We start from the raw sequence: 54,624 nt of genomic DNA, 5'->3' as shown, positions 1-54,624 counted from the left end.
GTGCAGGTCGCGGCCCTTGGGGGTGAGGGCGACCCACACGCCGCGCCGGTCCTCGACGCAGACGGAGCGCTCCAGCAGACCGTCCTTCTCCAGTCGGCCGATGAGCCGGGAGAGCGCGCTCTGGCTGAGATGGACCCGGCCGACCAGGTTCTGCACCCGGCACTGGTCCCCGTCGCGGGGCGACTCGGAGGCGAGGATGTCCAGCACCTCGAAGTCGCTCGCGCCCAGGCCGTGCGGGTGCAGTACCCGGTCGATCTCGCACATCGTGCGAGCGTGCGTGGACAGGATGTCCCGCCACCTGTCCTCGAGCCGGGCGTCGGCCGTCTGTGCTGCCATACCCGCACGGTAACACCGAATCGACCATTCGTTGAGTGTGCAATTAGTGCGGGTGCATGGAGTGGTGAAGGTCAGGAGGTCGGGTCCTGGAGCAGGCCGACGTGGTTGCCGTCCGCGTCCTTCACGAAGGCGATCAGCCGGCCGTTGCCGACGTCCTGGACGTCCTGGAGCACCTCGGCGCCGGCCTCGCGCAGGGCGGCGAGCCGGTCCCGGATGTCGGAGACGTGCCAGTAGGGCACCGGTCCGGTCATGCCCTTGGCGTGTCCGTTGGGGTCCAGGCCGACATCCTGTCCGGCGGCCTTGAAGCCGACGTAGTACGGCTCGTCCGCGTACGGCTCCACCTCCAGCAGCGCGCTGAACAGGGCCTTCGCCGCGGCGATGTCCTTGACGGGGTAGATGACGGTCTGCAGGCCGGCGGTCATGGTGTGCTCCTCCGCATGGGGTGGCCCGACGGTTTTCGTCGGTGGTCTCACGCTAGGACGGGGGAGCGGGGGACGGCTTCTCGGATCCTGACCGCTTCGGGCCGGCGGTCCCCCGGCGGCCGGATCAGCGGTCCGCCACCAGCAGCCGGTAGCCGACGTCGAATCTGTCGAGGGCCAGCAGATCGGCGTGCCGGTCGTGCCAGCGGCCCGTCGCCAGGTCGTCGCGGAGGGCCGCCAGACCGGGCGCGAGGGCGTCTTCCCCCGTCTGGGCGAACAGGGAGATCCCGCCACGCACGCGTGGGTCGAGATAGGCGTGCGGGCGGCGCCAGAACGCGGCGCCGAACCCGTCGGTGCAGTCGTGCGGGACGGGGACGGGCTCCACCCGCGCCCCGCCGAGCAGGGCGGCCAACCGCTCGATCGGTACGGCCCTGGTGTCGTCGAAGGCGGCCGCGCCCGGGAGGTAGTCCCGCACGAGCCAGAACCGCTCGCGGAAGATCCGCTGGTCCCAGGTCAGGACGACGACGCGGCGCCGGGCGATCCGGCGCAGCTCGGCGAGACCGGCGGCCAGGTCGGCCCAGTGGTGGACGGTCAGCAGCGCCATCACGGCGTCGGCGGCGCCGGTGCGCACCGGAAGCCGCTCGGCGACCGCGCGCACGGCGGGTGCGGAGCCGGGCGGGCGCTGGGCGATCATGACCTGGCTCGGCTCGACGGCGAGAACCGTACGCGGCGGCTCGTAGGAGCCGGTGCCCGCGCCCACGTTGACCACGTCCGAGGCGTCCCCGAGCGCGGCGTGGATCCGCGCGGCGATCCGCGGATCCGGTCGCCGGGTGAGGCCGTACGTCGTACCGAGCGTGTCGTATGTGGCCATGCCCCTCAGTATGCGAAGGGGCCGCCGCGTAGGGGAGGGACCAACGGGCCGGGGTCCGGGGGCGGTTGGCCTCCGGACCCCCATGCTCACGTCGAGTCCCGCTTCACCAGCTCGGTCGGCAGGATCACCGCCGCCGGGTCCTCGCCGCCGATCTGTGCCAGCAGTACCCGTACCATCTCGGCGCTGATGCGGTCGTAGGGCTGGCGGATCGTGGTGAGGGGCGGGGTCGCCTCGACCGCCGCGATCGAGTCGTCGAAGCCGCCCACCGAGACGTCCTCCGGGACCCGGCGGCCCGCCCGGTGCAATGCCGTCAGGGCGCCCTGCGCCATCAGGTCGGAGGCCACGAACACGGCGTCCATGTCCGGGACCCGGGCCAGCAGCCGCTCGGCACCGGCCTCGCCGCTGGCCCGGCTGTAGTCGCCGGAGACGACGAGGCGTTCGTCGATCTCTATGCCCGCCTCGGTGAGGACCTCCTTGTAGCCGGCGAGACGGTCCACACCGCCGGGAGTGTCCAGCGGTCCGCTCACCATGCCGATACGGCGGCGGCCCAGCGACAGCAGATGGCGCACCATGTCCCGGGCACCGTCCCGGTCGTCCGCCGCCACGTAACTCACCTTCGAGCCCAGCCCCATGGGCTTGCCACACTGCACCAGGGGCACGCCCGCCTTGTGCAGCTCCTCGGCGACCGGGTCGCCGGAGTGGCTGGACACCAGGAGCACTCCGTCGACATGGCCGGCCGTGATGTACCGCGTGATGCGACGCCGTTCGTCCTTGGTGCCGGCCAGCATCAGCAGCAGCGGGATGTCGTGCGCGGCCAGCGCCTGGGTGCAGGCGCTGAGCAGCACGTTGAAGTTGGGGTCCTCGAAGAACCGCTCCTGGGGTTCCGTCAGCAGGAAGCCGACGGAGTCCGATCGGCCGGTGATCAGCGAGCGGGCGTGCCGGTTGACGACGTAACCCGTCTTGCGGATCGCCGCGTTGACGGCCTCGGCCGCGGCCGGGCTGACGTAGTGCCCGCCGTTGAGCACCCGTGAGACGGTGCCGCGCGAGACCCCTGCCTCGCGGGCCACGTCGTGGATGGTCGGCGGTCGGCGTCGGCCCCCCGTGTTGCTCATGGTCATGACTTTACGGCTCCGGACAGCAGATCGAGGCTCCAGAACCGCTGGATGACCAGGAAGAGCGCGATGAGCGGAAGCACCGCCAGGAACGCGCCCGTGATCACCAGGGTGTAGAGCGCGGGAGTGTTGGCACCCTGTTCGAGCAGCGTGTACAGACCGAGCGTGATCGGGAACTTCTCGTCGTCGCTGAGCATGATGTACGGCAGCAGGAAGTTGTTCCACACGGCCACGAACTGGAACAGGAACACCGTCACCAGACCCGGCACCATCATCGGCAGCGCGACCCGCGTGAAGATCCGCCACTCGCTCGCCCCGTCCATCCGCCCGGCCTCGACCACGTCGGACGGTACGGCGGCGGCCGAGTAGATCCGCGCCAGGTAGACGCCGTACGGCGAGAGGATCTGCGGGAGCAGCACGGACAGGTAGGAGTCCGAGAGGCCCGCCTTCGCCAGCAGCAGGTACTGCGGGATGGCGAGGATGATCGGCGGCATCAGCACACCCGCGAGCAGGACGTTGAAGATCGTCTCGCGGCCGCGGAAGCGGTAGATCGCCAGCGCGTAGCCGCTGAACGCCGACACGCACGTCGACAGCAGGGCGCCCAGACCGGCGTAGAAGGCGGAGTTGGCCATCCACTTCCAGTACACGCCGTCGCGATAGGCGCTGAGCTGCTTGATGTTGTCGGAGAAGCCGGTGCCGGGCAGGAAGGTGAACGTGGAGAACAGCTCGTGGCCCGACTTGGTGGACGCGATGACCACCCACGCCACCGGCAGCAGCGTGTAGATCGCGCCGAGCACCAGCGTGATCGTCGGGACCAGGGCGATACGGCGGCGCAGCGGCGGACGGCTCCGGGTGGCACCGGTCGTGCCGGCCGCCGACGGGGCCTTGTGGACGGCGAGGGAACTCATCGTGCTGCCTCCTGCTTCTGCCGGCGGTTCGCGGCCCGCAGGAAGCCGAAGGACAGGACGAGCGTCGCGATGGCGATGATCACGGCCTCGGCGGCCGCCTGGTAGATGTCGCCCTTGCGGAACGCGTCCTGGTAGACGGTCATCAGCGGACTCCAGGTCAGCGGCAAGGAGTTGGTGAGCGGCTTGAGGGTGGTCGGCTCGTTGAACACCTGGAGCGTCGCGATGATCGAGAAGAAGAAGGTCAGCACCAGCGAGGGCGCCACCATCGGGATCTTGATCTTCAGTGCGGTCTGCAGCGGGGTGGCGCCGTCCAGCTTCGCCGCCTCGTACACCTCGGCCGGGATCGACTGGAGCGAGGTGTAGATGACGATCATGTTGAAGCCGGTGCCGCCCCAGACCGCGATGTTGGACATCGCGAGGTACAGCGGGCCCCCGTCGAGCAGGTTCGGCTGCGGCAGGTGCAGCTTGTCGAGCACGTAGTAGAAGGGGCTGACGTCGGGCAGGTAGAGGAATCCCCACATCAGCGCCGCCACCACGCCGGGGATGGCGTACGGCAGGAAGATCGCGAGCCGGGTGAAGGGGGCGAGCCGCACCCGGTCCGAGTCGAGCATCAGCGCGAACAGGAGGGCGAGGCCGAGCATCACCGGGACGACGATGCAGCCGTAGCCCAGCACGCGCAGCGCCCCGTGCAGCAGCTCGCTGTCGGTGAGGGCGTCGGAGTAGTTCTCCAGGCCGGCCCAGACCTCCTTGCGGGCACCCGAACCCAGGCCGAGCCCGGAGACGTGCACCTTGCGGAAGCTCAGGTAGGCCGCGTAGCCGATGGGCAGCGCGAAGAACAGCGCGAAGAGGACCGTGGCGGGGAGGAGGAAGGCGTACGGGGCCCCCTTGACCCCGTACGACTTCCGGCGTGCGCTGGTCACTCGGAGACCTCGAAGCCCTGCTTCTTGAGGTCGGCGACCGTGGCGTCCTGCATCTTGTCCAGGGCGGCGGCGAAGTCCGACTTGTTCTTGGCGGCGGCACCGAAGGCGTCGTTGAAGGTCGTGTAGGCGACGTTCACGTTCGGGCCCCAGGCGGAGGGTGCCGTGGTCTTCGCGATCTCGGCGGCCTTGGTGTAGAAGTCCGACTGGTTCGAGAAGTAGGCCGGCGGGGTGGCGAAGGCGCCGCTGGTCTGGGCGTTGGTGGCGGCCGGGTAGATACCGCTCTCCTTGGCCAGCGCCTGGAGGGCCGTGCCGTCCGTGTTCAGCCAGGCGGCGAACTTCGCGGCGGCCGCCTTGTGCGCGGAGTCGGTGGTGACGGCGGTCGAGGAGCCGCCCCAGCTGCCGGTGACGTTCTTACCGGCGGACCACTGGGGGAGCGGGGCCATGGCCCACTTGCCCTTGGTGTCCGGCGCGGCCGTGGTCAGGGTGCCCGGCGCCCACACGGCGGAGACCCAGGCGATCTGCTTGCCGGTGTTCAGCGCCTTGTTCCAGGACGGCGTGTACATCGGCTGGTTGTCGATCGCGCCTTCCTTGACCAGGCCGCCCCAGAAGTCGGCGACCTTCTTGGTGGCCGTGTCGTTGATGCCGACCTTCCACTTGTCACCGGAGGTCGTCCACCACTTGGCGCCGGCCTGCTGGGCGAGGCCCGCGAAGAGGCCGGAGTCGTTGGCCGAGAAGGTCGTCAGGTCCTTGTCCGGGGCCTTCTTCTTGAGCGTACGGGCGGTCTGCGCGAACTCGTCCCAGGTCGTGGGGACGGTCAGGCCGTACTTCTTGAAGAGGTCGGCGCGGTAGTAGAACATCATCGGGCCGATGTCCTGCGGCACGGCGTACACCGCGTCCGTGCCCAGCGTGGTCTGCTGCCAGACACCGTCGGCGAACTTGCTCTTGGCGTCGCCGACCTCCTTCGATATGTCGGCGAGCGCGTCATTGCTGACCAGCGTCGGCAGCGCCTGGTACTCGGCCTGCACCAGGTCGGGCGCCGTCTTCGCCTTGTGCGCGGTGAGGATCTTGGTGACCAGCGTGTCGCCGGACGCCTGCTTCTTGACCGTGACCGTGATCTGGTCCTTCTTGCCCGGACCCTTGTTCCACAGGTCCACGACCTTGTCCATGCCGGGCGTCCAGGTCCAGTACGTCAGCGAGACCGGACCGGACTCGGCCTTGCTGTCCGAGTCGGACGAACCGCACGCGGCGAGTGCGGTGGCGCCGAGGGCGACGGCGACAGTGGTTGCCACGAGGCGGCTGCGCTTCGTGTTGGGCATGGATCTCTCCCCTGACCTGGGTCCCCGCCTGCTGCGGGAACCTGCCATGCGCATCACATGAGCCGGTCCCCGCCCGTCGCGAGGACCTGTCATGGTGCTCTGTGAGCGTTCACAGTAGAGAAACATCCCGGACACTTGTCAATGGTTGTTGCTGTGCGGTTATGTTGGGCTCGCACCGCCGCCGCTGTGTGTGCACGTTCCCAAATGATCGACCAAACGGGAGAGATCCATGCCGGAGACCAGCCCCAGGGGCCTCACCAGGCTCGCCTTCGGTGGGGACTACAACCCCGAGCAGTGGCCGGAAAGCGTCTGGCACGAGGACGTCCGGCTGATGCGCGAGGCCGGCGTCACCATGGTGAGTGTCGGAATCTTCTCCTGGGCGCTCCTCGAGCCCTCACCCGGGGAGTACGACTTCGGCTGGCTCGACCGGATCATCGACCTGCTGCACGAGAACGGCATACGCGTCGACCTGGGCACACCCACCGTCTGTCCGCCCGCCTGGTTCTACCGCGCCCACCCCGAGGCGCTGCCGGTGAGCCGCGAGGGCGTGCGCTACGAGTTCGGCTCCCGCGCCGCGATCTGTCACAGCAACGCCGACTACCGCGCGGCCGCCGCGGCGATCACCACCAGGCTCGCCGAGCGCTACGGCGCACACCCGGCCCTGGCGATGTGGCACGTGCACAACGAGTACGGCGTCCCCGTCTCGGCCTGCTACTGCGACTCCTGCGCCGCCCACTTCCGGCGCTGGCTGGAGTCGACGTACCAGACCGTCGAAGCCGTCAACGAGGCCTGGGGCACGGCCTTCTGGGGACAGCGCTACGGAGACTTCGGGCAGGTCAACCCGCCGCGTGCCACCCCCACGGCCGTCAACCCGGCGCAGGCGCTGGACTACAAGCGCTTCGCCGACGCCACCATGCGCGAGAACTTCGTCATGGAGCGGGACATCCTGCACCGCCTCGCACCCGGCATCCCGGTCACCACCAACTTCATGACCGCGCTCAGCCAGTGCGACTCCGTCGACTACTGGGCCTGGGGCCGCGAGGTGGACCTCGTCACCAACGACCACTACCTGATCACCGACGGCCGCCGCACCCATGTCAACCTCGCGATGGCCGCCGACCTCACCCGCTCCGTCGCCGACGGCGCACCCTGGCTGCTCCTGGAGCACTCCACCTCGGGCGTCAACTGGCAGCCCCGCAACCCCGCCAAGGCCCCCGGCCAGATGGCCCGCAACTCCCTCGCCCATGTGGCCCGCGGCTCCGACGGCGCGATGTTCTTCCAGTGGCGCCAGTCCCGGCGCGGCGCCGAGAAGTTCCACTCGGCGATGCTCCCGCACGGCGGCACCGACACGCGCGTGTGGCGTGAGGTGGTGGAACTCGGCGCGTCCCTCGACTCGTTGAGCACCGTCCGCTCCACCCGCACCGAGGCCGACGTGGCCGTCCTGTGGGACTGGCACTCCTGGTGGGCGCAGAACCTGGAGTGGCGCCCCAGCGAGGACCACGACCCGCGCGAGCGCGCCGATGCCTTCTACGAGGCCCTCTACGACCGCCACCTCACCGTCGACTTCGCCCACCCGGAAGCCGACTTGTCGAGGTATCCCCTTGTCGTCGTGCCCGCCCTCTACCTGATGACGGAGGCGGCCGGAAACAACCTCAGGGAGTACGTCGAGAACGGCGGCACCCTCGTCGTCTCGTACTTCTCCGGCATCGTCGACGAGCACGACGCCGTCCACGCGGGCGCCTACCCGGGTGCGCTCAGGGACGTGCTCGGCCTGACCGTCGAGGAGTTCTCGCCGCTGCTCCAGGGCCAGTTGGTGCGCGTCACCGGCCCGGACGGCTCCGAGCTGGCCGGCGACGTGTGGAGCGAGTTCGTCGTTCCGCGCGGTGCCGAGACCGTCTGGACCTATGCCGACGGCCTGACCGCCGGCCACCCGGCCGTCACCCGCCACCACCTCGGCGAGGGCACCGCCTGGTACGTCTCCACCCGCCTCGGCGCCGAGGGCCTGGACGCCCTGCTGGGCTGGGCACTCGAGGACGCCCGGATCGCCCCGCGCGCCGACCTGCCCCGCGACGTCGAGGTCGTGCGCCGCACCGGCGAGTCGGGCAGCTACCTGTTCGCCATCAACCACACCACGTCGGACGCCAAGGTGCCGCTGGACGCGCACGGCACCGAGCTGCTGACCGGTGAACGCGCCGCGGGCCGCCTCGCCCTGCCCGCGGGAGCCGTCCGGGTCGTACGACTGGACGGCTGAGCCGACTCCCCTCCGCCCGCGCGTGCCACGAGAGCCGCGGGCGGAGGGGCTCTCCCTCCGGGTGCCACCGGAAGGAACCCCCATCGGGGAAACCCCCACTGGAGGGGACGCCCCATCCCCATCACGTCGAAGGGACGACGGACGAAGATGTTCCATCCCAGACGCACACTAAGGGCCCTGCTGCTGCCGCTCGTGGCCGGGCTCGCCCTCGTCGCCCTGCCCGCCCCCAGCGCGCAGGCCGCCAGCACGCTCACCAACGGCGGATTCGAGTCCGACGGCACCGGCACGGCGACGCCGACCGGCTGGTCGACGTACTCGGCGGCCGGTCAGAACTCGGCCTCGTACACCGAGTCCGGTGGCCACAGCGGAAGCTACCGCCTGGCCAACTACTCCGCCTCCGCCTACAAGGTGGAGACGTACCAGTACCTGTCGGGCCTGACCAACGGCAACTACACGCTCACCGCCTGGGTCCGCTCCAGCGGTGGTCAGAACTCCGCGTACATATCCCTGAAGAACTGCGGCAGTTCGGAGCAGAAGACCGATCTGCCGGTCTCCACCAGCAGCTGGGTGCGGATCGTCACGTCGATCAACGTGACCAACAACCAGTGCACCATCAGCATCAACAGTGACGCGAACGCGGGCAACTGGATCAATGTTGACGACCTGACCTTCGCATCCGGCTCGACCGGACTGTCGATCAAGGGTTCCGACATCTCGTCCCTCGCCAAGAGCGAGGCCCTCGGCGGTGTCTACAAGACCAGCTCCGGCACCACCGGCGACGCGGTCACCATCCTGAAGAACGCCGGCATGAACTACGCGCGCCTGAAGGTGTGGGTCAACCCGGCCGACGGCTACAACAACAAGACGCATGTCCTGGCCGTCGCCAAGCGCATCAAGGCCGCCGGCATGAAGCTGCTGGTCGACTTCCACTACTCGGACACCTGGGCCGACCCGGGCAAGCAGACCAAGCCGGCCGCCTGGTCCTCGCACACCTACAGTCAACTCAAGACGGACGTGTACAACCACACGTACGACGTGTTGAACGCATTGAAGGCCCAGGGCACCACGGCCGACATGGTCCAGGTCGGCAACGAGATCAACGGCGGCATGCTGTGGTCCGAGGGCTCCACCGACAACTGGTCGCAGCTCGCCGGCCTGATCAACTCCGGCTACAGCGCGGTCAAGGCGGTCTCCTCCGGCACCCAGGTCGCGCTGCACCTGGCGAACGCCGGTGACGACGCGACGGTCCGCTGGTGGTTCGACAACGCCAAGGCCTACGGCATCAACTACGACGTGATCGGGCTGTCGTACTACGGCTACTGGCACGGCTCCCTCGCCGCCGCGCAGACCACCCTGGACGACGTGGTCTCCCGCTACGGCAAGCCGGTGTTCGTCGCCGAGACGGCCTACCCGTTCACGCTGTCCCAGAACGACTCGCTGGAGAACCAGATCGACACCAGCGCCGAACTGGTCACCGGCTACCCGGCCACCCAGGCGGGCCAGCTGGCGTGGATGAACGCCGTCGCGAACATCGTCGAGGCCGTCCCCGGCAACAAGGGACTCGGCGTCTTCTACTGGGAGGCGACCTGGACCGCGGTCACCGGCAACGGCTGGGACCCGACCGACTCCACCTCCGGCAACGGCTGGGAGAACCAGGCCCTGTTCGACTACTCCAACAAGGCCACTTCCGCCATGAGCTGGTTCAGCCATCGCTGAACCATGAGAAGAGGGCCCGGCCGCAGGGGAGCGGCCGGGCCCTCGCCCTTTTCGTACGGGGTCCGGGACCGACGCGCCCGGAGGAAGCGGACCGTTCGGTACCGGACAAGGAGCTCCGAGTCCCGGACACGACGGCGGGTCCTGCGGGACAGTGGGAGGACGCGGTTTGCGGTGGTCCGTCCGGAGAAGGGGACGCGATGTTGAGGACTTCCGTCGGCGAGACACGGCTGGACATCCTGGAGTGGCTGAAGGACCCCGCCGATCATTTCCCACCGCAGTCGCACGGGGGCGGCGTCGAAAGAGGCGTGACCGTGGAGGCCGTCGCCGCGAAACTCGGCGTGCCCAGCGCGGTCGCCGGCACCCATCTCGGTCTGCTCGCGGACATGGGCCTGCTGACCGCCCGCAGGATCGGCCCGCGCACCTACTACCGGCGCGACGAGGTCCGGATCGCCGAGGTGGCGCGGATGTTCGAGAAGGGCTGGTAGGCGCGGTGTTCTGGGCCTAGACCTTGCCTTCGGGCGACCGGGCGGGGTCCCCGGGCGTCTCGGTGGGCGGGGCTTCCTCCTCCGTGTATCCGAACCGCTCGCACAGCAGCCGGCCGATCAGCGCACCGCCGTAGACGACGAAGCCCACTCCGACCAGCCAGGACTCCACGACCAGGATGGTGCCGACCGGGCCGTAGCTGATCGCGTTGGTGACCAGGAGCGGGGTGAACACCAGGTACGAGAACCAGCGCAGGCCCACCAGGCCCGCCATCGTGGCGAGCGCGCCGGGCAGCAGATGCAGCCGGCGCACCCGGCGGTTGAGCAGGAAGTACGGACCCCACCAGAAGAACAGCACCCCGGCCGCCATGCTGAGCAGGATGCGGGGCGGTCCCTCCAGTACGTTCCGGGTCTGCACCTGGGTGTACACGTACGCCATGAGCACGACCAGCCAGACCGCCTGCCGCCAGATCCGGTGCCACGGACCGGCCGACGGCATCCAGATCCGCTCGTAGCCGTTCTGCACGCTCGCTGCGAACGACAGCCCGAACAGTGCGAGCAGCGCCACGCTCAGCGCGCCGGCGGTGCCGACCACCTTGCTGGTCGGGCCGAAGACCTCCGACAGGGCCCGCGCGGACCGCCCGGACAGGTCCATCCCGTCCACCAGCCACAGCGCGAACCCGCCATGGCCCAGCGGATCCGCCGCCGCGACCACGATCAGCAGCGGCGCCAGCGTGACCAGCGCGAGCGTGGCGAACCCCAGGGCCCGGTGCAGCAACTCCAGCTCCCGGCCCCGGCGGTGCAGCTCGGCCAGCCCCGACCGGTGCCACCAGCGGGCCGACCGTGACATGGGACCACTCCTTCTCGGCGATGTCCTCAGTGGCCGGGAAAGCGTCGAGGTAAACCTGATCGAGTGACCCCGCGCCCGGCGGACCACCTCCTACGTGCCAGCATGAACTGTCCCGACCTCGACGAGGAGGTTTCACATGGACCGACCCACCGCGCTCGTCCCGCTGCGTTACGTCGCCATCGGCGGCCGCGGCCCCGAGGACGTCGTCGCCGACGACCGGGGACGTGTGCTGACCGGTGTGGAGGACGGCCGCATCCTGCGCATCGACGGCCTGACCGGCGAGGCACCCGCCCGGGTCGAAGTGCTCGCCGAGACCGGCGGCCGACCGCTCGGCCTCCAACTCCTGCCGGACGACGCCCTGTTGGTCTGCGACGCCGAACTCGGCCTGCTCCGCGTCGACCTGCGCGAGGGCATCGTGCGTATCCTCGCCGACTCGGTGGCGGGGGAGCGGCTGCGGTTCTGCAGCAACGTCGTCGCCCTGTCCGACGGCAGCGTCTGCTTCACCGTCTCCAGCCGGGTGCACCCCCTGGATCACTGGATCGGCGACATCGTCGAACACACCGGGACGGGGCGGCTGTTGCGCCTCCAGCCGGGCAGCGAGGTGCCCGAAGTGCTGCTGGAGGGGCTCCAGTTCGCCAACGGCCTCGCGCTCTCGGCCGACGAATCGTTCCTGGTCGTCGCCGAGACCGGCGCCCGCAGGCTCACCCGCTACTGGCTCACCGGCCCGAAGGCCGGGCACGGCGAGCCCTTCGCCGAGAACCTGCCCGGCATGCCCGACAACATCTGGCGCGGCGCGCCGGACGGGCCGATCTGGGTCTCCCTGGCCTCCCCGCGTCTCCCGCCGCTCGACCTGCTGCACCGCACCCCGCCCGCCGTCCGCGGCGCCGCCGCCCGCATCGCCGTACACGCCCCGTACCGTCCCGCCGGCACCGTCGGCGTCCTCGCGGTCGACGACCAGGGCGCAACCGTCCACCACCTCGCCCGCCGCCGCTCCGGCTTCCGCATGGTGACCAGCGTCTGCGAGGCCGCCGGCCACCTGGTGCTCGGCAGCCTGTGGGAGCGGGGCATCGCGGTCTGCGAGCGGCCCGCCCCGAAATGACCACGGTCCGGGCCGGGCGCTACCCTGTAGCCCGGCCGCGACCACGTGATCGCGGCGCGGCGGTGGGGCCCGCCGTACCCGAACCGCGGCATCGGTGTCGCCAACGGTCCCTACTTGCGACGGAGCGGCGCCCGTATGCCCGGGCCCCGGCGAGTAGGAGACGTACGACCATGACAGCCCCGGAAGCCGAGAGCCTCCGCACCCGTCCCCGGGCCCCGCGACCGCCGGCCTGGCGCGCCCAGGCGCCGATCCTCGCGGTGGTCGCCCTGGGCGGGGCCATCGGTGCCACCGCCCGCTACGCACTCGCCCAGTGGTGGCCCACCCCGCCGGGCGGATTCCCCTGGGCGACCTTCTGGACCAACGTCGTCGGCTGCGCCGTGATAGGCGTGTTCATGGTGATCATCACCGACGTCTGGGCCGCCCACCGCCTCGTCCGCCCGTTCTTCGGCACCGGTGTCCTCGGCGGCTTCACCACCTTCTCCACGTACGCCGTCGACATCCAGCGCCTGGTCGACTCCGGCCATCCCCGCACGGGACTGGCCTACCTCGCCGCGACCCTGCTCGCGGCCCTCTCCGCGGTCTGGCTCGCGGTCGCCGCGTGCCGCCGAGTCCTGAAGTGGAGGCAGCCATGACGAGGCTGACCGGCAACGCCCTGCGCGTGACCGTCTTCATCGGCGAGAACGACACCTGGCACCACAAGCCCCTCTACTCCGAGATCGTGCACCGCGCCCACGCGGCCGGGCTCGCCGGCGCCAGTGTCTTCCGCGGCATCGAGGGCTTCGGCGCCTCCTCCCTGATCCACACCACGCGGCTGCTCTCCCTCAGCGAGGACCTGCCCGTCGCGATCGTCATCGTCGACACCGAGGAGCGGGTACGGGCCTTCCTGCCCGAGCTCGACGAACTTGTCGGCGAGGGACTCGTCATCCTCGACGACTGCGAGGTGATCAGGTACGTCGGCCGCGAGAGCAGCTCCGGCAAAACGGACAGGAAGGGTAAGAGGTCGTTGTGAACTGGCTGTTGGTGATCGCGGGCGCCATGGTCGGCGCCCCGCTGCGCTACCTCACCGACCGCGCGGTGCAGTCCCGGCACGACACGGTCTTCCCCTGGGGCACCTTCGCGGTGAACGTCACGGGCTGCCTGATCCTCGGTCTCCTGACGGGCGCCGCGGCCCAGGGAGCGGCCGGTTCCCACCTGCAACTGCTCCTCGGCACCGGCCTGTGCGGGGCCCTCACGACGTACTCGACCTTCTCGTACGAGACCCTGCGGCTTACCGAGACGGGGGCGGGGCTCTACGCTGCCGCCAACGTCGTGGGGAGCGTGACGGCGGGTCTCGGTGCGGCATTCGTCGGGGTGTCGATCGCCCAGGCCCTGTGGGCCTGATTACCCGGACCGCTCCCGCGCGTAGTAAGACTGTCTACAGCACTGTCGACCAACTCCTCCAGAACTGGATCCCATGAGCGTCATCAACGTCGGCCAGGCCGCCGTCCTCGGAGTCGTCGAGGGACTGACCGAGTTCCTGCCCGTCTCCTCCACCGGCCATCTGAAGATCACCGAGGGGCTCATGAACATCCCCGTCGACGACGACGCCGTCGTGGGGTTCTCGGCCGTCATCCAGGTCGGCGCGATCGCCGCCGTGCTCCTGTACTTCTTCAAGGACATCGTGCGGATCGTCTCCGCGTGGGGCAGAGGCCTGCGCAACAAGGAGGAGCGGTACCACCACGACTACAAGTTCGCCTGGTGGGTCATCTACGCCACCATCCCGATCGTGATCGTGGGTCTGGCCGCCAAGCCGCTCATCGAGGGTCCGCTCGCCTCCCTGTGGGTGGTCGCGGCCTCGCTGATCGTCGGCAGTGGCGTGATGTGGGCGGCGGACCAGATGGGCCGGCACAAGCGCGGTGAGGACGACACCACGTTCAAGGACGCGATGCTGGTCGGCGGCTCGCAGATCCTCGCCCTGCTCTTCCCCGGCTTCTCCCGCTCCGGCGCCACCATGTCCACGGCCCTCATCCTCGACCTGGACCGCGTCGCCGCCACCCGCCTCTCCTTCTTCCTCGGCATCCCGGCCCTGACCGGCGCCGGCCTGTACGAGCTCAAGGACGCGCTCGGCGCGGGCGTGGGCGCCGCCCCGCTCGCCGTCGGCACGATCGTGTCGTTCGTCGTCGCCTACGCCTCCATCGCCTGGCTGCTGAAGTACGTGGCCAAGCACTCCTTCAACGCCTTCGTGATCTACCGGATCGTCGTGGGCGTGCTGCTGCTGGGGCTGCTCAGCTCGGGTGCCCTCAACAGCTGACGGAAGTCGGCCCCGGTCGTCCGGGCGCCGGATGAGTGAAGGGGGCCGGGCTGGGGACTTGGCGTTCAGAGCGGGTTCAGCGGCGTTCCCCTGGGGGCTGACCCGGTCAGGCTCCTCTGGTTCAGACCACGAGCCGGGGGAGCCGCCCCGTGTGTCAGGACGCCCCGCCCTGTTCGCAGACCCGGCGGGCGACCTCGCGGAGTTTGATGTTCTGCTCCTGCGAGAAGCGGCGGAGGGCGTCGAAGGCCTGCTCCTCGGTGAGGTTGTGGGCGCCCATGAGGATGCCCATGGCCTCGCCGATGAGGTGCCGGGTGGCGACCGCCTGCTCCATCTGGGCGTGGGAGCGTGCGCTGGAGAAGGCGACGGCGGCATGGGAGGCCAGCAGCCAGCCGGCCAGTTCGCTGGCCTCGGTGAAGGTGCCGGGCTTGCGGGAGTAGAGGTTCAGCGCCCCGAACTCCTCGTCCTCGGTGAACAGCAGGAAGCCCATCATGCTGCCGATGCCGAGGGTGCGAGCCCGGTCGGCATAGGCGGGCCAGGGCGGGTTGGCCTCGGTGAAGTCCGCGATGCGGAAGACCCGCTCGCCCTGCAAGGTGCGGGCGGCCTCGAAGCACGGCCCCTCACTCAGCCGCCCCTGTAGCTCGTCGCTGTCGACGACCAGCTGCTCCGTGGGGGCGAGGGTCTCCACCTCGGTGCCGTGCAGTACCAGAATGCCCGCCGCGTCACAGCCCTCCACCAGCTCGGTCGCCGAGTGGGTGATCCGTTCCAGGGTGGCGTCGACCGATTCCTGGGCGAGCAGATCGCGGGCCATCGCCGCCATCTGCTGCGCGAACCGAGCCCAGTCCATATCGTCCTCCGCCTCTCGGCCCGTGCCGGCCAACAAGGCGTCTACCCAGCCTTTCCCACTCCTTTCCGGCCGCCCGCCCCATGAGTTTCCTCTCCAGCCTCCCTTGACAGCTCCGGCCCGTCACCCGCAGGATCGCTCTCGTGAACCTGTCAGACAGCAAGACAGCCAGTCAGGGTCCGCGGCGCATCAGCGCGATGGAAGCGGTCCTGGCGCATCTGCGTGCCGCCATCGAGCACGGCGAGTACGTGGTGGGGGACAAGCTGCCCTCCGAGGCGGAGCTCTGCCGCACCCTGGAGGTCAGCCGGCCCGTGCTGCGCGAGGCCCTCAGGGCGCTGCAGACGATGGGCCTGACCGTCTCCAAGACCGGCAAGGGCACCTTCGTGGTCGCCAGCACCGTAGAGGACCCCACGTTCGGCGACTACGCGGCCAGCGACCTGCTGGAAGTGCGCCGTCATGTGGAGATCCCGGTGGCGGGCTACGCGGCCGTGCGCCGCACGTCCGAGGACCTCGACCACCTGGCGCACCTGCTGGAGCGCATGGAGCGGGAGACCGACACCACCTCCTGGGTCGCCCTCGACACGCTGTTCCACCTCGCTGTCGCCCAGGCCGCCCAGAACCCGGTCTTCCGCCGGGTCATCGAGGAGATCCGCGACGCACTGGCGCGTCAGTCGGCTTTCCTCAACGAGCTGGGCGGACGCCGCGAGCAGTCCAACCGCGAGCACCGGGCGATCGTCGAGGCGCTGATGGACGGTTCCGAACTCGACGCCGTGGACGCCATGGCGCACCACCTCGACCGCGTCGAGACGACCCTCACCGACATCGTGCGCCCCGCGCGCACGGACACCCCAGCGGAAGGCGGACCCGAGGCGTGAGCGAGCAGTTCCTCAAAGACGAGACACGCCCCTCGTCCCAGCACGTCGACGCCGGAGACGCCGGCTACAGCAAGTCCCTGAAGTCCCGGCACGTCAACATGATCGCCATCGGCGGGGCCATCGGCACCGGCCTCTTCCTCGGCGCGGGCGGCCGGCTCGCCGACGCCGGCCCGTCCCTCTTCATCGCCTACGCGGTCTGCGGCGTCTTCGCCTTCCTCGTCGTGCGCGCCCTCGGCGAACTCGTGCTGTACCGGCCCTCCTCCGGCGCCTTCGTGTCGTACGCCCGTGAGTTCCTCGGCGAGAAGGGCGCGTACACCGCCGGCTGGATGTACTTCCTCAACTGGGCGACGACCGGCATCGCCGACATCACCGCGGTGGCCACGTACACCCACTACTGGGGCATGTTCTCCGACATTCCTCAATGGTTGATCGCATTGATCGCCCTCGCGGTCGTCCTGACCGTCAACCTGATCTCGGTCAAGATCTTCGGCGAGCTGGAGTTCTGGTTCGCGATCGTCAAGGTCAGCGCGCTGGTGGTCTTCATGTGCATCGGCATCTTCCTGCTGGTCACCCAGCACCCCGTCGACGGGGCCGCCCCCGGCCCGTCCCTGATCACCGACAACGGCGGTATCTTCCCCAACGGCCTGCTGCCCATGCTGCTGATCATCCAGGGCGTGGTCTTCGCCTACGCCTCCGTCGAGCTGGTCGGCGTCACGGCGGGCGAGACCGAGAACCCCGAGAAGATCATGCCGAAGGCGATCAACTCGATCATGTGGCGCGTTGGCATCTTCTACGTCGGCTCGGTCGTCCTGCTCTCGATGCTGCTGCCCTGGAACAAGTACACGGCGGGCGAGAGCCCCTTCGTGACCGTGCTCTCCAACATCGGCATCCCGGCGGCCGGCGGCGTCATGAACCTCGTCGTCCTCACCGCCGCCATGTCCTCGCTCAACTCCGGCCTTTACTCCACCGGCCGCATCCTGCGCTCCATGGCGATGTCCGGCTCGGCCCCCAGGTTCACCTCGGTAATGAGCCGCAGCCAGGTCCCGTACGGCGGCATCCTGCTCACCAGCGGTATCTGTGTCCTGGGCGTCGGCCTCAACTTCGTGGTCCCGGCGGACGCCTTCGAGATCGTCCTGAACTTCGCGGCGATCGGCATCCTCTCCACCTGGGGCATGATCATGATCTGTCACCTCCTCTTCTGGCAGAAGACCCAGAAGGGCGAGCTGACCCGCCCCGGCTACCGACTGCCGGGCTCCCCCTGGACCGAACTGGTGACGCTGGCCTTCCTCGCCTCCGTCCTGGTCCTCATGTACGCCGACGGAGGCGCCGGCCGCACCACCGTGCTGTGCCTGCCGCTGATCGTCGGAGCCCTGGTTGGCGGATGGTTCGGCATCCGTGGCCGGGTCGCCCGCAAGTCCATCGAGAACACGACGACCGGAGCCGACGCGTGACCCTCGCGTCGCGCCCCTGACAAGAGGCAGTGATGTTCAGCAGTTCCGTCGCGGACGCACCCCTGATCCGCGAGCCCCTCCACGCCCCCGTCGCCCACCTGATACGCGGCGGGGTCGTCGAGGGCATCCACTACGGCTCCGTCGTCGTCCTCGACGCCGGTGGCCAGGTCGAGTTCCAGCTCGGCGACATCGAGGCCGCGTTCTATCCCCGGTCGGCCCTCAAGCCGGTGCAGGCCGTCGCGATGGTCCGGGCCGGGCTGCCGCTCGACGGTGAGCTTCTCTCGCTCACCGCAGCCAGCCACTCCGGCGAGGAGCGGCACCTCGCCGGGACGCGGCGGATCCTCGAGCTCGCCGGGCTGAGCGAGGATCACCTGCGCAATGTGCCCGACATGCCGTTCGATCCGGTGGTTCGGGACGAGTGGGTGCGGGAGGGGCGGCAGCCCTCGCGGCTCGCGCAGAACTGCTCCGGCAAGCACGCGGCGATGCTGTACACGTGCGTGCTCAATGACTGGCCGCTCGAGGGCTGTCTCGACCCGGCGCATCCGCTGCAGCAGGCGATCGCCGAGATCGTCGAGGACCTCACCGGGCAGCGGATCGCCCAGGTGACCGTCGACGGGTGCGGGGCGCCTCTGTTCTCTGTGTCGCTGCACGGGCTTGCTCGTGCGGGTGCGCGGATCACCGCCGCCGCTCCTGGTACGCCGGAGGCGCGGGTGGCCGACGCGATGCGTTCGCACGCGGAGATGGCGTCCGGTGCGGGGCGGGACGTGGCCGCGCTGATGGCTGCTGTGCCGGGGCTGCTCGCCAAGGACGGCTTCGAGGGTGTGCAGGTTGCCGCGCTGCCTGATGGGCGGGCCGTTGCCGTGAAGATCGCGGACGGGGCCAATCGGGCGCGGATTCCGGTGGCTGCGGCGGCGTTGGCTCGGGCCGGGGTCGATGCGGGGCTGCTCACCGAGTTCGCCGGTGAGGCGCTGCTTGGGGGTGGGCGAGCGGTTGGGTGTGTGCGGCCGGTTCGTTCGCTCGAGCCGGTTGTGGTCTCGGCTTGCGCCTAGTGGGTCCCGCCGAGTTGTTGTTTCGCGGCTGCGGGTCCGTTGTGGCTGGTCGCGCAGTTCCCCGCGCCCCCAAAAGAAAAAGAAGGGGCGCGTCACTCAACCCTGTTGAAAGAGGATCCGTACCCTCATGACTCACGTCGTCAGCCGTAGCGAGCATGATCTGCTTGGTGATCGGGATGTTGCCGTAGACGCCTACTGGGGTGTGCACACCCTGCGTGCCACCGAGAACTTTCCCATCACCGGGACTCCGATCTCCGCGTATCCGCATCTGATCGACGCGCTGGCCGCCGTCAAGGAGGCCGCTGCTCTTGCCAACGAGGAGCTCGGGCTGCTTGAGCCCAAGAAGGCTGCCGCCATCGTCGAGGCCTGTCGGGAGATTCGGGACGGGAAGCTGCACGACCAGTTCGTGGTCGATGTGATCCAGGGGGGCGCGGGCACCTCGACCAACATGAACGCCAACGAGGTCGTCGCGAACCGGGCGTTGGAGTTGTTGGGGCACGCCAAGGGCGAGTACCAGTTCCTGCATCCCAATGAGGACGTCAATCTGGGGCAGTCGACCAATGACGTCTACCCGACCGCCGTCAAGGTGGCGACGGTGTTCGCGGTGCGTGGGTTGCTCAGGTCGATGGCTGTACTCCAGGACTCGTTCGCCCGCAAGGCCGTCGAGTTCCGCAATGTGCTCAAGATGGGCCGTACACAATTGCAGGACGCGGTGCCGATGACGCTCGGTCAAGAGTTCTCCGCGTATGCCGTCATGATTGACGAGGATCGCAACCGTCTTGACGAGGCCGTCCAGTTGATCCATGAAATCAACCTGGGGGCCACTGCCATCGGCACCGGGCTCAACGCCCCCGCCGGGTACGCCGAGTCCGCCCGCCGGCACCTCGCCGACATCACCGGGCTGCCGCTGGTCACCGCGGCCAACCTGGTCGAGGCCACGCAGGACTGCGGAGCGTTCGTCCAGATGTCCGGCGTGCTGAAGCGGATCGCCGTCAAGCTCAGCAAGAGCTGCAACGACCTGCGGCTGCTGTCGTCCGGGCCGCGTGCGGGCCTCGGTGAGATCAACCTGCCGCCCGTGCAGGCCGGTTCGAGCATCATGCCCGGCAAGGTCAACCCGGTGATCCCCGAGGTCGTCAACCAGGTCGCCTTCGAAGTCATCGGCAACGACGTCACCATCACCATGGCCGCCGAGGCGGGCCAGCTCCAGCTCAACGCCTTCGAGCCGATCATCCTGCACTCCCTGTCGGAGAGCATCACGCATCTGCAGGCCGCGTGCGTGACACTGGCCGAGCGGTGCGTGGACGGCATCACCGCCAACACAGAGGCACTGCGCGCGAGCGTCGAGAACTCGATCGGGCTGGTCACGGCGCTGAACCCGCACATCGGATACACGGCCGCCACCGACATCGCCAAGGAGGCCCTGGTCACCGGCCGTGGCGTGGCCGAACTGGTCCTGGAGAAGGGCCTGTTGCCCGCCGAAACACTCGCCGACCTGCTGCGGCCCGAGATCCTCGCGGGCAGCGGCTCGCCCCTGGTCTGAGTAGTCCCTGACCTGCGACGACGCGCCGGGACCGGCGCGGAGGCACAATGGTGATCATGACAATGACGTCGTCCCATTCCTTCCAGCCGGTCCTGGAGCGCATCGCCGAGGAGATCGAGCGCACCCCCGGCCGCGGCCGGCCCGCCGACTACATCCCGGCGCTCGCCGCCTGCGATCCGCGCCGCTTCGGCATGGCCGTCGCGGAGCTGGACGGCTCGGTGTACGGCGTGGGGGACTGGCGCGAGCCGTTCTCCACGCAGTCCATCACCAAGGTCTTCACCCTCGCCCTCGACCTGGCCCGCGAGGGCGACGAGCTCTGGGAGCACGTGGGCCGCGAACCCTCCGGCAACCCCTTCAACTCCCTGGTCCAGCTGGAGTACGAGAGCGGCATCCCGCGCAACCCGTTCATCAACGCGGGCGCGCTCGTCGTCACCGACCGCCTGCAGACCCGTACCGGAGACGCGGCCGGTGAACTGCTCAGCTTTCTGCGCACGGAGAGCGGCAACCCGGCTCTGGACTTCGACAAGGACGTCGCCGCCTCCGAGGCTGCCAACGGCGACCGCAACGCGGCGCTCGCCCACTTCATGGCGTCCTACGGCAACATCGACAACCCGATCCCGGCCCTGCTCGACCAGTACTTCCGGCAGTGCTCGATCACGGCCTCCTGCGCCGACCTGGCCCTGGCCACCGGCTTCCTGGCCCGCCACGGCATCCGCGCCGACGGCAGCCGGCTGCTCACCCGCAGCCAGGCCAAGCAGGTCAACGCGGTGATGCTGACCTGCGGGACGTACGACGCGGCGGGTGAGTTCGCCTACCGGGTTGGCCTGCCCGGCAAGAGCGGGGTGGGCGGCGGCATCATCGCGGTCGTGCCCGGACAGTGCACGCTGTGCGTGTGGGGCCCGGGACTGGACGAGCGCGGGAACTCGGTGGCGGGCGTGGCCGCCCTGGACCGCTTCACGACCCTCACCGGACTGTCGGTGTTCTGAGCCCGCCCGGTCAGTCCAGGAACCCGGTCAGCAGCGGCACCAGCAGCGAGGTGCGCCGCATCAGCGCCACGTGGGTCGTGGACGGCAGCACGGCCAGCTGCGCCTGCGGAATCAGCTCCCGCATCTCCGCCGCGTGCTCCACGCGTACGAAGTCGGCGTCGCCGACGACCAGGAGCGTGGGCGCGTCGAGTCCGCGCAGGTCGTCGGCGGTCCACGGCAGCGGCGCGTGGGCCGCGCCGGTGACCTTGCCGAGGAAGGCCTCGAAGTGCTCGGGGTGCGGTGCGACGGCCGCGTACGCGTCGGCCCACTCCTGGAAGTCCGCCTGGCTCGGCAGCCGGGGCGAGCTGTAGTCGGGTGTGCGGACGTCGTCGTGGTAGCCGTCCTGGTGATACTGCGTGGCGGCGAGCACGAGGCGCCCGACGCGCTCCGGGTGGCGTACCGCGACCTCGAGGGCGGTGAGCCCGCCCAGGCTGAAGCCGAGGAAGTCGGCCTGCTGGATGCCGAGTTCGTCGAGCAGCGCCACGACGTCCGTGGCGAGGTTCGCCACCGTGAGGTCGCGGTCGGTGTCGGCGGTGTGGCCGTGCCCCTGGAGTTCGGGCGCCACGACCCGCCGGTCGGCGGCCAGTGCGGGCAGCACGGCCGCGAAGGAGAGACCGACGGTGTGGACACCGCCGTGCAGCAGCGCCAGCGGGCGGCGCGTGGCGTCGGCGGGTCCGTGGACCTCGTAATACATCTCAAGACCGTTGACCTTGGCGTATCCGGAGCTGTTCGGCACTGCGATCACGTCCGTTCACAGGGGAGTCGGCTATGAAGGAGACCGGCCGGACCCGGCGAATTCATCGCTGCGACGGCGAGATCACACGCCGGTCACCCGCAGGTCCCTGCCCGGCGGTCGGCACGTCAATTTCCGGCCACCCGGCGTTGACACGCTTTCCGAGTGTTGGCCATGGCTTTTCCCGTCGATCTCCGCCGCTGTCAGGTGCTGGGCCTGGCCGGCACCGCCTTCCTCGCGCTCGGAGGTGAGACGGCCGGCGCCCTGCCCGTCGAAGAGCTCCTGGACCCCGCCAATGTGCGCGTGGCCCTGGGGCTGGTCGGCGCCTACTTCGGCGTCGTCCTCCTGATAGCCGCCTGGGTGCTGCTCGGGCGGCTCGTCCGCAGCGCCGAGCCGCCGACCCCACGCGCCCTGCTGCTGGTCCTGGCCGTGTGGGCGGCACCGCTGCTGCTCGCCCCGCCCCTGTTCAGCCGGGACGTCTACAGCTATCTCGCCCAGGGCGCCATGGTCGACGCCCACATGGACGTCTACGCCTACGGTCCCGCGCACCTCGGCGGCCCGCTCGCGAACGAGGTCCCGCCGCTGTGGCAGCACACGGGGACCCCGTACGGCCCGGTCTTCCTCGGCGTCGCGTCCGCCCTGTCGGGCCTGACCCGCGGCGAACTGCCGGCCGGACTCTTCGGAATGCGCCTGGTCGCCCTGCTCGGCGTGGCGCTGATGGCGGCGACCCTGCCCCGCCTCGCCCGCCACAGCGGCGCGGACCCCGCCCAGGCGCTCTGGCTCGGCGCCCTCAACCCGCTGGTGCTGCTGCATCTGGTCGCCGGCGCCCACAACGACGCGATCATGCTCGGACTGCTCGGCATGGGCCTGGTGGCCGCGCTCGGCCGGTGGCCGGTGATCGGGGCCGTGCTCGTCACCCTCGCCGCCCTCGTCAAGGCACCCGCCGTGCTCGGCCTCGCGGCGGTGATAGCGCTCCAGATCCGCGCGGGCCGCAGTCCGGTGCGCGCGGTGCTGACGACCGCCGCCGCGGCGGCCGCCACGACCGTGGCCGTCACCGCCGCGACCGGCACCGGATACGGCTGGATAGGAGCACTCAAGACCCCCGTGTCGCCCCACAACTGGGCCCTGACCAGCCTGCTCGGCCGGGCCACCGCCGCCCTGCTCACCAAGCTCGGCAGCGATCTGGCTCCGCTCGCCGTCCCGGCCTGGCAGGCCCTCGGCATGGCGGCCACCGGCGTCGCGATCCTCGTCATATGGAAGCGCAGGGGGCGCATCTCGCCCGTGTACGCGCTCGGTCTGAGCCTGGCCGCAGTGGTCGTCCTCGGCCCGGCGATCCGGCCCTGGTACGCCCTGTGGGGCCTGTTCCTCATCGCCGCCGCGGCACCCAACACATCGATACGGCGCCGACTGGCGATGGTCACGGGGGTGGTGGCGTTCCTCGCACTGCCGAGCGGGATGCCGGCCGGCACCGACGAACTGGTCCTGGCCGTCTCCGGCGGGCTGCTCGCCGTGGTCGTCCTGTGGCAGGCCCACCAGGCGGCCCAGGCCCCGGCAGTGGGACGTACCGCATGACCGGGCCCCGCACCGACCGCGGCCGCGTGCTGCTGATCCTCGGCCTCGCCACCGCCGTCACGGTCTTCACCGCGACCGTGCCGCTGCTGCGCGACTGGTTCGACCTGCGCGTCTACTACGGGGCCGTCAACACCTGGATGCACCACGGCGGACGGCTCTACGACTACCAGGTGCCCGGGACGACGTACGGCTTCACCTATCCGCCGTTCGCGGCCGTCAGCATGCTGCCGATGACCCTCGTCGGCCTGCACACCGCGATCGCCCTCGCCCTGCTGCTCAACCTGGCGGCCCTCGCGCTGGTCCTGCACTACCTGACCGAGGGCGCGTGGCGCCGCTACGGCTGGTACGGCTGTGCCCTGGGCGCCTGCGTCCTCGCTCTCTTCGAGCCCCTCCGCGACACCCTCAGCTTCGGGCAGGTCAACCTTCTGCTGCTGGCCCTCGTGCTGACCGACGCCTGGCTGCTGCGCACAGGCCGGGAACGCTGGGCGGGCGTCGGCATCGGCCTCGCGGTGGCGATCAAGCTGACGCCCGCGGTCTTCATCGGCCTGCTGCTGGTCGCCCGCCGGTGGCGCGCCGCCGCCGTGGCGACCGCCGTCACCGGCGCGGCGACCGGGCTCGCCGCCGTGGTGGCCCCGGACGCCTCGCGCTTCTACTGGACCGAGGCTCTGTGGGACACCAACCGGGTGGGCCGCCTCGACTACGTCTCCAACCAGTCGTTGCAGGGGATCCTGGCCCGCCTCGGCATCACCGACCGCCCGGTGTGGGCGCTGGCGGTGCTGCTGGTGCTCGGCGTCTGGGCATGGCGGTCCGGACGCGCGGTCGCCGCGGGTGACTGGGCGGCCGCCTTCGCGCTGACCGGCCTGACCGCCTGCCTGGTCAGCCCGATCACCTGGGTGCACCACCTGGTGTGGCTGCTCCCGTCCTTCGCCGTGCTGATCCGTACCGGGCACCCGCGCGTCGCGGGCACCCTATACACCGTGCTGTGCACCAGCGTGGTGTGGCTGTGGTTCCACGACGCCTCCGGCATCGACGGATTCCTGGGCAGCAACATCTACGCGTGGATCACCCTCGGCCTGCTGCTGTGGCTGCCGACCGGTCAACTCCCCGCAGCCCGTGCGGCCCTGGCCCGCAGCACCAGCGCCACCGCGCCCGCGCCGAGTGCGGCGGCAGCGGCGATGAATCCCGTCTCCGCCCAGCCCGGCCCGCCCTCCGGCGCGACCGCCGCGGCCACGGGAACGGCCTCCGGCCCCGGCCTCGGCCTGACCCGCAGCGCGTCCAAGGACCCCACCGGCGCGACCCGTCCGGCGGCCGCGAACCCCCAGTCGAGCAGGTCCCGGGCCTCCTCGTAGACGGTGAACCCGCCACCCGCCTGCGGGTTCATCACCGTGACGACCAGCGTGCGCCCGCCCCGGCGGGCCGCGGCGACGAGTGTGTTGCCGGCGTTGGTCGTGTAGCCGTTCTTGACACCGATCAGCCCGGGATACCGCTCGACGCCGTCCGCGCCGGTCAGCAGCCGGTTCGTGTTCGCGATCTCGTACGACCATCCGCCACCGCCGGGGAACTTCGCCTCGGCCGTGCCGCAGTACCGAGCGAAGTCCGCGTTGCGCAGGCCCGCCCGGCCGAACACCGCGAGGTCGTACGCCGACGACACCTGCCCCGGCGTGTCGTACCCGTCCGGCGACCGCACATGGGTGTCGCGGGCGCCGAGGGCACGCGCCTTCGCCTGCATCCGTACGGCCGTCGTACGCCACCCGCCGTTGAGCGCGGCGAGGACGTGCACGGCGTCGTTCCCGGAGTTGAGGAACACCCCGCGCCACAGGTCCGCGACCTGATACGTACGCCCTTCGGCGACCCCGACCAGGCTGCTGCCCGGCCCGATGCCCGCCAGTTCCGACTCCTTGACCGTGTGCCGGATGCCGGCCGGCAGGGCCGGCAGCACGGTGAGGGCGAACAGGGTTTTGAGCGTGCTGGCCGGCGGCAGTCTGCGGTGTGCGTCGTGCGCGGCCAGCACCTCGCCGGAACCGGCGTCGGCCACCAGCCAGGACAGCGCGGAGACGTCCGGCAGCCCGGGCACTCCGCGCTGCGCCCGCACCTGGGTGCCCGCTCGGTACAGCAACGACGCCTGCGGCACCGCCGTCCGCGTCCCGCCGGGCGGGGTGGGCTCCGTGCCCACGGCCGCCGCGACGGGAGTGAACGCGAGGACGCCCGCCGTGCAGAGCGCGCAGGTCGTGACGACAGCCCGGGATGAGAATCCGATAGTCATATCGTCAACGTAGGAATTGCTCCGGCGTACGCGGCGATGGCCGGGCCGGGGTGGGGGCGGGAGCACCCGGATGCCGCAGTGCCCTCGCGGGCGGCAGGCTGTTTCAGGTGGTGGGGCCGTCGCCCGTCACGATGTGGCCCGCGTCCTCCCCGACGGCGACGGCGCGTTCACCCGAGGCCTCGACGTCCGTCTGCTGAGCTGCGGGCGGGGTCTCACCGCCTCGGGCAGGAACAGCGGTGGCGGGAGCGGTCGCCCGGTCGCCGGTGATGATCACGCCCGCGCTGCCTCCTACGGCCACGGACCGTGTGCCGGAGGCCTTGACCGTGCGGGTCGGTACGGTGGCGCCGGCCGCCTGGAGTTCGGCCACCGCCTTTTCGAGGGCCTTCTTGAAGTCCGGGTCGTCGTCGGTGGCGTCCGCCAGGGAGTCCTCGAGGCGGCGGCGGGTTCGCTCGCTCAGCTCCTCGGAGCCGCCGTCGGCCTCCGAGATGGCCCTGGTGAGCGCGGGGTCCTCGCCCAGCTTCCCGCTGACGAGGTCGTGCAGCCGGTCCATCCCCGCGTCGATCGCGCGGTCGACCTCGGCGTCCGCCCGCGGCGCCGCCCGCCGCACCTTGCGTACGGCCCAGGCGAAGACGTATCCCACGGCGATCTCGATGCCGGTCACGGCGATTCCCCCTCGTGTCGGTGCCTTGCAGCAGCCACGGTATCCGTCCGGCCGTCAACTCCGCTGGGGCCACCGGTCATTCGGCGGGCAGCGTCGGCTGGATGCGGCGCAGGAACGTCGCGTTGTCGGGGGTGTCGCGCATGCGCTCCAGGAGGGTTTCCAGGCTGCCCTGGCCGTCCCGGGTCTGGAGCGCGCGCCGCAGGCCGCGTACGGCGGTCAACTCGGCGGGGGAGAGCAGGAGTTCCTCGCGGCGGGTGCCGGACGGGTTGATGTCGACGGCCGGGTAGACACGGCGGGAGGCGAGCTCGCGGTTGAGGCGGAGCTCCATGTTGCCGGTGCTCTTGAGCTCCTCGAAGAAGTAGTCGTCGGCGCGCGAACCGGTCTCCACGAGCGCGGTGGCGAGGATGGTGAGGGAGCCGCCCTCCTCGGCCAGGCGGGCGGCCCCGAAGAACCGTTTGGGTCCGAGCAGCGCGGTCGCGTCGACGCCGCCGCTGAGGGTACGGCCACCGGTGGCGGCCGCGTTGTTGTGCGCGCGGCACAGCCGGGTGAGCGAGTCGAGCAGGATGACGACGTCCTCGCCCGCCTCGACGAGCCGCTTGGCCCGCTCGATGACGAGCTCGGCGAGCGCGATGTGCTGCTTGGCGGGCCGGTCGAAGGTCGAGGCGTACACCTCGCCGCGCACGGAGCGCCGCATGTCGGTGACCTCCTCCGGGCGTTCGTCGAGCAGCACCACCATCAGGCGGCATTCGGGGTGGTTGCCCGCGACGGCGGCCGCGATCTGCTGGAGCAGCACGGTCTTGCCGGTCTTGGGCGGGGCCACGATGAGGCCGCGCTGGCCCTTGCCGACGGGGGTGATCAGGTCGGCGACGCGGCCGGTGAGGCCGGCCGCCGGGTGTTCGAGGCGGAGTCGCCGGTTCGGGTGCAGCGGCGTGAGGTCACGGAAGTGACGGCGGCCGCGCAGGTCCTCGGGCATGCGCCCGTTGACCCGTACGACCTCGGTCAGGGCGCGCCGGCCGTCGCGGACGCCTTCGACGAGGTCGCCCTTGCGCAGGCCGTGACGGCGGATCAGCGCGGAGGAGACCGAGGGGTCGGAGGACGAGGCCAGGAGGCTTTCGGCACGCAGGTGCCCCTTCCCGCCCGCGTCGATGTCGAGGACACCGGTGGCGATCTGGGTCTGGGGCTCTTGCTTCACAGGGGGTTCGAGTGTGGTGGTCATGGTGGGTTGGTCCTTTCGGTCCGTTCGAAGACGGATGGCATGAGACATGCGGGAGGGAGGAGAGAAGCCGCGACGGGAAGGCGGACATGCGCCTTCGGCGGCGGGAACAGCTGCCTCGGGGTACGGCACAGCTGTGCCGGTCACGAGGTGGAGCTGGAATGCCGGTGCACCGGCCGGGAAATCGGCGGGTGGGTCGGCGTACTGAAGGAGAACTGGCACCGGCGCCCTGACACGGGGCGTACACAAGTGCTAGCAGGACCGTACCACACGGAGTACGGCCTCAAACCGCTCAGCGAGTGGCGAGCAGACCGTACAGAAGCGGGATCCGGGGTTCCGGAAGGCGCCACCAGCCGGACGGCGTGCGGACCATCTGCGGCCAGCGCGGCCAAGGGAGCTCATCGCTCTCGCGCAGAGTCCGGATGGTCAGTCCTGCCCCGGTCAACGCGTTGACGACCTCGCTTATTCCGTGCATCCACTCGTAACTGTCCGTGGCGCCCTCCACGGCCGGACCGTCGGTGTACGTGTGCGTGGCATCGCGGTGCACGGGGCCGCCGCCGGCCAGGTAGTCGTGGCGCAGCAACAGCTCGGGACCCTCGCCCGGAGCGGGCTTCGGGCCCAGGGAGTTGAGGAGCGGGTGGAACTCGACGAGGTACAACCTGCCGCCAGGGCGCAGAAGTTGAGCCACGACGTCCGCCCAGCGGTCCAGGTCCGGGAGGTAGCACAGCGCACCTTTCCCGGTGTACACGACGTCGAACTGCCGCCCGTCCAGGGCCGGTACGGCATCGAACACATTGGCCTGTACGTAGTCCACGTCCAGGCCGGCCTTCACCGCGATGTCCCTCGCCGCGGCCACCGACGCCGCGGAGAAGTCGAGGCCGGTGGCCCGGGCGCCGCGCCGGGCGAAGGCGATCGTCTCGGTGCCGAGGTGGCACTGGAGGTGGAGCACGTCGCGGCCGGCCAGTTCACCGAGGTCGTCCCACTCGAAGGAGGCGAACCAGCGCTCCGGGTCGAGGTCCTGGTCGAGGCCGTAGAAGCGGCTGGCGAGGTGTACGGGGGTGCGGGCGTCCCAGTTCGCCTGGTTGGCCCGCATGAACCGCGTGTGCTCGTCGGTGCTCATGACGACATCCAACCCCGGACGGGCCTCGAATGGCGGGAAGAACTCCGGATCGGTCACGGTTGGCGTGGGACGGACGACCGTCGACGGGAAGGGCAAGTCATGCGCGCACTGATCGTGGACCCCGAGGCACCCGGGCGGCTGCGCCTGGGCGAGGCTCCGGATCCGGAGCCCGGACCGGGCCAGGTGCTGGTCGAGGTCGGCCACACCTCGCTGAACTCGGCCGAGCTGTGGTTCGCCCAGCAGGCGGCGCCCGGTGACGTGATCGGCTTCGACGCGGCCGGCGTCGTCGTGCGCGCCGCCGCGGACGGCAGCGGGCCCGCCGTCGGCAGCCGGGTCGTGGGCTTCGCGGAGGGCGGGGGCTTCGGCGCGCTGCGGGCCATGGACGTGGCCGACATCGCCGTCGTCCCGGCCGGCGTCGACCTGGGCGAGGCCGCCGCGCTGCCGGTCGCGGCGGGCACCGCGCTGCGGGCGCTGGAACAGGCGGGGCCGCTGCTCGGCCGCCGGGTGCTGGTGACGGGGGCGTCCGGCGGTGTGGGCGGGTTCGCGGTACAGCTCGCGGCGCTGGGCGGGGCACATGTCATCGGGGTGGCCGGGTCCGAGGACGGGCTGCGGTGGGTGTCGGAGCTCGGGGCGGACGAGGTGGTGGGCCGGGTCGACCAGGTGACAGAGCCGGTCGACGTCGTGGTCGACACGGTGGGCGGTGAACAACTCACCGCCGCGTACGGCCTGTTGGCGTCCGGCGGCAGCCTGCAGAGCATCGGCTGGGCCTCTGGACGGGAGGCCGTGCTGCCGGTCGGATCCACGCTCGGCAGCAAGGCGCCCAAGACGATCGTGTCGGTCTACAACGGCGGCGGACTCACCGACCGCCAGGCCCAGTTGGGGCGACTGCTCGCCCTGGTCGACGCCGGGAAGCTGCGCGTTCCGGTCGGCTGGCGCGGCCCCTGGGACAAGATCGCGGACGCGGTGGAGGCGCTGAGCGGGCGCAGGCTGCGGGGGAAGGCGGTCCTTGACGTGAGCTGACGCCGGGCTGCCGCCGGACGCGATCCCGCCGGCCCGGCTGGAGGCCACGGTCGCCCTGCCCGGGGCCGAACTCTCCCGTCACTCCAGCTTCGCCGGCAACAGCGTGCGGACGCTTCCGGCGCGCCTCGGGGCCCGAGCCGTATACCAGCCATACGAACCCCCGATGGCCCTTCGCTGACCTATTTCTTGTTCCGGCCCAACCCCCTACCTACTCTGCCATCACCGCACTCCGGCGGGCACGGGACAAGGGACTTGGGCAATCATGGGTCGACTGGCCGGGAAAATCGCTTTCATCAGTGGAACGGGGGCAGGAATAGGCAGGGCGGCGGCCCAGGTATTCGCCGCCGAAGGCGCCACCGTATTCGGCTGTGACATCGACGAGGACAGTGCGGCGGAAACCGTGGAACTCGTCGAGAAGGCCGGCGGAACCATGCGGTCCCTCGCGCCGGTCGACCTCTCCACCGAGGCCGGCGCGCGGGAGTGGATCGACGCCGGGATCGAGGCCTTCGGCGGGATCGACATCCTCTACAACAACGCCTCCGCCCTGCGGAACGGCCCGTTCGAGACGATGCCGGCCGAGGACTGGTACTTCACCATCAAGAACGAGCTGGACATCCCCTACTTCTGCACCCAGGCCGCCTGGCCGCACCTGATCGCGCGCGGCGGCGGGGCCGTCCTCAACGTCGCCTCGGTGGCCGCCGTACGCGGGGCCCCGTTCATGCCGATGGTGCCGCACGGCGCCGCCAAGGGCGGGGTGCTCGCGATGAGCAGGCACCTGTGCGCGGCCGGCGCCCCCCACCACATCCGCGTCAACACCATCGCCCCCGGCATGACCCGCACCTCGGCCACCGCCCCCTTCCTCGACGACCCGAACGGTCCCAAGGCCCACCTGGAGGCCCGCATCCCGGTCGGACGCGTCGGCGAACCGGAGGACATCGCGCGCGCCGCGGCCTTCCTCTGCTCCGACGAGGCCGCGTTCGTCAACGGCGCCAACCTCATGGTCGACGGCGGCGACAGCGCGATGGCGGGCTGAGATGACCGTGCGACTCGACCACGTGGGCGTCAACGTACGGGACCTGGAAGCCCAAACTGCCTGGTACAAAGCCGCGTTCGGCCTGAAGTCCGTCTTCGAGTTCCATGTCGAGGGCCCCGGACTGCGCGGCGTCGTCCTGGAGCATCCGCACGGCTGGCGTCTCGAACTGCTGGCCAGACCGGGCTCCGCACCGGGCCTGCGGGCCCCCGACCCGAAGACTGCCGTCCTCACCGAGGGATACGGCCACTTCGCGGTCACCACCCCCGAACTCGACCCCGTCCACGCGGCCTTGTTGGCGCACGGGGCGGGCGAGGCCGTAGCACCGGGGCCGTCCCCAGAGCCCGGTGTGCGCATGGCCTGGGTCACCGACCCCGAGGGAAATCTCATCGAACTCATAGAGCGACGGAGTACGGAATGACAAGCGTGCTGAAAAGACTCGACAGGGGAACCCTCATAGCCTGCTGTCTGGCCGTGGCCGCAGCGCAGATGTGCATTACCGTGCCCTCGCCCATCAACGGAGAAATCCAGGCCGCATTCGGCGCCTCCGGTTCCCAGGTGGCGTGGGTTACCTCCGCCTTCATTCTGCCCACCGCGATTCTGGAACTGAATTTCGGTGTGGTCGGCGACCTGTTCGGCCGGAAACGGCTCCTCGTCCTCGGCGGATTCATCCTGGCGCTCGGTGAGTTGTTGAACGCGACCTCCCAGAACGTCCAGATGCTGTGGATCGGCCAGGCGCTCGCCGGTATCGGTGCCGCCGCCCTCTTCCCCAGCTCTCTCGCGGTGATCGCGGCCGCCACCCCGGAGGAGAAGGACCGGGCCAAGGCCGTCTCCACGTGGGCGCTGAGCATCTCCCTCGCATCGGCCGTCGGTCCGCTGTCCTCCGGCATCCTCGCCACCGTCGCCGACTTCCGCTGGGCGTTCGTGCCGCCGGTCGTGCTCGGTCTCGCCGTCGGCGTCTCCAGCTGGTTCCTGGTCACCGACTCCAAGGCGCCCGAGGGCCGCGCCCTGGACTGGCCCGGCCAGATCACCGTCGCCGTCGGCCTCACCGCCCTGCTCTGGGGCATCATCGAGGGCGGCGAGCGCGGCTGGAGCAGCCCGGCGATCGTCGGCAGTCTGTCTCTCGCCGCCGTGGCCCTGATCTCGTTCGTGATCGCGGAGAGGCGCGCCGCGTCCCCGATGTTCAATCTCGACCTGCTGAAGATCCCTTCGTTCGCCGCGGCGGCCGTCGTCGCCCTGGCCGGCATGTTCGGCTTCATCGGGACCGCGTACTGCGTTTCCATCCGCCTCGGCGCGGTCATGCACCTGAGCGCGCTCAAGGCGGGCATGCCGTTCGTGATCCTCCAGCTGATCCCGCTGCTCCTCGCACCCGTGCTGAGCAAGATGCTGACCCGGGTGGAGCCGCGCTGGCTGCTGGTCGGCGGGCTGCTGCCGATGGCCGCCGGTCAGTTCTGGATCGCCGCCCTGCCCATCACCACCACCTCGCTGGCCGCCTTCATCGGCCCGGTGCTGCTGCTCGGCGTCGGCTTCATCTGCGTGGTCTCCTCGCTGACCTCGGCCGCCGTCAACGCCGTACCGATCAACATGACCGGAATGGCCTCGGGTGCGACCAGCCTGGTCCGCGAGTTCGGCCAGGGCCTCGGCCCCGCCGTGATCAGCACGGTCGCGATGAGCCTCGCCTCCTCGGCCCTGGTCGGCAAGCTCTCCGGAGCCGACGCGGGCATGGAGGCGGCGGCAGGGCCGCTCGCCGTCGTCAACGCCGGTAGCGACAGCGCCCGGGCCGCCGCCCAGGACGCCCTCGCCCACGGCATGGCGGTCGGCGTGGTGATCTGCGGCTGCGCCTCCCTCCTTGGCGCACTGGTCACGCTGCTGCTGGTCCGCAAGAACGCGGCCCGGTCGGCAGTGGGCGCGGGCGAACCGACGGTGCAGACGGCGTCGGCGTAGCACGCGCGGAAGGGAGAGGCCGGGGTCGCGGACCCCGGCCTCTCTCGTGTGTTCGGGGGTTCCGTCAGGCGTTCGGGTCGAACGGGATCCCCGACGGCATGGAGTGGGCGAGCGCGTAGGCGAAGTCGCCGTCCTTGATCTTGATCGTGGCGGCGCCGAAGTCCGCGCTCAGGAGCTTGTCGCGGAAGCCGGCCGGATAGCCGCCCCAGCCGACCAGCCGCGGGTAGAACCAGCCCCCGGTGGCGTTCTCCGGCGGTTCGTCATTGCTGTTGGCGAAGCGGAAGCAGTGGGTCGAGACACCGTCCTTGTGGTAGACGACCTTGGGATGGGTGCCGTCGAAACGCACCGACGAGCGGGCCGCCACCTGGTAGCCGCTGTGCTGCGACACCGACACGTACTGGACCTCGTTGCCGCTGATCCACACCACGACGTGCTCCCAGTCGTGCGTGTGACCGATCGCCGCCGGGCCGAGGGTGGCCTGGTCCTTCTCGAAGTAGCTGGCGTACATCACCGCGCACCAGCCGTTGTTGCACTTCTCCCGCGAGTAGGTGTTGGCGTTGGCCAGTTGCGCGTAGTCGTGGCAGTGCCCGTTGACGTCGCCGCCGAGCTTCAGCCCGGGATTGATCGTGCCGTCGGCACCGATCGCGGCCGTCGCGTAGCAGCCGTCGCCGTCGTAGTCGTAGGCCGGGGAGAAGCTCTGCTCCAGGCCGTCGGCGTTCTGCGGCAGCAGTTGCAGCACGTTGGCGTGGGCACTCGCCGGCACCGCGACGACGAGCGTCAGGGCACCGAGGACACCGAGCAGCCCCTTGGTGAGAGACCTCAGGTTTCGCATCGCAACTCCTGCGTCAGCAGTAGAGGTTGTTGCCGGGGCTGACACCGAGGACGGCGGTGAAGCGCTGGTAGGCGTCGACGCGGCTCTGTACCTGGGCGGGGTTCTTCCCGTCGCACTCGAGGGAGCCGTTGATGGAGCGGATGGTCTGGCCGAAGCCGGCGGAGTTGACCATGGCGTTGTGCGGGGTCATGGTGCCGGGGCCGGTCTGGGTGTTCCAGTACCACAGGCCGGTCTTCCAGGCCACGGACGCGTTCTGCTCCACCTGCCAGGGGTTGTTGAGCAGATCGATGCCCAAGGCGTCGCCCGCGGCCTTGTAGTTGAAGTTCCACGACAGCTGGATGGGCCCGCGTCCGTAGTAGGCGGCCTGTCCGGCCGGGCAGCCGTACGGCTGGTTCCAGTCGCAGTAGGTCGGATAGTTGGCGGTGTTCTGCTCGACGACGTAGACCAGACCGCCGGTCTCGTGGTTGACGTTGGCCAGGAAGGCCGCCGCCTCCTGCTTCTTCACGGTGTCCGAGCCCGTGTTGGCGAACCCCGGGTAGGCGGACAGGGCGGCGGTCAGTCCGCTGTAGGTGTAGAACGAATTCCGGTTCGGGAACATCTGGTTGAACTGCGACTCGCTCACCACGAAGCCCGACGGATTCCCGCCGCCACCGCCGCCCGCCGGCGCGTTCCACTTCTGGTTCGCGGTGCCCGCGCACGTCCAGATCTGCAACCGTGTGCCGTTGGCGCTGTTGTTGTCGCGCACGTCCAGGCACTTGTTGGCGGCCGGGTTCACGATGTCGTTGGCGCCGGACACCACCCACTGCTGGTTGGCACCGCCCGAGCAGTCCCACAGCTGTACGGCGGCCCCGTCGGCGGTGCTCCGGTCGACCACGTCGAGACACTTGCCGAGCGCGCGCAGGGTGCCGTCGCCCGGGTTGGACCAGATCTGGGCGTTGGTCCCGTTGCAGTCGTAGAGCTGTACGGCCGTCCCGTTGGCGCTGTTCGCGCCCGCCACGTCGACGCACTTGCCGGCCAGCCCGGTGATCCGGCCGTCCGCCGCGAGGGCGGGCGTGGCGTTCAACAGCGCGGTGATCAGGGCGACGAGAGCAGCGACGACGGCTATGCGTCTGAGCCGGAACAGGGTGAGGTGGGGGGTGGGCATGGTGGACCTCGCTCCTTGGCAGGGTGCGGAAGGTGAGGGAGAGGTGTCAGCTGGTCCAGACCATGGCAGTTCCGTCGGGTAGCGTCAACACTTAAGGAAAGGAATGAAGTTGATGGCCGGAACCAGGGGTCGCATCGTGGGGCATGACGAACCCGGGTGCTACGACCACGTGTTGAGGAGGCCGGCGTGAAGTGGACGGGCGCGCGCTACACGGACAAGCCCACGGTCGAGGTGCGGACCTGGATCGACGCTCCGCCCGAGCGGGTGTGGGCGCTCGTCTCGGACATCGGGCTGATGCCGCGCACGAGCCCGGAACTCCAGTCGGTCGAGTGGCTCGACGGCGCCACCGGACCCGCGGTCGGTGCTCGTTTCCTCGGCCGCAACAAGCACCAGGCGCTCGGCGAGTGGGCCACCACCTCGCACGTCATCGAGTACGAACCGGGCCGTGTCCTCGCCTGGGCGGTACAGGACCCCGCCGAACCGATGGCCGTCTGGCGCCTGAGGCTGCACGAGGGAGACGGCGGCACCGAGCTGTCGGAGTGGATGCAGCTGGGCCCCGGCCGCTCCGGGCTCTCCCCGGCCATCGACCGGATGCCGGAGAAGGAGCAGCAGATCATCTTCGTACGGCTGCGGGAGATCGAGCAGAACATCACCGCCACCCTGAACCACATCAAGCGGCTGGCGGAGACCCGCTGATGCGCACCGCGACCACGGTCGAGGCCTCCGGCGGCGAACACTGGTCGCGGCAGGCCGACTTCGTCGTCGAGGCCGAGAAACTCGGACTGGACGTCTGCTGGGTGGCCGAGGCCTGGGGCTCCGACGCGCCCTCCGCGCTCGGGTTCTACGCGGCCCGCACCGACCGCATGCTGCTCGGCTCCGGCGTCATCCAGGTCGGCACCCGCACCCCGGTGGCCGTCGCCCAGACCGCGATCACGCTCTCCAACCTCTCCGGCGGACGCTTCCTGCTGGGCCTCGGGGCGTCCGGACCGCAGGTGATGGAGGGGCTGCACGGCGTCCCCTTCGCCCGGCCACTCGCCCGCGTCCGGGAGACCGTGGAGATCGTGCACCGCGTCCTCGACGGCGGCAAACTCGCCTACTCCGGCGGGGAGTTCACCATCCCGCTGCCCGGCGGCGACGCCGTCCCGATGCGCCTGTCGACACGGGCCGAGCACGCCGTCCCCGTCTACCTCGCCGCTCTCTCCCCGGCCATGCTGCGGCTGACCGGCGAGCTCGCCGACGGCTGGCTCGGCACCAGCTTCGTGCCCGAGGGGGCGGGCGACGCCTACTTCGCCCACCTCGACGAGGGCCTCGCCCGACGCGACCGCGACCGTGCCGAACTGGACGTCTGCCAGGGCGCCGAGGTCGCCTTCGCCGCCGACGAGGACGCGCTGGCCGCGATGGTCGCCGGACGCAAGAAGGAACTGGCCTTCAGCCTCGGCGGCATGGGCTCCGCGTCCACCAACTTCTACAACAACGCCTACAGCCGCCAGGGTTGGGCCGAGCCGGCCGCCGAGGTGCGCGAGCGCTGGCAGGCGGGGGACCGGGACGGGGCGGCCGCCCTCGTCACCGACGAGATGGTGCTGGCCACGACCCTCATCGGCACCGAGCCGATGGTGCGCGCACGGCTGCGCGTGTGGCGGGACGCGGGCGTGGACACCGTACGCCTGTATCCGGCCGGAGGAACTCTGGACGCCCGCCTTGCCACGCTGGCCCGGGCGATCGAGCTGGTACGGGAGATCGACGGCACGTCGTGAGGCCGTCCGGGGCGGATTCGGTGGTGGTGTCGATTCGGGCGGGTCCCGTTCGTCGGTGGGGTGTAGGAAGCTCATGACGACCTGGAGGACTCATGAAGTACATGCTGCTCGTCTGCGGCGACGACACCGCCGACGCCTCGGACATGCCCCCTGTCGAACCCTGGGTGGAGGACCTCGGCGACCGCGGCACGAGGCTGCACGGCCACCGGCTGGCCCTGCCCTCGGAGGCCGTCACCGTGCGGGTGCGTGACGGCGAGGTGCTCCGCACCGACGGACCGTTCGCGGAGACCAAGGAGTACGTCGCCGGGTTCGACGTCCTGGAGTGCGACAGCCTGGAGGAGGCGGTGCAGGCCGCCGCCCGGCATCCCGTCGCCACCGTCGGTGCCATGGAGGTACGGCCCTTCTGGCCGATGTGGGACGAGGAGGACGCCGAGACGGCCGTCCGCGGGCTCGACGCGGAGCTCACCGAGGCGGCCCGGGAGCGGGACGTCGAGCGGATGCTGGCGTGCTACGCGCCCGACGCGGAGGTCTTCGGCGGCTACCGTGCGCACCGCGGTCTCGACGCCTACCGCAAGGCCGTCGACGAGATGCTCGCGGACACCAAGGGGCCGGTGATCCGCGAGGTGCTGGAGCTGACCGTCCGCACCGACGAGAGCATCGCCTTCTCCCATGCCCGTATCCGCATGCGTGCCACCCGCGCCGACGGCACCCCGCTGGACGACGTACTACGTGTCACCACCGGATACCGCGATCTCGGTCTGCGCTGGGCGATCGTCCACGAACACTCCACCCTCCTGCCCGAGACCGAGGACCCGGAGGAGGCGTGATGAAGTACGCCCTGCTGCTGTGCTCCCCGGTCGGGGGCGAGGAGCGGAGCCCGGCGGAGCACACCGGCGACCCGCGGTTCGCCGCGTACCTTGCGGCGGCGGGTCGTGTGACCGGCGGCGCACGGCTGCGGCCGCCGGCCGATGCCACCACCGTGCGCGTCCGGGGCGACGAAGTGCTGCTCAGCGACGGGCCGTTCGCGGAGACCAAGGAGTACATCGCGGGCATCGACTTCATCGACGTGGCAGACCTCGACGAGGCGATCGCGCTGGCCGCACGGCATCCGGCCGCCTCCGACGGTGGTTCGGTCGAGGTGCGGCCGGTCTGGGAGTGATCGCCACGGACGAGGTCGAGGCGGCCGTCGCCGCCGCCTTCCGCGAGGAATGGGGCCAGGTCGTCGCCACCCTGATCCGGGTGACCGGCGACTGGGACCTCGCCGAGGAGTCCGCGCAGGACGCCTTCGCCCAGGCCCTGGACCGGTGGCGGCGCGACGGCATCCCGCGCCGCCCCGGCGCCTGGCTGACCACGACCGCCCGCAACCGCGCCCTCGACGTACTGCGCCGGGAGGCGGTCGGGGCGGCGAAACTGCGGGAGGCAGCGGTGCCGGCGCGGGACGAGGGGCCGTACGACCCGGAGTACGACGGTGACGACAGCGGTGTCCAGGACGACCGGCTGCGGCTGATCTTCACCTGCTGTCATCCCGCCCTGCCCATCGAGGCCAGGGTCGCGCTGACCCTGCGCACCCTCGCCGGACTCACCACGCCGGAGATCGCCCGCGCCTTCCTCGTCCCCGAGGCGACGATGGCGCAGCGCCTGGTGCGCGCCAAGAAGAAGATCCGCAACGCCGGCATCCCCTACCGCGTGCCACCCGCCCACCTCCTGCCCGAACGCACCACGGGCGTACTCGCCGTCCTCTATCTCCTCTTCAACGAGGGTTACGCCGCCTCGACCGGCGCCGACCTCGTCCGCACCGACCTCTGCGCGGAGGCCGTCCGCCTCGCGCGCGTGCTGGCCCGTCTGATGCCCGACGAACCCGAGGTGCTCGGCCTGCTCGCCCTTCTGCTGCTGCACGACGCGCGGCGGCACACGCGCGTGGACGCGGCCGGTGAACTGGTCACCCTGGAGGACCAGGACCGCACCGCCTGGGACCGCGCCGACATCGACGAGGGCACCGGGCTCCTGGAGACGACACTGCGCCGCGGCAGGCCCGGCCCGTACCAGATCCAGGCTGCCATCGCCGCCTGCCACACCAGCGCCCGCACGGCGGACGAGACCGACTGGGCCGACATCGCGGGCCTGTACGGCGAGCTCGCCCGTTTCGTGCCCTCGGCCGTGGTCCGCCTCAACCGTGCGGTGGCCGTCGGCATGTCCGAGGGCCCGGACGCCGGACTCGCGCTGCTCGCCGAGCTGGCGGGGGAGGGCGACCTGGCCGACTACCACCTGCTGCCCGCCACCCGCGCCGACCTGCTGCGACGGGCCGGACGTACGAAGGAGGCGGCCGAGGCGTACGAGCGGGCGCTGGAACTGGTGGAGAACGAGGCCGAGCGGAGATTCCTGGAGAAGCGGCTCGCGGAGTGTCGATCGGCCTAGATCCCGTTCGTCGGTGGGGTGAAACGACCCACGACACAGGAGATCCCGATGACCGCTCAGGCTCGCAGACTGGTTCGTCAGACCCTCGCGGCACTTCTCGGCGCACCGGACGTCTGGCTCGCGGGCCTCCGTCTGGGCGGCTGACCGTGCCCGCCACCGACTCCCGCCGCCGGTACGCCCTGGTCCTCCTCTGCGTCGCCGGGTTCATGGTGATCCTCGACGCACGGATCGTGCTGCTCGCCCTGCCGTCGATCGCCGACGGGTCTTCATGACCGGGACCCTGCTGTTCGGGCTGTCCTCGCTGGTGTGCGGACTCGCCTGGACGGCCCCCGCGCTGATCGTGGCACGTGCCGTGCAGGGTGTGTCGGCCGCGGTCATGGCGGGAGGCTTCGGCGCCACCGCGGCCCTGCCGGCTCTCAGCCCGGTCCTCCTGCGCGAGAGCCGCACGGAGCAACGAGCCCGTTCCTACGACCCGTTCGGCGCCCTGACCGCGACCGCCGCACTCGTCGCCGGCGGCAACCTGGTGGTGTTCCTGCTCGGCGCGAGCGCCTTCGGGATGTCGTACACCCTCTCCCGGTACGGCCAGGGCGTCCTCGGCTACTCGCCGCTGAGCTTCGGCCTCGCGAACGCCGTGATGCCGGTGGGCGCGGTCGTCGGCTCGTACGCCGGCCAGGCCCTGGTCACCCGCATCGGCGCCCGCCCCGTCGCGGCCACCGGGCTGAGCCTGGTCGGCCTCCGGCATCAACACGGCGGCCTTCCGGATCGGCGGGGCTTTGGGGGGCGCCGTGGTCACGTCGGTCGCGATCTTCCACACGGGCGGAGCGGGAGGCCCGGCCGACCTGACGGCGGGCTACCGGGCCGCGTTCACGGCATGCGTCGCACTCGCGGCGGTCGGGCTGTCCTGCGCACTGGTGCTGCCGCACCGGAAACCACAACTGCCCACCCGGGCCCGGCCGATCACACGTGAATCCCCGCGTCCAGTGCGTTGGTGATCGCCTTCACTCCGCCGTGGGCCGCGTAGCCGCCGTCCACCGCGATCTCCGCGCCGTTGACGTACGACGCCTCGTCGGAGAGGAGGTAGACGACCAGGGGGGCGACCTCGTCGACCGTGCCGCCGCGGCCCTGGGGGGTCATCGAGATGTGGGCCTGGACGAAGACCGGGTTGGCGGACGACATCAGGGGGGTTTCGATGTAGCCGGGGTGGATGATGTTCGTGCGGATGCCGTGGGGGGCCAGTTCCAGGGCGGCCACCTTCGAGAGGCCCCGTAGCGCCCATTTGCTTGTCGTGTACGCCACCGCGTGGTGGGCGGTGAGGCCGGCGACCGAGCCGACGTTCACGATGGAGGAGCCGGGCGGCATCAGGGGGGTGAGGGCCTGGATGCCCAGCAGGGCGCCGGTCGTGTTGACGGCGAACGCGCGGTTCCAGTCGGCGAGTTCGACCGTGCCGAGGCGGGCCCGCATCGGGATGCCCGCGTTGTTCACCAGGCCGTGCACGACCTCCAGGGACCCGGCGAGCGCCGCCCAGTCCTCCGGCGACGACACGTCCAGATGCCGGTAGGTCACGTCGAGTCCGTCGGCGCGCAGCTCGGCGGCCAGCTTCTCGCCCGCCTCGTCGAGGACGTCGGTCGCGATCACCCGCGCACCCTCCCGGGCGGCAGCCGCCACCTCGGCGGCCCCCTGCCCCTGCGCGGCTCCGGTGACGACGACGGTGCGGCCCGCCAGACGCGTACGGCTCACGGCTCCTCCAGTGTGGCTGCGGGATGTCTCCCGTCCACGCTAGGAAGCCACGGTCAGCTCCGGAAACGCGTGTTCTTCATGGCTGTCATCCGTGGCCGCGATCTCCTCCGCCGAGGACTCGCCCAGCGCGGCCCCGACCTTCCGCACGGTCTCGCGCAGCCACCGATGGGCCGGGTCGGAGTGCCGGTTGTGGTGCCAGTACATGGCCTCCACCAGCGGTACGTCCGGGAACGGCGTCGGTACGACGGCACAGCCCGCGAAGGACTCGTAGCGCCGGGCGAGCCGCTCGGGCACCAGGGACACGAGGTCCGTGCCGCCCACCAGGAACGGCAGCACGTTGAAGCCGGGCGTGCTGACCTGCACCTTCGGCGTGATGCCGAGCGTCTCCAGCTGCCGGTCGGCGGGCGTGAGCTGGCCGATGGCGCAGGCGGCGTGCGGCATCTCCGCGAGGTCGCGCAGCGTGATCCGACCGTCCACCAGCCGCGGGTTGTCCGGGGCGAGCATGCACACGAACCGGTCGTGCATCACCGTCTCGCTGACCCCCGGCAGCTGGTAGCCGAGCGGCACGATCATCAGGTCGTGGCAGCGCAGATGCGTCTCGGTCTCTATCTGCCCGTGCACGATGGGGTGGAAGTCGATCCGCACCCCCGGCGCCTCCTCCGCGATGACCCGCAGCAGCGGCTCCACGAACACCATCATCACGTAGTCGGACATCACGACCGAGAACCGCTGTCTGCTGCGCGCCGGGTCGAAGTGCTTGGTCAGCGACAGCGCCTCCTCCGCCTTGTGCAGCGAGGCCTGGACGACCGGCAGCAGCCGCTCGGCCAGCGGGGTCAGCTCGTACTCCCGGCCGACCCGCACCAGCAGCTCGTCGTTGAAGTGCCGGCGCAGCCGCGCCAGCGAGCCGCTCATCGCGGACTGGCTGGTGGACAGCCGTACGCCCGCGTGGGTGACGTTCTTCTCCTCCAGGAGGGCTTCCAGCGCCACCAGAAGATTCAGGTCGATAGCTCCGAGACCCATGTGTGTCTCCTTCCGGCCGCGTCGTTGAAGCTCGGTGAAATCGGAGCGTAACGACGGGGTTCGCGCCGAGGAAGGGGCTCGGAGGCAACTCACAGGGATCCGATAACAGCCATCGGATCCCCGGATGTGTGCAGGTCAGAGCCGACCGGTGGAGTTACGGCCGTGGGGTACGGCCGCGCTTGCGGGCGCGCGGAAGATATACGTCCGTACGTCCGGGGACCACGCGGTTGGAGAGGCTGCCGAGGCGTTCCACGCTCAGCGTGACCTCGTCACCCGGAGTGAGCGGCGGCGGGGTGCGCTCCCCGAGCCGGCCCCAGAACTCCGCCAGCGCGCCCCAGCCGCAGGTGCCCGAGCCGAGGACGTCCCCTGGGCGCACCCAGGTGTCCCGGGCCGCGTAGGCGACCATCTCGTCGAAGGTCCACGAGCAGTTGGCGAGGGTGTCGCGGCCGATCAGCTCGCCGTTGAGGGTGACCGTCATCTCCAGGTCCAGGAAGCCGTCCGCGTCCCGCCGGTCCTCCACCTCGTCCGCGGTGACCAGGTACGGGCCGAGCGTGTTGGCGAAGTCCTTGCCCTTGGAGAAGCCGAGGCCGAGGTTCTTCTCCGGCTTCTGGAGGTCCCGTGCGGACCAGTCGTTGAAGACCGTGTAGCCGACGATGTGCTCGCGGGCCTGCTCGGGCGTGAGGTCGCGTCCGGCGCGGCCGATGACCGCGCCGACCTCCAGCTCGAAGTCGAGCACCGAGCAGCCCGCCGGGACCGGTACGTCGTCGTGGGCGCCGTAGGCCGCGTGCGGGTTGGTGAAGTAGAAGTTCGGTGCCCGGTACCACTCCTCGGGCACGTGCTCCAGCCCGTCCAGCGACTTCGACACGCCCTCGATGTGCGCCTCGAAGCCGACGAAGTCACGGATGGACGGCGGCTTCAGCGGCGGCAGCAGCCGTACCTGATCCACCGTCAAGTCGCTTGAGTACCGGAGGGCTTCGACGCCGGCGGCGTGCAGCACCTCCTGCTCGACGAGCGTGAGGATGGTGACACCCTCGGGCAGCGGATGGATCACGCCGTCCCGCACCGCCCCGGCGCGCTCCTCGCCCTGGAACTCGTATGTCGCGAAACGCATGCCTCACTGCTCCCAGTGGTTGGTGTTGGTGACGGCCCCGGTGCTCAGATAGCCCGCGAACAGGCCCTTGGGGTCGCGGGCGGCGCGGATCTCCTGCAGCCGCCGCCACTGCTCCTCGCCCATGAACCGCAGCTGCCGGACGGTGAAGTCGGAGTCCCCGAGGTACTGCCCGGCGGTCACCGGCTGCATCGCGGTCATCGCCCCGTCCAGCCAGGCACGCAGTTCGGCGTCCCGCTCGGGCTCGTCGTGGACGACGTAGGTCGCGCAGTAGATCTCGGACTGCAACGAGAAGGCCATGTCCGGCAGTCGGCGCAGGGGCGCCATCGAGAACCAGATGGTGAAGGTCTGCCGGGTGGGGTGCGTCGTGAACGCCTCACGGATCGCCGGTACGACCTCCTCGGCCGGGCCGGTCAGCCAGGCGTTGTCGACGAGGTAGCGGTGGCCCTCGGGGTTGGCGGTCCGCTGGCCCGCCAACTGCTCGGCCAGCGTGGTGGGTTGGGCCTCGACCCGGAACAGGGCCCGGTCCGCGTACGGATTGGCGTGCAGCGGGGCCAGCACCTCGGCGGCCTGCTCCGGGCTGTCGGTCATCGACACACCCGTGACCAGCAGCACCGGCTCGTCCAGATCGGGCGGTGTCTGGGTGAGCGCGACGATCTCGACCAGGTCGGAGACCGTGTGGTGCATGCCGTGCAGCCAGGTCATGACCTCGTCGAACAGGTCCAGCGGATACGCGTGCACGGTGTGCCCCAGGTGCTTCGGCAGGGGGCGGGTGCGCAGGTGGAAGCGGGTGACGACGCCGAAGAAGCCGGGGCCCGCGCCGCGCGCCGCCCAGAACAGGTCGCTGTTGTGCGTCTCGTCGGCGCGCACCAGCTCACCCTCGGCGGTGACGACGTCGATCGCCACGATGTTCTCCGCCGCCCAGCCCCAGCCGCGCGCGTTCCAGCCCTGCCCGCCCTGGAGCAGGAAGCCGCCGATGCCCACGGAGGGACAGTGCCCGCCGTTGAAGAAACGGCCGAACTCGCCGAGGAACGGGTTGAGTTCGTCGCCGCCCTTGACGCTGGGCGTCGCCGTGACGAGCTCGGACTCGGCGTCGTACGCCATCTCCCGGAAGTCCCCGAGGTCGATCAGCAGCGCCTCCGAACGCACCGACCAGGCGGCCCAGCTGTGCCCGCCGGAGCGCACGGCGACCTGCCAGCCGCGCTCCAGGGCGAGCCGTACGCCCTCGACGACGTCCTCCTCGGTCCGCGCCTTGAGTACCGCCGCCGGTGAACGGCCGGACGGGCGGCGGGCGTTGAAGACCCGCCCGAAGCAGGCCTCCGCGAAGTCCTCGTCGCCGGGGAAGTGGAGGGTGCCGGAGAATCGGTTCATGGCGGCGCTCACTTGATCGCGATCGGGTTGACGGGGGCGCCCACCGCGCCGGTGACCGGGAGCGGGGCCGCGACCAGCAGGAACTCGTAGACTCCGTCGGCCGCGCAGTCCTCGGCCAGCGCCTCCAGATCCCACATCTCGCCCAGCGGAAGGCCCATGTTGGGGATGGCGATCTGGTGCAGCGGGGACATCGCGGGCTCGGCGAACTCGTACGGACGTACCTCCAGTCCCCAGGTGTCGGAGGCGATCGCCGCGATCTCGGTGCGGTGCAGCCAGCCGAGGGTGGTGAACGAGAGCCCCGGTGCGTCGCCGGCCGCGTACGTGCCCCAGCCGCCCAACCGCCGCACCCGGCCGATCTGGCCCGTCCGCACGAGCACCAGATCGCCGCGGCGGACGGTCGAGGTCGCGCCCTGCGCCTCGACGGTCGCGCGCAGGTGTTCCTCCAGGATCGGGAATCCGTCGGGGAGTTCACCGAGCTCGTCGCCGACCGCGCGGCCCACGTCCAGCAGCACACCACGGCCGGTGAACGCGTCCCGCATGTGCTCGATGCCGGTGACCGAGTCGCCGTCGCCGTTCACGATCGTGCACGGACGGCCGTTCCAGGCCTGCTTGTTGTCGTAGATGTGGCCGAGCCCGTCCCACTGGGTGGAGGCCTGCAACGGCATCACGATGTGGTCGTCCGCGCCGCCGAAGCCGTGCGGGAAGCCCTGGGTGCCGGCCGCCGCGTCCGAGCCGGTGTCCTTCATGTAGTGCACGGGGTTGATCCGGCCGCGGAAACCGCGCTGCGGACCGTCCTCGTTGAACTCCAGGGAGAGGGAGAAGGACCGCCCGCGCCGGACGAGTCCGGCCGCGTGGGCCCGGATCGCGTCGTCGATGAAGTTCAGCGTGCCCAGCACGTCGTCCGCGCCCCAACGGCCCCAGTTCCGGTACGCGGCACGGGCCTTGGCGAGCTCTTCCTCGATCGGGCCGAGGGGGGTGTGGGGGGTCATCGGGTACGTCCTTTCAGCAGCAGGTCGAGAGCGTTGCCCCCGGCGATCGCGGCACGGTCGGCGGGGTCGAGGCCGGCGGCGTCCAGGCGGGCGACCGGATCGTCGACGCCCATGTCGAAGGGGTGGTCCGTGCCGAGCACGACCCGGTCCGCGCCCACCTCCTCGATCAGATGGCGCAGGGCGCGCGGGGTGTAGACGAGCGCGTCGAACCACATGCGCCGCAGATAGCTGCTCGGCGGCTCGGCGCAGCCCCGTGCGTCCTCGCGCACCCGCCAGGCGTGGTCGGAGCGTCCGATGTACGTCGGCAGATAGCCGCCACCGTGCGCGGCGACCAGCTTCAGCCGTGGATAGCGGTCCAGGACCCCGGTGAAGATCAGGTGGGACAGCGCGACCGTCGTCTCGACCGGCTGGCCGACCGTGTTGCCGAGGTACTGCGTCGCCAGCCGCCGGCCGAGCGAACAGCCCCACGGGTGCACGAAGACGACCGCGCCCAACTCCTCGGCCTTCTGCCAGAGCTCGTCGTGCCTCGGGTCGGCCAGCTCCCGTCCCTCGACGGTCGTCGAGACGCTGACGCCGTACAGGCCGTGCTCGGTGACCGCCTGGTCCAGCAGGGCCACCGCGAGGTCAGGGTGCTGGAGCGGGACCGTGCCGAGGCCGTACAGCCGCTCGGGCGCCCGGGCGCAGTGCTCGGCCACCGCCTGGTTGACGGTGCGGGCGAGACGGACGGCGAGGTCCGGGTCCGCCCAGTAGTGGTGCATCGGCATCGGGCCGACCACCTGGATGTCGACGCCCATCGCGTCCAGGTCGGCGAGGCGCTCGGAGACATCGGTCAACTTCCCCGCCAGCCGCTGGAGTTGGGCCCGGTTGGCGGCCATCGACGCGGGGGAGTGGGCGCGCTGTTCCGCCGCCAGCTCGGCGGCGAGACCCGGTGTGCCGGCCACCAGGGCGTCGGCCGCCGGGACCGCGAGATGGCCGTGGAAGTCGACGACCGGCGTGTTCATGCGGCCGCCGTCAGCGACTCGAGGGTCTCCGACATGATGCGGGCCGGGTCGGCGCCGGGCGTGCCGGGGTGGATCTCCCACTCGGCCAGCTGGAGCGAGTTGCGCAGCACCATCTGCACCCGCGGCAGCCGACGGGACATGAAGTGGTCGAGCGCCTTCTCCAACGGCTCCTCCCCGGTCACCAGCTCCGCCAGGAGCACCGCGTCCTCCATGCACATCGCGGCACCCTGCGCGATCAGCGGCGGACAGGCGTGCGCCGCGTCGCCGACGACCATGGTGCGGCCCCGGTGCCAGGGCTCGTCCACCAGCACCGCCTCGATCCATCGGTAGTCGACCGCCGTGTCGTCGGGCAGCGAGGCGATGACCTTCCCCCACGTGCCGCCGTACCCGGCGCCCCGCTCCCGCATCAGCGCCAGCGGGGCACGGGGGCCGATCAGCGAGGCGTCGAGGTTCTCGTCGAGGAGGTAGGCGTAACAGCTGTCGGCGGAGATCGGGCTGTAGCCCGCCTTGAAGCGGGGGCCGCCGTAGTACACCTCCGCGCAGTCCATCTCCGCCGGGCGCTCGGCCACCACCCGGAAGATCGACATGCCCACCGGGCGCGGTCGTTCCGCGATGCCGATGAGACCGCGCATCGCCGAGTTGATGCCGTCGGCGCCGACGACGAGGTCGTAGCGGCCGGTGCTGCCGTCCGTGAAGGCGACGTCCACGTGCCCGGGGGACTGGTCGAGCCGCTCGACGGTCAGTCCGAGCCGGACCTGGACGCCGTGCGCGTACACCGCGTCGCACAGCGCGTTCTGCAGGTCGGAGCGGAGCGCGCCCGCCGTGGACGGCAGGTCCGGGCCGCCGGTGTGCGGGGTCGCCAGCTCGGTGATCAGCCCGCCGTCCGCCCGCCGCAGCCGCATGATGTCGAACGGCACCGCCCGGGCCAGCACCCGCTCCAGCACGCCCACCGAACGCAGCGCCTTCAGCGCGTTGCCCTGGACGGTGATGCCGTGGCCCACCCCGAACCACTGGGGGGCGATCTCGACGAGGTCGACGTCGGCGCCGCGCTGGGCCAGTGCCAGCGACAGCACGCTTCCGGTGATGCCGCCGCCGACGACGAGCACCTTCGATACGGGCATGGGCGATCCTTGCGAACGTAGAAGAGGAAAAGGGGAGGTCAGCCGAGGAAGCGCGGCCCCAGCTCGTGGAAGTGGGTCACGGCCGGCGGCTCGGCGAAGAACGGGCCGACCAGGGCCCGCCAGCGCCCGAAGCGCTCGGACTCCCGGAAGCCGACCATGTGCGCCTCCACCGACTCCCAGCCGACCAGCAACAGGAAGGTCCGCGGCCGCTCCTCGCAGCGCAGCAGCTCGGCCCAGCGGAACCCGTCGGCCTCGGCGAGCACCTCGCGGGCCTTGCCGAAGACCTCCTGGAACTCAGCTTCCCGGCCGGCCGCCACGGTCAGCTCGGCATGCTCGACTACCACGTCGTTCTCCTCGGGGTGGGGTGCTCCGAGCCTGATCGGCGGTGAGTGCAGGGTCAACGGATCGAGGCATCGGCAAGGGGGACGTCATCCATCCCGTACGGCGATGGACGTGCCGCACGGCCGAGCCGCACATCGCCGCAGGCAGGGGCGAGACCGGGCCGGTGATGGCAGGCATCGCCAACGGCCATTTCCGCCGCCCCGCGCGGCTGCCTAGCGTCGACGGTGAGCACCCGCATCCGTACGAGGAGAGCCGCCCGTGCCCGACCCACTCGCAACTCACGCCGGACCGTTCGCGCTCGGCACCTTCAGCCGCGGCCCGGCCGCCTTCCCCGGCCTGGTCACCGGCGCCCGTGTGCGCGACCTGTCCGACCAGGTCCCGTCCGTGCGTGCCCTGGTCGACGACTGGGACACCTGGCTGCCCCGCCTGCACGAGCTCGCCGCGTCGGCCGACGGCACCTGGCACGAGCTCGCCGAGCTGCGCGTGCTGACCCCGATCGAGCCCGGCCAGATCCTGCAGAGCGGCGCCAACTACCGCAAGCACGTGGTGGATCTGGTCGCCGCCGAGAAGGAGAGCGTGCACGGCGCCACCCCCGAGGAGGCCCGCGCCGACGCCGAGCAGATGATGGACGAGCGGATACGCAACGGGGTCCCGTACGTCTTCCTCGGCTCGGTGCGCGCGATGTGCGGCCCGTACGACGACATCGTGCTCCCCGAGCTCGGCGAGCAGCACGACTGGGAGCTCGAACTCGCCCTCGTCATAGGGAAGTCGGGCCGCAACATCCCGGCCGGGGAAGCGATGGAGTACGTCGCCGCCTACACGATCTGCAACGACCTCACCACCCGCGACCGCCTCTACCGCCCCGATCTGAAGGCCATCGGCACCGACTGGTTCACCGCCAAGAACGCCGACACCTTCCTGCCGACCGGCCCCTTCCTCGTCCCGGCCGCCTTCGCCGGCGACCCCGGCGACCTGCGGATCACCCTCCGGCACAACGGAGTCGTCCGCCAGGACGAGTCCACCAAGGACATGATCTTCGACATCCCGCGACTCATCGCGTACGTCTCCACGACCACCACCCTGCGCCCCGGCGACCTGCTGCTCACCGGCTCCCCGGCCGGCAACGGCGCGCACTGGGGCGTCTTCCTCAAGCCCGGGGACGTCGTGGAGGCGGAGATCACCGGCCTGGGCCACCAGCGCAACACCGTCAGGAGCCACGCATGAGCTTCCAGCCGATCACCCATCTGCGCCATGTCGACCTGGCCGTACCGGACTTCGAGACCCAGCGCGCCTTCTACGGCACCACCTGGGGCCTGACCGAGGTCGCGAACGACAGCGGTATCGCCTTCTTCGCCGCCGAGGGCAGCCCCGAGCAGTACATCGTGCGGATCCGCCGGGACGAGCGGAAGCGGATGGACCTGGTGGCCTTCGGAGCCGTCTCGCCGGCCGCCGTGGACGAGCTGGCGGTGCGGCTGGGGCGGTCCGGGATCCAACTCGTCCACGAACCGAAGGTGTTGGACACTCCGGGCGGCGGCTACGGCTTCCGGTTCTTCGACCCGGACGGGCGGGTCGTCGAGGTGTCGGCCGATGTCGAGACCCGCACGCACCGCAAGATCGAGGAGCGCGAGGCCGTCCCGGTGCGGCTCTCGCACTGCGTGGTCAACTCCCAGGACCCGGAAGGGCTGCGGGACTTCTACATCGAGCACCTCGGCTTCCGGCTCACCGACACCCTGTACTCGACGCACATGGGTGACCTCATGTACTTCCTGCGGTGCAGTCCCCTGCACCACTCCTTCGCCATCGCGCGCGGACCCCATGTCTCCCTGCACCACGCCTCGTTCGAGATGCGCGGGGTCGAGGAGTACATGCGCGGCACGGGGCGGGCGCTGCGCGCCGGGACGCGGCTGACCTGGGGGCCCGGACGGCACCTCGCGGGCGACAACACCTTCTCGTACTTCCACGACCCGCACGGCAACACCGTCGAGTACACCACCGAACTCGCCGTACTCGAAGAGGACTTGTGGCACCCGGGCCGCCACGACGTCGACGACCCGATCACCCAGGACCAGTGGGGCACCGCCGACCCGATGAGCGAGTCGGTCGCCAAGGAGCAGTTCAACGACCCCGACGTGCTGTTCCAAGCGCCGCCCGTCTGAGCAACCACCCGCAGAGAGGCCGCAGTTGTGGCAGAGATCCTGAAGCACGCCGTACCCAAGGCGGATGTCACCGCCGCCCTCGGCCAGGTGCGTGAGACCGTCGCCGGCGTCATCGCGGACATCCGCGAGCGCGGCGACGCGGCGGTGCGCGCGTACTCCGAGAAGTTCGACAAGTGGAGCCCGGACTCCTTCCGGCTGAGCGAGGAGGAGGTCGGGAAGATCGTCGCGTCGGTGCCGCAGCAGGTCATCGACGACATCCGCTTCGTGCAGGAGCAGGTGCGCACCTTCGCCCGCCACCAGCTGGACTCCATGGGGGAGTTCGAGGTGGAGACGCTGCCGGGCGTGCGGCTCGGGCAGAAGCACATCCCGGTGCAGGCGGCCGGTGCCTACATCCCCGGCGGGCGTTACCCGCTCACCGCCTCCGCCCACATGACCATCGTCACCGCGAAGGTGGCGGGCGTGCCCCGGGTGGTCGCCTGTACGCCGCCGATCCACGGCGAGATCCCGGCCGCGACCGTCGCCGCCATGCACCTCGCCGGAGCCGACGAGATCTGGCTGCTCGGCGGCGTCCAGGCCGTCGCCGCGATGGCCGTCGGCACGGACACCATGCAGCCGGTGAACCTGATCGCCGGGCCCGGCAACGCCTACGTCGCCGAGGCCAAGCGGCAGCTCTTCGGCGAGATAGGCATCGACCTGTTCGCCGGCCCGACCGAGATCCTCGTCCTCGCCGACGACGACGCCGACCCCTTCGTGTGCGCCGTCGACCTGCTCTCCCAGGCCGAGCACGGCCCGGACTCCCCGGCCGTCCTCATCACCACCTCGCGCGAGGTCGCCGAGAAGACCATCGCGGAGGTCGAGCGCATCCTGCCCGGGATGCCGACGCGCGACTACGCCGGGCCCGCCTGGCGCGACCACGGCCAGGTCCACGTCGTCGACACGATCGACGAACTGTACGCACTGGCCGACGAGTTCGCCTTCGAGCACGTCGAGGTGCTGACGGCCGAGCCGCGCCAAGCGCTGTCGCGCATGACCCAGTACGGCGCCCTCTTCCTCGGCGAGGGCACCTGCGTGTCCTTCGGCGACAAGGTCATCGGCACGAACCATGTGCTGCCGACCCGCGGCGCCGCCCGCTACACCGGCGGACTGTGGGTGGGGAAGTACCTCAAGACGGTGACGTACCAGGAGGTCACCGACACCGACTCGCAGGCTCTGCTCGGCCGGCTGTGCGGGCGTGCCTCGCGTGTCGAGCTCTTCGAGGGCCACGCCCGCTCCGGTGACGTACGGGCCGCGAAGGCGGCCGGTGACGAGCTGCCCTGGAACACCGCGTGAGGCTGGACGGGCGTACGGCGCTCGTCACCGGCGGGGGAGGACCGCTGGGCCGGGCCTTCGCGCTCGCCCTCGCGGAAGCCGGCGCCCGGGTGGTGCTGGTCGGCCGGAACGAGCAGGCCCTCGCGGAGGCCGCGGCCAAGGTGGGCGACGCGGCGCGCACGGCCGTGTGCGACGTCTCCGACCCGGCGTCCGTGCGGGCACTGGCCGCCGAACTCGCCGACAAGGACGTGTCGTTGCTCGTCAACAACGCGGGCGTCGCGGGCCCGGTGCGCCCGCTTGTCGACATCGAACCGGACGAGTGGGACGAGGTGTTCGCCGTCAACGTCCGAGGCGTCTACCTCATGTGCCGGGCGTTCCTCCCCGCGATGATCGAGGCCGGCCGGGGAGACGTCGTCAACGTCGCCTCGGTCAGCGGCAAACGTCCGCTGCTCAACCGCACCCCGTACACCGCCTCCAAGATGGCTCTCCTCGGCCTCACCCGGACGCTCGCGGGCGAGGTCGGCCCGCACGGCGTCGCGGTCAACTCCCTTTCCCCGGGCCCGGTTCGGGGCCCGCGCATGGACCGCAACTTCCGGCTCACGGCCGAACTGACCGGCTGCACGGTCGAGGAGGCCGAACGCGACTTCGCCTCCCGGGCCGCCCTCGGCCGGCTGGTGGAGGAGGACGAGGTGGCCCGGGCGCTGGTCGCGATGCTGGCGATGCCCGGCCTGTGCGGGGCCGACATCGACCTGTCGGCGGGGATGATCGCCCCGGCGTAACCGCGACAGGGCTTTACGAACGGCGAGGTGGACGGCGTGACAGCCGCCCGCCTCGCCGTCGTGCGTGCACGGCCGAACCGCCTATGGCCACTCTGTGTAATCGCCATGAAACCGGCCGCCCGATCCGAGGCATCGGGTTCCGGGATGTGTATGTGAAGTGCCTATTCCCTGTTCCCCACGGCTGCTTCACTCCCTCGTGCGCACCTCAGGTGCCCTGGTCCGAGCCGTCGCCGCCGCGCATCTGACGGCCGGTTCGTCACGCTGCGCATCGGCGCACCGATCCCCTGGGAAGGCAAGCAATGACGCTCATCACCCGACGCTCCCTACTGATCGCCGGCACGGCCGCCACGGCCGGCGCCCTGCTCGTCCCGGCCGGCTCCGCCACGGCGGCGCCGACGGCGACCGGCAAGCAGATCACGGTCGGCTCCGGCGAGACGTACGAGCTCTCCGCGACCACCCGGGTGAGCCGACTGACCATCGCGGAGGGCGGCAAGATCGCCGCCCCCGACGGCTACAGCCTCTCCCTCACCGTCAACGGCGTGGAGACCGGCCAGCTGCTGACCGAGACCGGCGGCACGGCGACCCTGATCCAGCCCGGTACCTACCAGGGCGACGTGGTCCTCACGGTGGCGGTCGCGAACGAGGTGACGTACGAGACGCTCACCTTTCCCTTCCGCCAGGCCCTCTTTGTCGACGCGGACGGCGTCGTGCGCGACAAGTCCGTCCTCGCGGCCGTGCTCGGCGGCAAGCTCACCGACGCCCTGGCCCGCAACGTGTCGGTCACCTCGACCGGCGAGTGCTTCGACGGCGTGTTCGTCCAGGACGCCACGTACACGCTGGACCGGCCGGCCATCTCCCTGACCGGGAACGGGCGTTGCGACTTCGCGGGCTACGGCGCCGCGGTCGTCGGCGACGGCTCGGCCACCAAGCTGGTCGTGGACGGCGCCCGCATCAGCAACAAGGGCGTCGTCCGCACCGGCGTCATCTCCAACGACGGCGCCAACGTCGTCGTCAAGAACTCCACCGTCCGCTGCCGCAACGGCGTCCTCCCCGCCGACTACCAGGCCACCGTCGAGACCCCGTACATGGAGTCCGTGCCCTGGATGCTCGGCCTCGACGGCAACGTCCGCGCCACCAACCTCATCGGCAAGAACAGCCGGGCCACCTACCTGAACTCCACGGTCTTCTCCGAGACTTGGGGCGCCCTGTCGGTCGAGGGCGGCAGCGGGCTCAAGCTGACCGCGGTCAACAGCCACGTCGGCAACACCGGCGAGTACGGCTACGGCACCTACGCCATCGGCGACGCCACCGTCCGCGTCCTCGGCTCCCGCTTCGACGTCGGCAGCTACGCGACCATCATCGCCGGGCCGGCCGCGGTCGTGCACTACGGCGACAGCAGCAAGGACGCCGTCGCCGCGCTCAACACCGAGCTGGAACTCGGCCTGAGCGCACCGGAGTTGGCTTCGATCCCGGCCCGCAACACGGTCGTCAACTCCGGCCACTTCGGCTACATGTTCTTCGGCGCCGGTCAGTTGACCCTCGACGGCGGCACGGTCGTCAACTCCGAGCGTGCCACCTTCCTCAACAAGGGCCAGCAGACCACCATCACCGTCGACGGCTCCAAGGGCGCCCGCCTCAACCCGCGCGACGGCATCATCCTTCAGATGATCGAGCTGGACGACCCGGGCCCGGTCAACGTCAACGGCAAGATGATGAACGTGGGTGTCTACACCGAGCCCACCACCGACCCGACCAAGGACTCCACCTTCGACATTACGGCCGTCCACACCACCGACGGAGCCGCCACCTTCACCTCGATCGCGGTCAGAGGCGACTTCTACAACGGCATGCGCAAGGGCAAGAACATGGTCCTCACCTTCGAGGACTCGAAGGTCGAGGGCGTCATCTCCGCGACCAGGGCCAAGCACCGGGTCTCCAGCATCGACTCGTCCACCTACTACGAGCTCGGCATCGTCACCAACACCGTCCAGGCCGCCGTCAACAACGGCGCGATCGTGCAGCTGAACAGCGGCTCCGCGTGGACGGTCACCGGCACCTCGTACCTGACCTCCCTCACCCTCGCCGCCGACGCCGCCGTGAAGGCGCCGCGCGGCAGGTCGGTGAAGATGACGGTCGACGGCACCGAGACGGCCGTCGCCGCAGGCCAGAGCTACACCGGCGCCATCGTCCTCACCGTGGTGTGACGTCAGGAGGCGGAGGCGGACCGTGCCTCCGCCTCCTTGGCGATCTCCTCGAAGCGCGCGCCCATCGCCTCGGCCAGGGCCTGGGCGCCCGACAACGGCCGCACCATGACCATGAACTCGTCGATCAGACCCTCCTCGTCCAGGTGGATGAAGTCACAGCCGGTCAGCGTCCGGTCGCCCACCCGCGCGGTGAACACCAGCGCGTGGTCGCGGCCGTCGTCGCCGGCGAGCTCACGGTCGTACCGGAAGTCCTCGAAGACCTGCGACACCGCGCGCAGGATCGCCGCCGTGATCGCCCTGCCGGGATACGGCTTGAAGACGACCGGGCTGGAGAAGACGACGTCCTCGGCCAGCAGCCCCTCGACGGCGTCCATGTCCCCGGCCTCGACCGCCTCGCGGAACGCTCGCACTCACACCACCCCGTAATCAATTTGTT

At 70.6% G+C, this 54,624-nt stretch carries 55 protein-coding genes and 1 pseudogene (1 of these 56 running past the window's edge); 31 read left to right on the top strand and 25 right to left on the bottom strand.

The window, feature by feature from the left end; genetic code table 11:
* From ACQEWB_RS03350 to ACQEWB_RS03320, 7 genes are all read right to left on the bottom strand, one after another.
* Window positions 1-336, bottom strand: partial view of a MarR family winged helix-turn-helix transcriptional regulator gene (locus ACQEWB_RS03350; RefSeq protein WP_432826843.1) — the 5' portion only. 54 nt of this gene lie to the left of the window's left edge; only the first 336 of its 390 coding nucleotides appear in the window; the start codon lies at window positions 334-336; its stop codon lies beyond the left edge, outside the window.
* Window positions 337-407: 71 nt separating this feature from the next.
* Window positions 408-758: a VOC family protein gene (locus ACQEWB_RS03345; RefSeq protein ID WP_432826841.1), complete on the bottom strand. Its 351-nt coding sequence runs from the start codon at window positions 756-758 to the stop codon at window positions 408-410.
* A 124-nt stretch (window positions 759-882) separates the two neighbouring features.
* Window positions 883-1,626 (bottom strand): class I SAM-dependent methyltransferase, encoded by a 744-nt coding sequence (locus tag ACQEWB_RS03340; protein WP_432826839.1) that lies wholly within the window; start codon window positions 1,624-1,626, stop codon window positions 883-885.
* An 86-nt stretch (window positions 1,627-1,712) separates the two neighbouring features.
* Window positions 1,713-2,744, bottom strand: coding sequence for a LacI family DNA-binding transcriptional regulator (locus ACQEWB_RS03335; RefSeq protein ID WP_432826837.1), 1,032 nt, complete (start codon window positions 2,742-2,744; stop codon window positions 1,713-1,715).
* Complete coding sequence (locus tag ACQEWB_RS03330; protein ID WP_432826835.1) at window positions 2,741-3,646, bottom strand: carbohydrate ABC transporter permease; 906 nt, start codon at window positions 3,644-3,646, stop codon at window positions 2,741-2,743. The genes ACQEWB_RS03335 and ACQEWB_RS03330 overlap by 4 nt, the downstream gene beginning before the upstream one ends.
* On the bottom strand, window positions 3,643-4,566 hold the full coding sequence (locus tag ACQEWB_RS03325; protein WP_432826833.1) for a carbohydrate ABC transporter permease: 924 nt from the start codon (window positions 4,564-4,566) through the stop codon (window positions 3,643-3,645). Before ACQEWB_RS03325 ends, ACQEWB_RS03330 begins: the two co-directional genes overlap by 4 nt.
* Entirely contained in the window at window positions 4,563-5,882 is a 1,320-nt protein-coding gene (locus tag ACQEWB_RS03320) for an ABC transporter substrate-binding protein (protein WP_432826831.1), read from the bottom strand. The genes ACQEWB_RS03325 and ACQEWB_RS03320 overlap by 4 nt, the downstream gene beginning before the upstream one ends.
* A 229-nt stretch (window positions 5,883-6,111) precedes the next feature.
* Here ACQEWB_RS03320 and ACQEWB_RS03315 point away from each other — a divergent pair, with 229 nt between their 5' ends.
* The 3 genes from ACQEWB_RS03315 (at window position 6,112) to ACQEWB_RS03305 (ending at window position 10,334) form a co-directional block, all read left to right on the top strand.
* Window positions 6,112-8,133: a beta-galactosidase gene (locus tag ACQEWB_RS03315; RefSeq protein WP_432826829.1), complete on the top strand. Its 2,022-nt coding sequence runs from the start codon at window positions 6,112-6,114 to the stop codon at window positions 8,131-8,133.
* A 147-nt stretch (window positions 8,134-8,280) separates the two neighbouring features.
* Window positions 8,281-9,849: a glycosyl hydrolase 53 family protein gene (locus tag ACQEWB_RS03310; protein WP_432826827.1), complete on the top strand. Its 1,569-nt coding sequence runs from the start codon at window positions 8,281-8,283 to the stop codon at window positions 9,847-9,849.
* Window positions 9,850-10,046: 197 nt separating this feature from the next.
* On the top strand, window positions 10,047-10,334 hold the full coding sequence (locus tag ACQEWB_RS03305) for an ArsR/SmtB family transcription factor (RefSeq protein ID WP_432826825.1): 288 nt from the start codon (window positions 10,047-10,049) through the stop codon (window positions 10,332-10,334).
* A gap of 16 nt (window positions 10,335-10,350) precedes the next feature.
* On the opposite strand, the gene ACQEWB_RS03300 is transcribed toward ACQEWB_RS03305, so the two are convergent.
* Window positions 10,351-11,181, bottom strand: a complete 831-nt coding sequence (locus ACQEWB_RS03300; protein ID WP_432826823.1) for a ribonuclease BN — start codon at window positions 11,179-11,181, stop codon at window positions 10,351-10,353.
* A gap of 136 nt (window positions 11,182-11,317) precedes the next feature.
* Here ACQEWB_RS03300 and ACQEWB_RS03295 point away from each other — a divergent pair, with 136 nt between their 5' ends.
* The 5 genes from ACQEWB_RS03295 to ACQEWB_RS03275 all read left to right on the top strand — a co-directional run bounded on the left by ACQEWB_RS03295 (window position 11,318) and on the right by ACQEWB_RS03275 (window position 14,570).
* Complete coding sequence (locus tag ACQEWB_RS03295) at window positions 11,318-12,280, top strand: SMP-30/gluconolactonase/LRE family protein (protein WP_432826821.1); 963 nt, start codon at window positions 11,318-11,320, stop codon at window positions 12,278-12,280.
* 170 nt (window positions 12,281-12,450) lie between these two features.
* Entirely contained in the window at window positions 12,451-12,912 is a 462-nt protein-coding gene (gene crcB / locus ACQEWB_RS03290) for a fluoride efflux transporter CrcB (protein ID WP_432826819.1), read from the top strand.
* Window positions 12,909-13,289 (top strand): DUF190 domain-containing protein, encoded by a 381-nt coding sequence (locus ACQEWB_RS03285; RefSeq protein WP_432826817.1) that lies wholly within the window; start codon window positions 12,909-12,911, stop codon window positions 13,287-13,289. The genes crcB (ACQEWB_RS03290) and ACQEWB_RS03285 overlap by 4 nt, the downstream gene beginning before the upstream one ends.
* Window positions 13,286-13,660 (top strand): fluoride efflux transporter CrcB, encoded by a 375-nt coding sequence (gene crcB, locus ACQEWB_RS03280; RefSeq protein ID WP_432826815.1) that lies wholly within the window; start codon window positions 13,286-13,288, stop codon window positions 13,658-13,660. The genes ACQEWB_RS03285 and crcB (ACQEWB_RS03280) overlap by 4 nt, the downstream gene beginning before the upstream one ends.
* Before the next feature lie 73 nt (window positions 13,661-13,733).
* On the top strand, window positions 13,734-14,570 hold the full coding sequence (locus ACQEWB_RS03275; protein ID WP_432826813.1) for an undecaprenyl-diphosphate phosphatase: 837 nt from the start codon (window positions 13,734-13,736) through the stop codon (window positions 14,568-14,570).
* A gap of 154 nt (window positions 14,571-14,724) precedes the next feature.
* Here ACQEWB_RS03275 and ACQEWB_RS03270 read toward each other — a convergent pair whose 3' ends face one another.
* Complete coding sequence (locus tag ACQEWB_RS03270) at window positions 14,725-15,414, bottom strand: GAF and ANTAR domain-containing protein (RefSeq protein WP_432826811.1); 690 nt, start codon at window positions 15,412-15,414, stop codon at window positions 14,725-14,727.
* Window positions 15,415-15,608: 194 nt separating this feature from the next.
* Between ACQEWB_RS03270 and ACQEWB_RS03265 the strand changes: the two genes are divergently transcribed.
* From ACQEWB_RS03265 to ACQEWB_RS03245, 5 genes are all read left to right on the top strand, one after another.
* A complete protein-coding gene (locus ACQEWB_RS03265) occupies window positions 15,609-16,286 on the top strand; it encodes a FadR/GntR family transcriptional regulator (RefSeq protein WP_432843625.1) in 678 nt (225 codons plus the stop codon).
* The gene (locus tag ACQEWB_RS03260) at window positions 16,283-17,737 is read left to right on the top strand and encodes an amino acid permease (RefSeq protein ID WP_432826809.1); all 1,455 of its coding nucleotides are present in this window, start codon (window positions 16,283-16,285) and stop codon (window positions 17,735-17,737) included. The genes ACQEWB_RS03265 and ACQEWB_RS03260 overlap by 4 nt, the downstream gene beginning before the upstream one ends.
* A 32-nt stretch (window positions 17,738-17,769) precedes the next feature.
* Complete coding sequence (locus tag ACQEWB_RS03255; protein WP_432826807.1) at window positions 17,770-18,786, top strand: asparaginase; 1,017 nt, start codon at window positions 17,770-17,772, stop codon at window positions 18,784-18,786.
* Between the two features lie 127 nt (window positions 18,787-18,913).
* The gene (aspA, locus tag ACQEWB_RS03250; protein WP_432826805.1) at window positions 18,914-20,326 is read left to right on the top strand and encodes an aspartate ammonia-lyase; all 1,413 of its coding nucleotides are present in this window, start codon (window positions 18,914-18,916) and stop codon (window positions 20,324-20,326) included.
* 47 nt (window positions 20,327-20,373) lie between these two features.
* Window positions 20,374-21,312, top strand: a complete 939-nt coding sequence (locus ACQEWB_RS03245) for a glutaminase (RefSeq protein ID WP_432826803.1) — start codon at window positions 20,374-20,376, stop codon at window positions 21,310-21,312.
* A 10-nt stretch (window positions 21,313-21,322) separates the two neighbouring features.
* On the opposite strand, the gene ACQEWB_RS03240 is transcribed toward ACQEWB_RS03245, so the two are convergent.
* On the bottom strand, window positions 21,323-22,096 hold the full coding sequence (locus tag ACQEWB_RS03240; RefSeq protein ID WP_432826801.1) for an alpha/beta fold hydrolase: 774 nt from the start codon (window positions 22,094-22,096) through the stop codon (window positions 21,323-21,325).
* Window positions 22,097-22,258: 162 nt separating this feature from the next.
* Between ACQEWB_RS03240 and mptB the strand changes: the two genes are divergently transcribed.
* Both mptB and ACQEWB_RS03230 read left to right on the top strand, forming a co-directional pair.
* Window positions 22,259-23,656 carry a polyprenol phosphomannose-dependent alpha 1,6 mannosyltransferase MptB gene (gene mptB, locus ACQEWB_RS03235; RefSeq protein WP_432826799.1) on the top strand — a complete coding sequence of 466 codons (1,398 nt, stop codon included), beginning with the start codon at window positions 22,259-22,261 and terminating at the stop codon, window positions 23,654-23,656.
* The gene (locus tag ACQEWB_RS03230) at window positions 23,653-25,005 is read left to right on the top strand and encodes a glycosyltransferase 87 family protein (RefSeq protein WP_432826797.1); all 1,353 of its coding nucleotides are present in this window, start codon (window positions 23,653-23,655) and stop codon (window positions 25,003-25,005) included. The genes mptB and ACQEWB_RS03230 overlap by 4 nt, the downstream gene beginning before the upstream one ends.
* Before the next feature lie 83 nt (window positions 25,006-25,088).
* On the opposite strand, the pseudogene ACQEWB_RS03225 reads toward ACQEWB_RS03230, so the two are convergent.
* From ACQEWB_RS03225 to ACQEWB_RS03210, 4 genes and pseudogenes are all read right to left on the bottom strand, one after another.
* Window positions 25,089-25,919 (bottom strand): annotated as a pseudogene (locus ACQEWB_RS03225) (D-alanyl-D-alanine carboxypeptidase family protein); the annotation flags it as partial.
* A 103-nt stretch (window positions 25,920-26,022) separates the two neighbouring features.
* A complete protein-coding gene (locus ACQEWB_RS03220) occupies window positions 26,023-26,580 on the bottom strand; it encodes a hypothetical protein (protein WP_432826795.1) in 558 nt (185 codons plus the stop codon).
* 76 nt (window positions 26,581-26,656) lie between these two features.
* Window positions 26,657-27,796 carry a transcription termination factor Rho gene (gene rho, locus ACQEWB_RS03215; protein ID WP_432826793.1) on the bottom strand — a complete coding sequence of 380 codons (1,140 nt, stop codon included), beginning with the start codon at window positions 27,794-27,796 and terminating at the stop codon, window positions 26,657-26,659.
* Between the two features lie 289 nt (window positions 27,797-28,085).
* On the bottom strand, window positions 28,086-28,913 hold the full coding sequence (locus ACQEWB_RS03210; protein WP_432826791.1) for a class I SAM-dependent methyltransferase: 828 nt from the start codon (window positions 28,911-28,913) through the stop codon (window positions 28,086-28,088).
* Between the two features lie 99 nt (window positions 28,914-29,012).
* Here ACQEWB_RS03210 and ACQEWB_RS03205 point away from each other — a divergent pair, with 99 nt between their 5' ends.
* From ACQEWB_RS03205 to ACQEWB_RS03190, 4 genes are all read left to right on the top strand, one after another.
* Window positions 29,013-29,933, top strand: coding sequence for a zinc-binding dehydrogenase (locus ACQEWB_RS03205; protein ID WP_432826789.1), 921 nt, complete (start codon window positions 29,013-29,015; stop codon window positions 29,931-29,933).
* Between the two features lie 262 nt (window positions 29,934-30,195).
* A complete protein-coding gene (locus ACQEWB_RS03200) occupies window positions 30,196-30,966 on the top strand; it encodes an SDR family NAD(P)-dependent oxidoreductase (RefSeq protein WP_432826787.1) in 771 nt (256 codons plus the stop codon).
* A 1-nt stretch (window position 30,967) separates the two neighbouring features.
* On the top strand, window positions 30,968-31,384 hold the full coding sequence (locus ACQEWB_RS03195; protein ID WP_432826785.1) for a VOC family protein: 417 nt from the start codon (window positions 30,968-30,970) through the stop codon (window positions 31,382-31,384).
* Window positions 31,381-32,907, top strand: coding sequence for an MFS transporter (locus ACQEWB_RS03190; protein WP_432826783.1), 1,527 nt, complete (start codon window positions 31,381-31,383; stop codon window positions 32,905-32,907). Before ACQEWB_RS03195 ends, ACQEWB_RS03190 begins: the two co-directional genes overlap by 4 nt.
* A 64-nt stretch (window positions 32,908-32,971) precedes the next feature.
* Here ACQEWB_RS03190 and ACQEWB_RS03185 read toward each other — a convergent pair whose 3' ends face one another.
* Both ACQEWB_RS03185 and ACQEWB_RS03180 read right to left on the bottom strand, forming a co-directional pair.
* Window positions 32,972-33,739, bottom strand: coding sequence for an NPP1 family protein (locus ACQEWB_RS03185; RefSeq protein WP_432826781.1), 768 nt, complete (start codon window positions 33,737-33,739; stop codon window positions 32,972-32,974).
* A gap of 13 nt (window positions 33,740-33,752) precedes the next feature.
* Window positions 33,753-34,883, bottom strand: coding sequence for a glycoside hydrolase family 19 protein (locus ACQEWB_RS03180; protein ID WP_432826779.1), 1,131 nt, complete (start codon window positions 34,881-34,883; stop codon window positions 33,753-33,755).
* A 186-nt stretch (window positions 34,884-35,069) separates the two neighbouring features.
* Here ACQEWB_RS03180 and ACQEWB_RS03175 point away from each other — a divergent pair, with 186 nt between their 5' ends.
* The 7 genes from ACQEWB_RS03175 to ACQEWB_RS03145 all read left to right on the top strand — a co-directional run bounded on the left by ACQEWB_RS03175 (window position 35,070) and on the right by ACQEWB_RS03145 (window position 40,019).
* Entirely contained in the window at window positions 35,070-35,579 is a 510-nt protein-coding gene (locus tag ACQEWB_RS03175) for an SRPBCC family protein (protein WP_432826777.1), read from the top strand.
* Window positions 35,579-36,637: an LLM class flavin-dependent oxidoreductase gene (locus tag ACQEWB_RS03170; protein WP_432826775.1), complete on the top strand. Its 1,059-nt coding sequence runs from the start codon at window positions 35,579-35,581 to the stop codon at window positions 36,635-36,637. Before ACQEWB_RS03175 ends, ACQEWB_RS03170 begins: the two co-directional genes overlap by 1 nt.
* Window positions 36,638-36,729: 92 nt before the next feature.
* Window positions 36,730-37,464: a nuclear transport factor 2 family protein gene (locus tag ACQEWB_RS03165; RefSeq protein ID WP_432826773.1), complete on the top strand. Its 735-nt coding sequence runs from the start codon at window positions 36,730-36,732 to the stop codon at window positions 37,462-37,464.
* Window positions 37,464-37,796 carry a YciI family protein gene (locus ACQEWB_RS03160; RefSeq protein WP_432826771.1) on the top strand — a complete coding sequence of 111 codons (333 nt, stop codon included), beginning with the start codon at window positions 37,464-37,466 and terminating at the stop codon, window positions 37,794-37,796. Before ACQEWB_RS03165 ends, ACQEWB_RS03160 begins: the two co-directional genes overlap by 1 nt.
* Window positions 37,793-39,052 carry an RNA polymerase sigma factor gene (locus tag ACQEWB_RS03155; protein ID WP_432826769.1) on the top strand — a complete coding sequence of 420 codons (1,260 nt, stop codon included), beginning with the start codon at window positions 37,793-37,795 and terminating at the stop codon, window positions 39,050-39,052. Before ACQEWB_RS03160 ends, ACQEWB_RS03155 begins: the two co-directional genes overlap by 4 nt.
* A gap of 146 nt (window positions 39,053-39,198) precedes the next feature.
* The gene (locus tag ACQEWB_RS03150) at window positions 39,199-39,324 is read left to right on the top strand and encodes a hypothetical protein (RefSeq protein ID WP_432826767.1); all 126 of its coding nucleotides are present in this window, start codon (window positions 39,199-39,201) and stop codon (window positions 39,322-39,324) included.
* Window positions 39,321-40,019: a hypothetical protein gene (locus ACQEWB_RS03145; protein WP_432826765.1), complete on the top strand. Its 699-nt coding sequence runs from the start codon at window positions 39,321-39,323 to the stop codon at window positions 40,017-40,019. The genes ACQEWB_RS03150 and ACQEWB_RS03145 overlap by 4 nt, the downstream gene beginning before the upstream one ends.
* Here ACQEWB_RS03145 and ACQEWB_RS03140 read toward each other — a convergent pair.
* From ACQEWB_RS03140 to ACQEWB_RS03105, 8 genes are all read right to left on the bottom strand, one after another.
* Window positions 40,010-40,789: an SDR family NAD(P)-dependent oxidoreductase gene (locus ACQEWB_RS03140; protein WP_432826763.1), complete on the bottom strand. Its 780-nt coding sequence runs from the start codon at window positions 40,787-40,789 to the stop codon at window positions 40,010-40,012. The genes ACQEWB_RS03145 and ACQEWB_RS03140 overlap by 10 nt on opposite strands.
* A 39-nt stretch (window positions 40,790-40,828) precedes the next feature.
* Window positions 40,829-41,809 carry a LysR family transcriptional regulator gene (locus ACQEWB_RS03135; RefSeq protein ID WP_432826761.1) on the bottom strand — a complete coding sequence of 327 codons (981 nt, stop codon included), beginning with the start codon at window positions 41,807-41,809 and terminating at the stop codon, window positions 40,829-40,831.
* A 154-nt stretch (window positions 41,810-41,963) separates the two neighbouring features.
* Window positions 41,964-42,920 carry a fumarylacetoacetate hydrolase family protein gene (locus tag ACQEWB_RS03130; RefSeq protein WP_432826759.1) on the bottom strand — a complete coding sequence of 319 codons (957 nt, stop codon included), beginning with the start codon at window positions 42,918-42,920 and terminating at the stop codon, window positions 41,964-41,966.
* Window positions 42,921-42,923: 3 nt separating this feature from the next.
* On the bottom strand, window positions 42,924-44,288 hold the full coding sequence (locus ACQEWB_RS03125; protein WP_432826757.1) for an FAD-binding oxidoreductase: 1,365 nt from the start codon (window positions 44,286-44,288) through the stop codon (window positions 42,924-42,926).
* Window positions 44,289-44,296: 8 nt separating this feature from the next.
* Window positions 44,297-45,277 carry a cyclase family protein gene (locus ACQEWB_RS03120; RefSeq protein ID WP_432826755.1) on the bottom strand — a complete coding sequence of 327 codons (981 nt, stop codon included), beginning with the start codon at window positions 45,275-45,277 and terminating at the stop codon, window positions 44,297-44,299.
* Window positions 45,274-46,278 carry an amidohydrolase family protein gene (locus ACQEWB_RS03115; RefSeq protein WP_432826753.1) on the bottom strand — a complete coding sequence of 335 codons (1,005 nt, stop codon included), beginning with the start codon at window positions 46,276-46,278 and terminating at the stop codon, window positions 45,274-45,276. Before ACQEWB_RS03115 ends, ACQEWB_RS03120 begins: the two co-directional genes overlap by 4 nt.
* Window positions 46,275-47,399: an FAD-dependent monooxygenase gene (locus tag ACQEWB_RS03110; RefSeq protein WP_432826751.1), complete on the bottom strand. Its 1,125-nt coding sequence runs from the start codon at window positions 47,397-47,399 to the stop codon at window positions 46,275-46,277. The genes ACQEWB_RS03115 and ACQEWB_RS03110 overlap by 4 nt, the downstream gene beginning before the upstream one ends.
* A 38-nt stretch (window positions 47,400-47,437) precedes the next feature.
* On the bottom strand, window positions 47,438-47,743 hold the full coding sequence (locus ACQEWB_RS03105; protein WP_432826749.1) for an antibiotic biosynthesis monooxygenase family protein: 306 nt from the start codon (window positions 47,741-47,743) through the stop codon (window positions 47,438-47,440).
* A 256-nt stretch (window positions 47,744-47,999) separates the two neighbouring features.
* Between ACQEWB_RS03105 and ACQEWB_RS03100 the strand changes: the two genes are divergently transcribed.
* From ACQEWB_RS03100 to ACQEWB_RS03080, 5 genes are all read left to right on the top strand, one after another.
* Window positions 48,000-48,965 carry a fumarylacetoacetate hydrolase family protein gene (locus ACQEWB_RS03100; RefSeq protein ID WP_432826747.1) on the top strand — a complete coding sequence of 322 codons (966 nt, stop codon included), beginning with the start codon at window positions 48,000-48,002 and terminating at the stop codon, window positions 48,963-48,965.
* On the top strand, window positions 48,962-49,897 hold the full coding sequence (locus tag ACQEWB_RS03095; RefSeq protein ID WP_432826745.1) for a VOC family protein: 936 nt from the start codon (window positions 48,962-48,964) through the stop codon (window positions 49,895-49,897). The genes ACQEWB_RS03100 and ACQEWB_RS03095 overlap by 4 nt, the downstream gene beginning before the upstream one ends.
* Before the next feature lie 27 nt (window positions 49,898-49,924).
* On the top strand, window positions 49,925-51,226 hold the full coding sequence (gene hisD / locus ACQEWB_RS03090; protein WP_432826743.1) for a histidinol dehydrogenase: 1,302 nt from the start codon (window positions 49,925-49,927) through the stop codon (window positions 51,224-51,226).
* On the top strand, window positions 51,223-51,984 hold the full coding sequence (locus tag ACQEWB_RS03085; RefSeq protein ID WP_432826741.1) for an SDR family NAD(P)-dependent oxidoreductase: 762 nt from the start codon (window positions 51,223-51,225) through the stop codon (window positions 51,982-51,984). The genes hisD and ACQEWB_RS03085 overlap by 4 nt, the downstream gene beginning before the upstream one ends.
* Before the next feature lie 299 nt (window positions 51,985-52,283).
* Window positions 52,284-54,188 (top strand): hypothetical protein, encoded by a 1,905-nt coding sequence (locus tag ACQEWB_RS03080; protein ID WP_432826739.1) that lies wholly within the window; start codon window positions 52,284-52,286, stop codon window positions 54,186-54,188.
* 2 nt (window positions 54,189-54,190) lie between these two features.
* Here the strand turns inward: ACQEWB_RS03080 and ACQEWB_RS03075 are convergent, their stop codons facing one another.
* Window positions 54,191-54,598: a nuclear transport factor 2 family protein gene (locus tag ACQEWB_RS03075; protein WP_432826737.1), complete on the bottom strand. Its 408-nt coding sequence runs from the start codon at window positions 54,596-54,598 to the stop codon at window positions 54,191-54,193.
* Between the last annotated feature and the right edge of the window lie 26 nt (window positions 54,599-54,624).

The sequence above is a fragment of the Streptomyces sp. CA-249302 genome, assembly GCF_050936785.1.
GTDB lineage: Bacteria > Actinomycetota > Actinomycetes > Streptomycetales > Streptomycetaceae > Streptomyces.
Note: the sequence above shows the minus strand (reverse complement) of the source record. Positions and strands in the feature narration are given on the sequence as shown.

Bases quoted from the DNA above. Each gene is read 5' to 3' on its own strand.
- ACQEWB_RS03345 (WP_432826841.1), bottom strand. From the start codon at position 758: ATGACCGCCGGCCTGCAGACCGTCATCTACCCCGTCAAGGACATCGCC.
- ACQEWB_RS03340 (WP_432826839.1), bottom strand. From the start codon at position 1,626: ATGGCCACATACGACACGCTCGGTACGACGTACGGCCTCACCCGGCGA.
- ACQEWB_RS03335 (WP_432826837.1), bottom strand. From the start codon at position 2,744: ATGACCATGAGCAACACGGGGGGCCGACGCCGACCGCCGACCATCCAC.
- ACQEWB_RS03330 (WP_432826835.1), bottom strand. From the start codon at position 3,646: ATGAGTTCCCTCGCCGTCCACAAGGCCCCGTCGGCGGCCGGCACGACC.
- ACQEWB_RS03320 (WP_432826831.1), bottom strand. From the start codon at position 5,882: ATGCCCAACACGAAGCGCAGCCGCCTCGTGGCAACCACTGTCGCCGTC.
- ACQEWB_RS03315 (WP_432826829.1), top strand. From the start codon at position 6,112: ATGCCGGAGACCAGCCCCAGGGGCCTCACCAGGCTCGCCTTCGGTGGG.
- ACQEWB_RS03310 (WP_432826827.1), top strand. From the start codon at position 8,281: ATGTTCCATCCCAGACGCACACTAAGGGCCCTGCTGCTGCCGCTCGTG.
- ACQEWB_RS03305 (WP_432826825.1), top strand. From the start codon at position 10,047: ATGTTGAGGACTTCCGTCGGCGAGACACGGCTGGACATCCTGGAGTGG.
- ACQEWB_RS03300 (WP_432826823.1), bottom strand. From the start codon at position 11,181: ATGTCACGGTCGGCCCGCTGGTGGCACCGGTCGGGGCTGGCCGAGCTG.
- ACQEWB_RS03295 (WP_432826821.1), top strand. From the start codon at position 11,318: ATGGACCGACCCACCGCGCTCGTCCCGCTGCGTTACGTCGCCATCGGC.
- crcB (WP_432826819.1), top strand. From the start codon at position 12,451: ATGACAGCCCCGGAAGCCGAGAGCCTCCGCACCCGTCCCCGGGCCCCG.
- ACQEWB_RS03285 (WP_432826817.1), top strand. From the start codon at position 12,909: ATGACGAGGCTGACCGGCAACGCCCTGCGCGTGACCGTCTTCATCGGC.
- ACQEWB_RS03275 (WP_432826813.1), top strand. From the start codon at position 13,734: ATGAGCGTCATCAACGTCGGCCAGGCCGCCGTCCTCGGAGTCGTCGAG.
- ACQEWB_RS03270 (WP_432826811.1), bottom strand. From the start codon at position 15,414: ATGGACTGGGCTCGGTTCGCGCAGCAGATGGCGGCGATGGCCCGCGAT.
- ACQEWB_RS03265 (WP_432843625.1), top strand. From the start codon at position 15,609: ATGGAAGCGGTCCTGGCGCATCTGCGTGCCGCCATCGAGCACGGCGAG.
- ACQEWB_RS03255 (WP_432826807.1), top strand. From the start codon at position 17,770: ATGTTCAGCAGTTCCGTCGCGGACGCACCCCTGATCCGCGAGCCCCTC.
- aspA (WP_432826805.1), top strand. From the start codon at position 18,914: ATGACTCACGTCGTCAGCCGTAGCGAGCATGATCTGCTTGGTGATCGG.
- ACQEWB_RS03245 (WP_432826803.1), top strand. From the start codon at position 20,374: ATGGTGATCATGACAATGACGTCGTCCCATTCCTTCCAGCCGGTCCTG.
- mptB (WP_432826799.1), top strand. From the start codon at position 22,259: ATGGCTTTTCCCGTCGATCTCCGCCGCTGTCAGGTGCTGGGCCTGGCC.
- ACQEWB_RS03230 (WP_432826797.1), top strand. From the start codon at position 23,653: ATGACCGGGCCCCGCACCGACCGCGGCCGCGTGCTGCTGATCCTCGGC.
- rho (WP_432826793.1), bottom strand. From the start codon at position 27,796: ATGACCACCACACTCGAACCCCCTGTGAAGCAAGAGCCCCAGACCCAG.
- ACQEWB_RS03210 (WP_432826791.1), bottom strand. From the start codon at position 28,913: ATGAGCACCGACGAGCACACGCGGTTCATGCGGGCCAACCAGGCGAAC.
- ACQEWB_RS03205 (WP_432826789.1), top strand. From the start codon at position 29,013: ATGCGCGCACTGATCGTGGACCCCGAGGCACCCGGGCGGCTGCGCCTG.
- ACQEWB_RS03200 (WP_432826787.1), top strand. From the start codon at position 30,196: ATGGGTCGACTGGCCGGGAAAATCGCTTTCATCAGTGGAACGGGGGCA.
- ACQEWB_RS03195 (WP_432826785.1), top strand. From the start codon at position 30,968: ATGACCGTGCGACTCGACCACGTGGGCGTCAACGTACGGGACCTGGAA.
- ACQEWB_RS03190 (WP_432826783.1), top strand. From the start codon at position 31,381: ATGACAAGCGTGCTGAAAAGACTCGACAGGGGAACCCTCATAGCCTGC.
- ACQEWB_RS03185 (WP_432826781.1), bottom strand. From the start codon at position 33,739: ATGCGAAACCTGAGGTCTCTCACCAAGGGGCTGCTCGGTGTCCTCGGT.
- ACQEWB_RS03180 (WP_432826779.1), bottom strand. From the start codon at position 34,883: ATGCCCACCCCCCACCTCACCCTGTTCCGGCTCAGACGCATAGCCGTC.
- ACQEWB_RS03170 (WP_432826775.1), top strand. From the start codon at position 35,579: ATGCGCACCGCGACCACGGTCGAGGCCTCCGGCGGCGAACACTGGTCG.
- ACQEWB_RS03165 (WP_432826773.1), top strand. From the start codon at position 36,730: ATGAAGTACATGCTGCTCGTCTGCGGCGACGACACCGCCGACGCCTCG.
- ACQEWB_RS03160 (WP_432826771.1), top strand. From the start codon at position 37,464: ATGAAGTACGCCCTGCTGCTGTGCTCCCCGGTCGGGGGCGAGGAGCGG.
- ACQEWB_RS03145 (WP_432826765.1), top strand. From the start codon at position 39,321: ATGACCGGGACCCTGCTGTTCGGGCTGTCCTCGCTGGTGTGCGGACTC.
- ACQEWB_RS03135 (WP_432826761.1), bottom strand. From the start codon at position 41,809: ATGGGTCTCGGAGCTATCGACCTGAATCTTCTGGTGGCGCTGGAAGCC.
- ACQEWB_RS03130 (WP_432826759.1), bottom strand. From the start codon at position 42,920: ATGCGTTTCGCGACATACGAGTTCCAGGGCGAGGAGCGCGCCGGGGCG.
- ACQEWB_RS03125 (WP_432826757.1), bottom strand. From the start codon at position 44,288: ATGAACCGATTCTCCGGCACCCTCCACTTCCCCGGCGACGAGGACTTC.
- ACQEWB_RS03120 (WP_432826755.1), bottom strand. From the start codon at position 45,277: ATGACCCCCCACACCCCCCTCGGCCCGATCGAGGAAGAGCTCGCCAAG.
- ACQEWB_RS03115 (WP_432826753.1), bottom strand. From the start codon at position 46,278: ATGAACACGCCGGTCGTCGACTTCCACGGCCATCTCGCGGTCCCGGCG.
- ACQEWB_RS03110 (WP_432826751.1), bottom strand. From the start codon at position 47,399: ATGCCCGTATCGAAGGTGCTCGTCGTCGGCGGCGGCATCACCGGAAGC.
- ACQEWB_RS03095 (WP_432826745.1), top strand. From the start codon at position 48,962: ATGAGCTTCCAGCCGATCACCCATCTGCGCCATGTCGACCTGGCCGTA.
- ACQEWB_RS03080 (WP_432826739.1), top strand. From the start codon at position 52,284: ATGACGCTCATCACCCGACGCTCCCTACTGATCGCCGGCACGGCCGCC.